Genomic DNA, 54,187 nt, shown 5'->3' with positions numbered 1-54,187 from the left:
GTATTTCTACTAATTTTGCAGCTGTATAAATGCTTGTTATTTTCGTTACAGACTGGAATAAAAATATTAATCTCATCTATCTTTTCAAAATCTCTCAAAGTTCTTATAGAATTTTCTAATAGCTTTTTAAATGCGTAATATTCAGTTTCTACATATTTCTCTTTGTAACAAATAATTCTTTTAAAATAATCTGACTTTTCGGGGTCAAAGAAACCTGTATTTTGTTTATTTCTTCTTACAAATTCATATTTGGACAATTGTAATCCTTTAATATTCTGATTAAAAAAATAATCAACAGGAATATCAATTTTCCCAAACTCATTAAATTCTAGAATATCTAATTTTACACTAGAATATTTTATCCTATTTTTTGCTGCCTGAGAATATCCATTATTTGTAATTATAAAACCAAAATTCGCATTAACATCTTGGCTCATTCCTATAAAACTTTCTACTCCTTTTACATCAATATTTTTATTATAAAATTTACAATCTACAATCCCTAGTATTCTCTTTCCAGCAACTGTTCCTCTAATAGAAAAATCAATTTGCCTTTCAGCCTTACTATAAATTCCTAAAATAGAATCATCAAATTCTATTTCACATTCCGGATAAGCTTTTTTCAAAGCCTGATATACTTCTCTTTCGTATTCTTTCCACATAATATTAAATATCCGCCACGGCCTTCAGCATTTTCTGTTCCCATTCCGGATCTTTCGGATCGAAGAACAGTCTTTTCCCGGTATCCATCGAGCGGACCATATTTATTTCATCTTCCGTTAATTCAAAATCAAATACGTTAAAGTTTTCCTCAATTCTTGAAGGTGTCACCGATTTCGGAATGACGCAGAATCCTTCCTGCAGGTGCCACCTTAAAATCACCTGCGGTACGGTTTTTCCATATTTTTCACCGATGGACTGCAATTCCGTATTCTTCAGCAGTCCGGCGTTGCCGTTTCCAAGCGGGCTCCATGGCTGCGTAATGATGTTATTCTCCCGATTGTACTTCTGCAGTTCCTTTTGCTGGAAAATCGGGTGAAGCTCGATCTGGTTAATCACCGGAAGAACGGTTGCAGTAGCTTTCAGTTGTTCCATCTTATCCTCCGGAAAATTGCAGACTCCGATTGCTTTGATCTTTCCTTCCTGATACAATTCCTCCATTGCTTTCCATGCGCCGGGAAAATCGGCATACGGCCAATGGATCAGATACATATCAAGATAATCCAGCTGCAACCGGTCCAGTGTTCGCTGAAAAGCGCCTTTTGCCTTTTCATAAGATGTATCCTGGACCCAAAGCTTCGATGTAATAAACAGCTCTTCCCGATCCGTTCCGCTGTTTTTAACCGCATTTCCGACTGCTGCTTCATTCTGGTAAATAGAAGCCGTATCGATCATCCGGTAACCGGTTTCAATGGCTTTGGTAACCGCATTTTCACATTCCTGCAGGTTTTCCATCTGCCATACCCCGAAGCCAAGCGCCGGGATATCTACTCCGTTATTTAAGGTAATTACAGGTTGTCCTGTATATGTTTTCTGTTGCATATTATGTAGTTTATTATAGGTTACAGACAAAGTTCGATAATATTTCGGGATTTTTTACTACCCGTTTTACGGTTAGTTTGTTTCTTTTCTACCGATATTACCTGTAAAACCTGGTTAATTCGGCAAAAACCAATTTGGTTTTTCTTCAGATTCATGTGAAATTAAGTTTCTGTGGCGGTGCAGCATTTAATTTCTAAATTTTACCTTTGTACAAATTCAGGATATGGAACATCAGATCAGGCCGGCCACTTCAAAAGATTATCCAAGGATTATGGAAATCTGGGAATCTGCCGTAAAAGCTACCCATGACTTTCTTGCTGAAGAAGATTTTAATTATTTTAAAGAAGCCATTCCAGCCGATTACCTTCCGAATCTGACCGTCTATCTTATCATCGAAAATAAACAACCCAAAGGTTTTGCTTCCGTTGCGGAAGAAAACCTGGAAATGCTTTTTATTCATCAGGATGTACGGGGAAAAGGCTTGGGTAAAATGCTATTCCGGTTTATGAAAGAAACAACATCACTGAGCAAAGTGGATGTGAATGAGCAAAATCCACAGGCGATCGGTTTTTATGAAAAAATGGGTTTCAGAAAAATAGGAAGATCCGAAAAAGATGGTTCGGGAAAGCCCTATCCGATTATTCATATGAGCCTGTAAAGAACTGCAATCCGTAAATCCTCATCGTAAAGATGCTCTAGCCTGCCAAAATATTTTCTTTCCCCATCACTTTCCGGAATAATCCTTTGATGTGATCAATCTCCTGCTGGTAATTTGTCTTCTTCCGACAACCGAAGTACAAGGTATTCTCCAGCTTCTTTTCACCTCCCCAGATCAGTTTGATCTCGCCGTCTTCAATTTCTTTTTTACAGAGGAAATCCGGGACGACCGCTACACCAGAGCCTCCTTTCAGGCAACGTACAATGGAATTAAGGTTGGGAACGATATAATTGGGTCGGAAATCCGGCTTGTGACCGAAATTCAGGATCCAGAACTGGAAAAGATGCTCCATATCCCCGGCAGTCCCGTACCATTTCTCATTTCTAAGCCACTCCTCAGCATATTCGGTTCCTTTACCGTATAAAGCTTTTTCAAATCCCTGTACATCAACATCCCTGCCGCCCACCAGAATAATCTGTTCCGATGAAAATGCTTCATGCTGAATGTTTGGCGAAACGCCTTTTTTCGGAGTGATAATTAAGTCTAAAATTCCTTTATCCAGCTGATCGAGCATTTCCCGGTATTGCCCGAAACTGATGATCAGGTTGAACGGCAGGCTTGAAACATACTGCTCCAATGTCGTCTGGAAGGTTTCAAAGCACATCCCGACACTGATGGTAGGCGTAAGTTTCTCCGTAGATTTCTGAAAGTTCTTTTCTACTTCTTCCAGTTTGGTCAACGGCTCCGAGATCGCATTGAATAAAACCTTTCCCCTTTCCGTAGGAATCATTTTTCTTCCCGTCCGGTCGAACAATTTATAGCCGACGTAAGCTTCAAGCGAACTCAGATGTAGGCTTACCCCCGGTTGGGAAATAAACAGGGTATCGGCAGCTTCGGTAAGCGTCCCGGTTCTGTAGATCGCCTTAAAAGTCCGGTACCATTCCAAATTAACCATAGGTATTATTTTTATGATGCAAATTTAATAAAACAAAGATAATTATAATGTCATTGAGAGCGATAAGAGTAATAAACGCAGCCCATACTATGATTAAAATATTTATTATCAAATCATTACACATTAAATCATTTAAATAATACTTAACTATAAATTATATTATTTTTCTGATATCAATTTAGCAGATACCTTTGTCCGGTAAAATTTAAACCATCATAGAACAATGAAAAAAGTATTGATTATCAATGGAGGACAGAACTTCGGGCATTCCGGAGGAAAATACAACGAAACGGTTACGGAGAATACCCTGGAAATATTAAAAAATTTCGGAAATGTAGAAATACGGATTACTTATGTCGATCAGGGCTATGACAAAGACGAAGAAGTAAACAAGTTCGTGTGGGCAGACTATATCATTTACCATACCCCGATCTGGTGGTTCCAGCTGCCTAACGGATTGAAGAAATACATCGACGAAGTTTTCACGGCAGGCCACGCTAAGGGAATTTATATGAGCGACGGCAGGACTTCCGAAAATCCTGAAATCAATTACGGAACCGGCGGGATGCTCGGCGGAAGAAAATACATGGTGACCACCAGCTGGAATGCTCCTGAAACGGCCTTTACCCTTCCCGGAGAGTTTTTCAATCAAACAAGTGTAGACGAAGGGCCGCTATTCGGGTTCCACAGGATGAATGCGTTCGTATCCCTGGAAAAGCTGGACAGCTTCCATTTTCATGATGTGGAAAAAAATGCGGATGTAGAGCGTGACATGAAACGGTACCGGGACCATCTTACCGCGGTATTTGGAAAAGAACTGAAACCTCATTTTGCCTAACGGGATGAAAAAGATATTAATTACGGGAATCACCGGATATATCGGCGGAACCATAGCCCAAAAGCTACTGGATAAAAAATACACGGTAATCGGTCTGGTGCGTAATGAGATCCATACTAAGGAACTGAATGCAGCCGGAATTGAAACCATTACAGGAAGCATTCATGATGAATCGGTTTTGCAAAAAGCAATTTCCGGGGTGAATGCTGTTATCCATAATGCCGATTCTGCAGATGACGCTTACGCGGCAGACAGTATTGTCAATGCTTTGGAAGGAACCGGAAAGACTTTTATTTTCACCTCCGGCTCAGCCATTTTCGGAGGAAAGGAAAATGGAGAAAGAAATGATTTTGTATTTACGGAAGATTTTCCATTGCAGCCGAGACTGGAAATGGCTTCCCGGGTTCTTATCAACCAGCATATCCTCCGGTCTGCCCAAAAGAACATCAGAAGCATCGTTATTGTCCCTACGATGGTATACGGAGAAGGCCTGGGGCTGAAAAAAGACAGCATTCAGCTTCCGGCCCTGATCCGTTTCTCGAAAAAAAAAGGATTCGGCGCTTACTTCGGGAAAGGGGAAAATATCTGGTCGAATATACACATTGAAGACCTGGCCGATTTATACGTTCTCGCGCTGGAACAAGCCAAAGCCGGAGCTCTGTATTATGCAGAAAACGGCGCTTCAACGATAAGAAACCTGGCAGAAAAAATAAGCGACCGTTACAGCCTGGAGCCTGCCCGATCGGTAACTGTTCAGGAAGCGGTGGATACCTTCGGCCCTGCGGGAGGCTATTTCGGTTTTGCTTCCAACAGCCTTTGCAGTTCAGACAAAGCCAGAGCGGAACTGCAATGGAAACCCCAACATCAATCGATCGAACACTCTATTTAAATTATGAAAATCTACCTCACCGCCGTTATTAAGGCAAAAGAAGAACATCACGAAGAAGTTCTGGAAACACTTCAAAATATGGTCAGAGAAACCCTCCAGGAAGAAGCCAATGAACAATATACGCTCCATCAGGGAATTGAGGACCGCAACCAGTTTGTGTTCTACGAGATCTGGAAAAGTGCTGAAGGCCTGGCCAAACACAATGAGCAACCTTACATCAGGGCCTTCGGAGAGCTGATTGATGAAAAGCTGCAGGAACAGCCACAGATTTATTTAACACAGATTATCTGACGGCAAAACCGCTGGGAAATGATGATGTAAAGATTTATTTTGGTTCGAAAATTTCATATACCATTAAAACAAGCTGAATATGAATATATTGAAGAATATTATAACCGTTTTAATTTTTGTATTGATGAATACCATTGACGCACAACAGAAAGATCAGTGCCGTTACATCAAAACCCCGACCGGCTACCTGATGGTGCTCCGGCAGGGCGATGATGTGCTGGCTCATATTGAAAACATGGCAAAAACAGAAAATATCCTTTCGGCCAGTTTCACGGGAATCGGTTTTGCCTCGGATGTAACTTTCGGATTTTATGATTTTCAGGCTAAAAAGTTCAACCCGAAAACCTTCAGTAAAGTGGAAATGGGAAGTCTGACCGGATCGATTGCATGGAATGAAAGAGGGCCGTCCATCCACGTTCATGGAATCGCTGCCGATGATCAATTCAATGCCTACGGAGGCCATATCCTTTCGCTTCATGTCGGCACCGGATCGATAGAAATTTATGTAACGGTCAACGACCAAAAGCTGGAACGGAAAATAGAACAGCCGCTGAATGCCAATGTCCTTCAGCTCAACTGCAAGAAATAACAAAGCGCTTCTCATACCGGGAAGCGCTTTTTAATAACTTTACTTTTACGTTAAGAAATCTTTATCTTACCTCTACGTCTACCTCAGTTCCCAATTGGCATGTGGGTGGAAATCGCAATCCGGTTCCACATATTGATCGTAACTGCTGCCATAATGATATCCGCAATCTGGGTTTCGTTGAAGATCTGCTTCGCCTTCTGATACACTTCTTCTGAAAGTCCTTTCTGGCTGATCAGGGTAACTTCTTCGGCAATGGCCAGTATGACCTGCTCTTCCAGAGTATACAGTTCACGGGCGTCTTTCCAGGCATTCAGCAGGAAAATCCGCTGTAGGGTCTCGCCGTATTTCAGGGCATCCTTGGTGTGCATGTCCAGACAGAAGGCACAACCGTTGATCTGCGAAGCCCTGATCTTGATCAGTTCTTTCTGGATAGGGGTTAAAAAGCTGTTCTGAAGGGCTTTTTCCATTCCTATTCCGGCCTGATAAGCGGCGGCATTAACAGTTGCCATGTTGAATCTTGTACTCATTTTATTTTGTTTAAAAGTTCTGAGGCAAAGTTCCTGCTTGCAGATGATAAAAATCTTAAACGGGTTTAAGAAATGAATTTTTACAAAGTTGATGTTGGAAGCCGCAAGGTGCGAGGAGTTTCATGGTGTCATATTCTGTATGCATTACATTAATGCTGCTTTACAATTAACGCAAAGATTGATGATTATTGCGCATATTTTAAAGTAAGCAAGGGCAAATAAATTTGCTGCGCGAAGCTGCTGTTACCATACATCCTTTTTAGAACGCATGGATAAAAAGCACGCTTTTTCAAATCAGCTTGCTGATTCTTCTTTGCTCCCTTGAATTATGCGTCAAGAAAATGAAAACTTTGTGTTGAAAAATCTTTCAGCAATACCGATTTTAGTTTCAGGGACGCAGTTTCGCTCTAATTTCACTCAGATATTCCGGGGTGAATCCCAGAAAGGAGGCCACCAGATACTGCGGGATCCGCTGAATAAACCACGGATATAGGGTGCTGAACTGGATATAGGATTCTTCTTTGGATAATTCATAAAGATACCGGATCCTCCGTTCTGCAGCAGCCGAAGACCGCTGATAGACCATCCTGAAATACCGTTCCATCACCGGATGCTTTTCCAGCAGCTTTTCCCGGGCATGAAAATCAATAGCCAGAACCACAGACCGCTCCACAGCCTGGATCCCGAAATCCGTTTTCGACTGTCTTTCGTAAGCAAAAGTATCGGTAATCCACCAGTTTTCAATGGCAAATTCGGTAGTCTGCTCAATGCCTTTTTCATTGATGAAAAATTTCCTCAGGCAGCCTTTCACCACAAAGAACATCGACCGGCAAATTTCCCCTTCGGACAGCAGATTCTGCTTTTTCTTCATTTCCAGCACCCGGAAATAAGAAAAAACGAAACCTAATTCCTCCTCATCAATACTGATCAACTTTTCCAGATGTGCCCTGAATGCTTCCATGACTAAAATTATATCACCAAACTTACTTAATTTTACCTTTACCCCAATCGATTTAAACAAAATCATTCCATCAACGGCAGATGGTAAAATTGAATATTTAAAAGTGAATGGGAATGTAGATAAAATCAAAGATTTTTTAAAACTTTTATGGACTTATGAGCATAAATAATTACCTTTAATACCCAACAGTATTGTCTTTTGTGATTAATATAAATAAGCACGTTAAAAGTAAAATGGAAATAATAGCCAAAATCCTAATCGCTGCCGTTGCGCTTGAACATCTTTACATCCTGTGGATGGAAATGTTTGCCTGGGAAACCAAAGGAAAAGAAGTTTTCAAGAATGCCCTTCCGGCAGAATTGTTTAAACCCACAAAAGGCCTGGCCGCCAATCAGGGACTGTACAACGGCTTCCTCGCAGCCGGTTTAATCTGGTCCCTGCTGATCAAAGATCCGGAATGGCAGACGAATGTGGCCCTATTTTTTCTCGGTTGCGTAGCTGGGGCCGGAATTTACGGAGGTATTTCCGCCACAAAGAAAATTTTTTTTGTGCAGGCTTTACCCGCTATTCTGGGGATGGTGGCGGTGTTGCTGAAGTAAGAATAATAACTAAATGGCTCGCCATTTACCCTTAAACCGAAATAATTTTCAGTTAAAAATATGATATTCAATAGCGTCGGGCTTTAGCCCGATGTCATTATTGTAAATAGGATTCGGCTAAAGCCGATTTAAATAATTTATATTAGAACGGGTTTTAACCCGTTCCTATTTATACTTGTCCTACATCAGACTTATTTAAATAGAGTAGAGATTGAAAAAATATATTAAACGCAAAGATCAATGATCATTGCGTTTAATTTAAGAAGACAAAGCAAATAAATCTGCCGCGCGAAGCGAACCTACAGCTTCATCAAATCAGCCTGCTGATTTACTCTTTGCTCCCTTAAATTATGCGTGAGAAAAATAAAAACTTTGCATTAAAAAAGACAGAATGTCTTTCGGAATAAAATTACAAGCTGCATAAAGTTAAAAGCTATACTGATTTAGTAAAATCAAAAGCAAACTATTTTATATCTCTCATTTATCATTATTCGGACAGCAATTCGCTAATTTCACAAATCATTAAAAATCAATTACTTATATTTTAAAAAATCCATTTAATATAAATTTCTTAAATTTGCAGAGTCAATAATTAACAAAGCACTGTTTTTATATTGGCCTGCATTTTGTCAAAATGTAGAAATTCCAGTTGTGTAGCACATCTATCTGATCATTATTTTAAGGAATAATGAACATCTGTTTAAAAGAAAATTTTCTTTTCTGATCTTCTTTTAAGAAGTAAAACCTGCAACCGTATATAAGCATCACGCTTTATATCGTCATTTGCATTAAGGTCATCATCAACCTTTCATGGGATGCTATTCAACAGCTAAAATTTTACAATAGGTTAAACGTTTAATTTGAGCGTTTAAATCTATGTTAAATACAAAACATCTGATATGAATACAATTGAAAATAAAAAGAAAGTAAAACTTAAAGTCGAAGATCTTACAATTATCTTCGGCAAAAACAAGGAAAAAGCCTTGGAGCTTCTCGACAAAGGCTTTTCGAAAAAGGAAATACTTGAAAAAACCGGCTGTACCGTCGGAATCAACAAAGCGAATTTTGAAATTTATGAAGGGGAATTTTTTGTTATTATGGGATTGTCTGGAAGCGGTAAATCTACCCTTTTACGCTGTCTGAACCGGCTGAACGAGCCGACTTCGGGAAATGTGTACATTAACGATGACAACATCACCGGGAAAAATAACAAAGACCTGCTGGAAGTACGGCGGACGGAAATGAGCATGGTATTCCAGAAATTCGGCCTCCTGCCCCACCATACGGTGCTGAGCAATGCTGCTTTCGGACTGGAGATCCGCGGTGAAGACAAAGTTTCCCGCGAGGAAAAAGCACAGACGGCTTTGGATATTGTAGGACTGAACGGTTTTGAAAACCAATACCCCTCACAGCTGTCCGGAGGGATGCAGCAACGGGTCGGCCTGGCAAGGGCATTGGCCAACGATCCTGAAGTCCTGCTGATGGACGAGGCTTTTTCAGCTTTGGACCCTCTGATCAAATCGGAAATGCAGGACCAGATGCTAGAGCTGCAGGATACGCTTCAGAAGACCATCGTTTTTATTACCCACGACCTCGATGAAGCTATCAAAATCGGCGACCGTATCGTGATTATGAAAGACGGCGTGATCGAACAGATCGGGACGGCGGAAGACATTCTTACCAATCCGGCCAGCGATTACGTGAAAGCCTTCGTTGAAAAAGTAGACCGCAAAAGCATCATCACGGCGAAATCGCTGATGTTTGACAAGCCGACCGTGGTACGCTTTAAAAAAGACGGTCCGGAAGGCGCACTGCGGAAAATGAGGGTCACCGGCCTGGAAAACTTACCCGTAGTGGATTTCCAGAACACCTTCCTGGGATTTGTAAAGCTGGAGGACATCCTGCAGATCGCCGGAAAAAAAGAACCTACTGTGGAATCGGTAATCAACAGCAATGTCCCGTCGGTATTCCCGGAAGCAACGGTGGAAGAAATGCTGCCGCTGATTTCGGGAAGCAAATCCTCGATTGCCGTGGTGGATGGGAACAATAAATTCCTGGGGCTGGTGACGCAGCTGTCGCTGGTGATTGAAGCCACAAGGTTCAACAAAGAAGAAATCATCGAATTAAAAGAAATTGCAAACAATCAATAAAATCAAATGCATAAAATTATAAATATAGGGCAATATGTGGAAACGGCCGTCAACTGGCTCACCGACAATGCCAAACCATTTTTTGACATCATTAAACACATCGGCAATGCTTCCATTCTCGGAATCGAATGGCTGCTGACCAACACGCCGTTTTACCTCATCATCCTCCTTTTTACCTTACTTGCCTGGTGGAAATCCGGCAAAGGAACGGCCCTTATGACCGCCGGGGGACTGACGCTGATCTACCTGATGGGATTCTGGAAAGAAACCATGGAAACATTAGCGCTTATTTTCGTGGCTACGCTTACGGCGCTCCTTCTTTCGGTTCCGTTGGGAATCTGGGCAGCGAAAAATAAATTTGCAGCAAAGATGATCCGTCCGATGCTCGACCTGATGCAGACAATGCCCGCCTTTGTCTACCTGATACCGGCTGTACTGTTCTTCAGCATCGGTAAGGTACCCGGTGCTTTTGCCACGATTATTTTCGCCATGCCACCTGCCGTACGTTTAACGACGCTGGGAATCGATTCGGTTCCCAAAGATATTGTGGAAGCCGCAAGGGCTTTCGGAGCCACCAGCCGCCAGATTTTATTTAAAGTCGAACTTCCTCTGGCTATGCAGACGATCCTGGCAGGTGTGAACCAGACCATCTTATTGTCACTTTCCATGGTGGTAATTGCCGGAATGATTGCCGCCGGCGGACTGGGTGAAAAAGTACTGGAAGGAATCAACAACCTGGATATCGGATTGGGATTTGAAAGCGGGTTATCCGTAGTGATTCTGGCCATCATCCTCGACCGTATAACCCAGGGATTTGTAAAGAAAAAAAAGTAAAATGAAACATTTAAGATATTTAATACCCGTTTTTTTAACCGTTATCACAGACATGCTGATTTCCTGTAAGCAGTTAAAAAGTTCAAAATACATCACCATCGGCATGGTAGACGGCTGGGCAGAAGATGTTGCAATGACGCACGTTGCCAAAGCCATCCTTGATGAACAGGGCTATCATGTGATCATCCAAAAAGCTTCTACCGATATGATCCTGGCATCGATGAACAATGAAGATACCGATCTTTTCATGGGTGTCTGGCTGCCTTACACCCACGCCTTAAAAGTCAGCCGGTTTCCTGATCTGAAAGCGATCGGAACGAATTACGATGCCGGGCGCATCGGACTGGTGGTACCGGATTATGTTCCGGTAAGTTCCATCGCAGAATTGAACCGATACAAAGACTGGTTCAACTACAGAATTATCGGGATCGAAAGAGGAGCCGGAATTACAGCGGCTACCGACAAAGCCATTCAGGATTATCATCTGAGCTACCGCCAGGTAAATTCCTCCACAATTGCCATGATTACGGAGCTTCAGAATGCAATCCGCCAAAAACAATGGATCGTCGTATCCGGATGGCAGCCGCACTGGATGTTCGGGAAAATGAAGCTTAAATTCCTGGAAGACCCGGAAAAAATATTCGGTAACGCAGAGCAGATCAGGACCTATAGCCGGAAAAGCTTTGCCCAAGACCATCCGGAACTGGTAAAATTCTTCTCCAACATGCATTATACGGATTCAGACATGACGGATCTCTTAACGAAAATGGAATACAGCAAGGATAAGGAAAAAACAGCAAAACTGTGGGTAAAGAGCCATCCTCACCTCATCACCTCATGGCTGAATAAGAATTAACGATTCGCTTGTTGTAAAAACTCTTACATATTCTGTTTTTGATTTTCAAGCTAAGGCATTCTGCTTATAAGGAATATAAAGTGAGAATTCTTTGTGTTATTTAATTAAGTAGAATGCCTTTGTTTCTCTTATATCCGGTGAGATTTATTCTTTGTTAGGTTTGCCATTTAAAAAATTACACAAAGAATGATTTATTTAAGATAGAATTAAAAGTAACTTCATAAATCCGGAATTTCCGACAACTTTTTCTTTAATTTTTCAGGAGTAAAAATACCTTCATGATAATCAACGAGATTCTGATTTTTATCTAAAATAATCCACAGCGGATACACCGGCCTGCCCTTGTTCTTCGACAGTGCCAAAGCCAGTTCATGAATCCCGGAATTGCCGTTCGGAAGGTAACGGAATGTTTTCCCCTGAAACCTGACTGTCTCCGTCATTTTTTCTGCTTCAAACGCAATGAAATAACAATTGTCATTAATGAATTCCAAAAGCTGTCGATCTTTATTTATTTTAAATTGTTCAATCTTACAGACCGGACACCAATCCGTATAAATATGGATAACCGTCGGCCTTGGTTCCTGCTTCTGTTTCATTTCCCAATCTGCAAAGCTGACCGTCTTAAGCTGGGAAAAACAGAGAAGCGGAATTATCATTAAAAAGAGGCTTATTGATTTCATGTTATCTTTTTTGACTTTATAAAGATGAAAGCCGGATGATAGGTGCCGGAAGTGGCTTCGGCTCCGCTCAGCTACCAGCCTATAGAGAACCTCAACTATTTTCCTTTGGTTAAATTGAACTCAATTAAAAATCTTCGATTTTCTTTTTATGTGCTCTAAATATGCGCAATATTTTGAACTTAAATCTAATGTGCCTCATGTGTTAAGAAGCTTTTGTGGTTAAAATTCATTTATTTCAAAGTATACTTCACACCCAGAAATCCTCTGATTTTCTGCATCGGCGCATAGCCGTAGGTTGTATCAAACGAATAGCCGTTCGGATTGGTTACCGGATCATCCACGGTACGGTCAAACGGATCGAAGGGGCGCATCAGCGGATCTTTCGGGGTAAAATTGAAAAGGTTTTTGATGCCACAGTACACCTCAAACCCGGATCTGAAACTTTTGGAAACCTGGATATTGGCCAGGGAATACCAGGGAGAATATTCCGGGCGGTAATCGTCGGGCAACACCGGCAACCGCATCGGGCCGTAAAACTGTCCGGTAAAATCAATGGTCAGGCCATCCGCAAACCGGTAGGTGAGGTTATAGGTTCCGCTCCATTTCGGGGCATGCAGCTGCTGCGATTTTTCCCTTTCATTATCAAATTTCTGGTAAACATCAAGATACGTCACACCCAGATTAATGCTTAGTGGAAAGCCGAAACTGTAATCAACATTTAAAGAAGCCCCTTTTGAAATTCCGTATCCGTGAAGATTGTCATAAATGATCTTCCCCGGATCGGTATCGAAATCCCCGACAATTTTATTGCTGAAATAGGTGTAGAAAGCTGAAGCATCCAGATTGACCAGCCGGTCACCTGCCGGAATCTTCCAGATATAGTTCAGGTTTCCATTAACGGATCTTTCCGGCTTCAGATCAGATTGAATCACCACTTCCCGGGAACCCGTCAATGCCGCGTGGTCCTCCGTAAAAAGATTCACTACCCTGAAACCCGTCCCGAAATTGAAGCGCAGCGTATGATATGGATTCGGCGAAAACTTCCAGGCAAAACGGGGTGAATGGACCGCATGATGGATTTTATCGTAATCCAAACGGTATCCCAATAGCAATGTATTCTTTTCATTCATCTCCCATTGATCCTGAATGAAAGCCCCTAAAATCGGCGACCTCATCGGTTCGTTTGTAACACCGTCTGCTGATAAGGTTCCCGGGGTATTGTCATCATAAAAGGTTCTTTTTATCGTGGCTCCTAAAATCAGATCATGGTTTCCCAGCTTTTTATCCCAGTAGGTCTGTGCAAAGGCCACTTTCTGGATTGCCAGGAAACGATTATCTCCGTAAAAAGAATTCTGGTCATGGAAATTGTAGGAAAACTGGGTCATGATATTCTCTTTCAACGGCCACTGATACATCCCGAATGCTTCTACCCTGTTGGTATAAATGCTTTCGCCATATACCTGATCACTCCCGCGGTAGGATCGGTTCCACTGCATTTCCCCGCCGAAACGGTTTTCATAAAGGTACCGAAGGGCAAAACTGGCCTGCCGGTTTTCCTTCCGCTGAAAATCCCATTTGTTGAATATCGAAATCCTGTTCTGTAAGGCACCATCCGTAAAATGATCATGGTTTTCATCGAACCTTTGGGTAGCATTGAAATAGTTAAGGCTTAATAATGAAGCTGCTTTTTTGCTTAAATTAAATTTCGTCGAAAGATCCACATTGTTTTCATTCCAGGTGGTGGTCATCAGATCAACGCTGAGTTTCGGTGCAGTTAGTGCATTTTTGGTAATGATATTGATAACACCGCCCATGGCTTCAGAGCCGTAAATCGAAGAAGCCGGTCCCTTCACGACTTCGATCCTGTCGACGAGGCTGTTCGGGATTCCGCTTAGTCCGTAAACCGTGGAAAGTGAGCTGACGATCGGCATTCCGTCAATCAGGATCATGGTGTAAGGTCCTTCCAGTCCGTTGATGTGAATGTCGCCCGTATTGCAGACCGAACAGTTGAGCTGAGGTTTTACGCCGTTTATCATGGCGATGGATTCAAAAATATTCGGTGTCGGATTTTTCTGGAAGAATTTCTGGCTGTAAATTTCCACCGCTACCGGACTTTTGGAACGGCTGACCGGCTTTAGGGTTCCGGTAATCACAACATCATCAATATCCCTCGTTTTCATTTCTTTTTTCTTCAGGATACCTGTCGAATCTTCTTTTAAAGGCTGATTTACATTCAGGCTGTCCGTTTCCTGAGAAAAACAGAATGAGGAAAACAGAATAACAAAAAGTAATATTTGCTTCATGAAATTATAATTGTTAGACAAAGCTAACAATTATTTTTTTAAAAGAAAAACTTTAATTTTGAAATTTAATTAATCAACTGATTGATTATTCCTGAGATGAATTCAATGGCAATAGTAAATCTGGTTTAGCTATGAACTTTTATATGTTTTAATTGATCATTATTTTCCAAAATCCATCTAAAGATAAAAGCTGAATCCTTAATCTGCCCCTCTCCGGATCGTGTAGGGTGACGAAAATTCAAATAATTTGACGGGGTGGTTCCTGAAGTGAATTTTGCTTTGCTAATAAAAGATAGAACTTCTCCGGAGTTCTGATATTTTTCTGATACTTTGCCCAAGATATTGCTCCTCAGAAGCAAGTTTATATATGCTTGAATTAATGTAAAATGAATCCTAAAATTTAATTATTCTTCCCACTTCCATCCAGTCTCTACTGAAAAAATGATTTTCATAAACAAAAAATACCCGCTATCCTTCCAATCAACTTTGATGAATCCTGCATTTAAATAATCCTTCTTTCCGTTTCATTAAAAATTATTACATTTGAGAATCCACATATAAAAGTAAAATGAGATATCATCAGTCGGGAAATATCCCACCAAAAAGGCATACGGTTTTTAAATCTCCGGAAGATAAATTCTACTACGAACAGCTGTTCGGGACGGAAGGATTCCATGGGATTTCTTCTTTGCTGTACCACGTCCACCGCCCTACCCAGATCAAATCCATTGGGGAACCGAAAGATGTGTCGCCGAAGATCGCCATTGACAAAAATGTGACCCCGAGAATGTTCAAGGGGATGAATGTAACTCCGGAAGACGATGTGCTGGACAGCCGCAAATTCCTGATGGTGAACAACGACCTGAAAATGGGATTGTCCAAGCCAAGGAAATCCATGGATTATTTTTACAAGAATGCCGAGTGCGACGAACTGCTGTTTGTCCACAACGGAAACGGGACCCTGAAGACATTTGTCGGAGACCTCGAATTTGCTGTCGGCGATTACCTCATCATTCCGAGAGGGACCATTTACCAGATTGAGCTGCAGTCGGAAGATACGGTTTTCTTTATCGTGGAAAGCCACTCTCCGATCTACACACCGAAACGGTACCGGAACGAGTTCGGGCAGCTGCTGGAACATTCGCCGTTCTGCGAAAGGGATATTGTCGCGCCAACTTACAAATCCCCGAAAGATGAAAAAGGGGAATTTATAATTAAGGTAAAAAAAGAAAACCAGATCACCGATTTCATTTATGCTACCCATCCGTTTGACGTCGTAGGCTGGGACGGGTATTTTTATCCTTATAAATTCAACATCAAGAATTTCGAACCGATTACGGGAAGAATCCACCAACCGCCGCCGGTCCACCAGACTTTTGAGGCCCATAATTTTGTGGTATGCTCGTTCTGTGCAAGAATGTACGATTACCATCCGCTGGCGATCCCGGCACCTTACAACCATTCCAATATCGACTCCGATGAAGTGCTGTTCTACACCGAAGGGGATTTCATGAGCCGTAACCATATCGACCTGATGGATTTCACCCTGCATCCGGGAGGAATCGTTCACGGCCCGCACCCGGGAGCGATGGAGCGAAGCATCGGAAAGAAATTTACAGAAGAATATGCAGTGATGGTCGATCCGTTCCGCCCGCTGAAAATTACGGAAGAAGCCTTAAAAGTGGAAGATCCTTCTTACAAAACTTCGTGGCTGGATGAGGAAAATCCTGCCCTGAAGGACCGTCTGCAGGAATAAATATAAGTACCCATAAACCTCAAAGGTTTTTAGAAACCTATGAAGTCTGAGATCGATATAACCAAAGGATTAAGTGCACTGCATTTAATCCTTTTGTATGTAGGATTTTACCAAAACATGACAAAAATCTGTGCCTGTTTATCCCATATCCAAACAATATGAACTATCTTTAAGAAAAGAAAAAATCTGTAATCCAAACCAAATCTAATTATGGATCAATACATCAGTGCAGAAGAGGCCATCTATACCATCAAGAGCGGCAACCGTGTTTTTTTTCACGGAAGTGCCTGTACCCCGAATTACTTAATCGACGAACTCGCAAGACAGGCCCACCGCCTGGATAACGTAGAAATGGTTTCCATTACCCAGCAGGGAAATGTGGAAATTGCCAAACCGGAATATGCCGGAAAGTTTTTTGTCAACTCTTTATTTGTTTCCTCACCGGTGCGGGATGCCGTCAATTCCGAAAGGGGAGATTTTGTACCGGTTTTCCTGAGTGAGATCCCTATCCTGTTCAGAAAGAACATCCTGCCGCTGGATGTTGCCCTGATTACCGTTTCCCCTCCTGACAAGCACGGGTTCTGTACTTTGGGAACTTCGGTAGATGTTGCCCGGGCCGCCGTAGATACGGCAAAGATCATTGTAGCGATTGTCAATCCGCTGATGCCGAGAACGCATGGCGACGGGATGATCCACATTAGCAAAATCAATAAGCTGGTGTGGCATGAAGAAGAACTTCCAACCGTGGATTACGGGTCCAAAGTAGGTCCTGAAGAAATGGAAGTGGGAAAAAACGTAGCGGAACTGATTGACGACAGATCCACCCTGCAAATGGGAATCGGAACCATTCCGGACGCGGTATTGAAATGCCTGCATAACCATAAAGACCTGGGAATCCATACGGAAATGCTGAGTGACGGCGTAATCGATCTGATCCAGAATGATGTGATCAACAACAAATACAAGGGCTATAACGACAATAAAACCATCACCAGTTTCTGCTTCGGCACGAGAAGGCTGTATGATTATGTAGATGACAATACGGTATTTGCCTTCAAGGATGTCAGCGACGTGAATTTCCCGATCAACATCATGCGGAACAAAAAGATGGTGGCCATCAATTCGGCTATTGAAATCGACCTTACGGGGCAGGTCTGTGCCGACTCTATCGGAACCATGCAGTACAGCGGGATCGGCGGACAGATGGATTTCATGAGGGGAGCCGCCCTGAGCGAAGACGGAAAACCGATTATTGCCATTACCTCGAGAACGAAAAGAGGCGTTTCCAGAATTGTCCCCTATCTGAAACAGGGAGCCGGTGTGGTTACCACAAGAGGTCATATCCATTGGGTGGTTACCGAGTACGGAACTGCTTACCTGTATGGGAAAAACCTGAAACAGAGAGCACAGGAGCTGATCAGCATCGCCCATCCGGATGACCGGGAAATGCTGGAAAAAGCGGCTTATGAACGGTTTAAACTTTAAGTAATTGCAGTTTGTAACATCGTAAGTAAAAATATAAACATGAGCGGGCCTTTAGTCCGCTTTGGCATCTAATATTCAACTTTATTTTGAAACAGGCCTGCCTCCTGTATTGTTTTTACAACTGTTAATGTATTAAATACAGATAAATTTCCCAATCATCAAACATATTTACCGCTTACCTAACGTTTGTTTGTATATATTTTCCGTATTAGCGATAAATTCGTAATTTGCAATCCTAAATATAAAAAGTAAAAATAGAATATGTCAACACTTACATTTGCCGAAAAGATTGCTCAGGCAGAGAATTTTTTGCCGATCAACGGCACCGATTATATTGAGTTTTATGTAGGGAATGCCAAGCAGGCTGCGCATTACTATAAGACTGCTTTCGGGTTTCAGTCTGTAGCATATGCAGGTCCTGAAACAGGCGTTAGAGACCGTGCGTCTTATGTTCTTCAGCAGGGAAAAATCAGACTGGTGCTTACCACCGGGCTGAAATCAGATTCTCCAATCAACGAGCACGTAAAAAAACACGGTGACGGCGTAAAAATCCTGGCGCTTTGGGTAGATGATGCATACTCAGCTTTTGAAGAAACCACCAAGAGAGGCGGAAAGCCGTATCTGGAACCGGTTACCTTGACGGATGAGCACGGTGAAGTAAGAATGTCCGGAATCTATACCTATGGTGAAACGGTACATATGTTTGTAGAAAGGAAAAACTACAACGGTGCCTTTATGCCGGGTTACGAAAAGTGGGAAAGCACTTACCAGCCTGAAGAAGCCGGACTTTTATATGTTGACCACTGCGTAGGAAACGTAGACTGGGACAGAATGGTTCCTACCGTTGAATGGTATGAAAAAGTAATGGGATTTGTAAACATCCTTTCTTTTGACGACAAGCAGATCAATACAGAATATTCCGCTTTGATGTCCAAAGTAATGTCTAACGGAAACGGATTTGCAAAATTCCCGATCAACGAGCCTGCCGAGGGTAAAAAGAAATCTCAGGTGGAAGAATACCTTGATTTCTACGAAGGGGAAGGCGTACAGCATATTGCCGTTGCCACAAAAGACATTATCCATACTGTAACAGAACTTAAAAAACGTGGTGTGGAATTCCTTTCTGCTCCGCCGGAAGCGTATTACGACATGGTTCCTGAAAGAGTGGGACATATCGATGAAGATCTTAAAAAACTGCAGGACCTTGGAATCCTGATCGATCATGATGAAGAAGGATACCTGTTGCAGATCTTCACAAAACCGGTAGAAGACCGCCCTACCCTGTTCTTTGAAATTATCGAGAGACACGGGGCACAGAGCTTCGGAGCAGGAAACTTCAAAGCCTTGTTTGAAGCCCTGGAAAGAGAGCAGGAAAAAAGAGGAAATCTCTAATTTTAACAATCATACAGAGTTTTGTCAGGATGTACCGTTCTGGCAAAACTTTTTTATACAGCTACACATATGAGAAAATTATTTATCAGCGTGGTATTTTTTGCAGCCACTGCCGGCATGAAAGCCCAATACAGTTCTATTGACCGTATCATCAAGCGTCTTGAAGAAAGAAAAGGCATCAACCAGAACCTGGAAGATGTAAATATCGACAACAAAAAGTTTGTTTTCGTTAAAGATGAGGCCGACCATACCGAACGGGATTTTATCGTCATTAAAGGAAATAAGGTCACTTATGTGGAAGTTTTTGATGACAAAGCCAACGGGGAAAGCAGTTCCAACGTATTTTCAGGAGATGTCGTAAGAAGCAGAAAAAACATTATTTCGCTGCGGGCTGATATGCTTGAAAACAAAAAAGTTCCGGTGCCCGTGGCTAAAACTTTGCTCCTGACCCGCCAGGACAATATCCTTTATCTGATCGATATCAATACCCGCGACCGATGGATCGACGAGGAATCCTTCTCAAAAGTCAGATCTAAAAAATAGTTATTTCCTTGAGTTACCGTCTTATCAGGAAGTTTTTGAAATCTTCTTTCCGGTATCCTTGAAATACAACGGTCTTAAATATTTCACAAACCGCAACTTCTGTCCTGTACTTACGCCAGAAATTGTGTAATTTGTGTTAGCATCCAATCAAAACACATTATTGTAATCCAAATTAAAATTATAAGCTTATGAAATCATTTGTAGAATATGCAGCAGATTCAGATTTTTCCATACACAACATTCCTTTCGGGGTAGCCGTGTTTAATAAAGAATTTATCGCCTGTTGTACAAGAATCGGGGATCAGGTGATCGACCTGGCCACCCTATATGATCTGGCCTATTTTGAAGAGATCGAAGGTCTTGACGATAACATCTTTGAAGCTTATACTTTAAATGAATTTATCGAACTTGGAAAACCGGTAACCAACGCAGTACGGGAAAAAATCCAGGAACTGCTAAAGGAAGGTTCCATCCTTTCCAAAGATGAAAAAACCATTGAGGAAGCTTTCTATGACCTTGATCAGGTAAAAATGATGATGCCGGTACACATTCCGAACTATACGGATTTTTACAGCAGCATTGAGCACGCCACCAACGTAGGGAAAATGTTCAGGGATCCTGCAAACGCCTTATTGCCAAACTGGAAACATTTGCCGGTAGGTTACCACGGAAGAGCCTCTTCCATTGTGGTTTCAGGGACAGAGATCAACCGTCCGAAAGGCCAGATGAAGCCTGCCGATGCCGATCAGCCGGTGTTTGGCCCATGCAAACAGCTTGATTTCGAGTTGGAAATGGCTTTTATCATTAATAAAAATACCGAGATGGGGGAAAGTATCTCCATTAAAGATGCTGAGGATGCAATCTTCGGAATGGTGATTTTTAACGACTGGTCCGCAAGAGATATCCAGTCCTGGGAATACGTTCCGCTTGGTCCGTTCCTTGCTAAAAATTTCGGTTCATCCGTTTCTCCGTGGGTGGTTACCCTGGAAGCGCTGGAACCGTTCAGAACGGCTTCTCCGAAACAGGATCCTGAAGTACTGGATTACCTGAAATTTGAAGGCGAGAAAAATTACGATATCAATCTTGAGGTTTACATCCAGCCTGAAAACGGTGAGCATAACCTCATTTCCGAAAGCAACTACAAGCATATGTACTGGAACATGACCCAGCAGCTTGCCCACCATACGGTAAACGGCTGTAATGTGGAAGTCGGTGATATGTATGCCAGCGGAACCATTTCCGGGAGCGACCCGAAATCGTTCGGTTCAATGCTTGAACTCACGTGGAGAGGCCAGAACCCAATCCAGCTAAGCAACGGGGAAGAAAGAAAATTCATCAATGACAACGACACCGTAACCATGAAAGCTTGGGCTGAAAAAGACGGGGTAAGAGTAGGCTTCGGTGAAGTTTCCGGTAAAATTATTCCAACCAAATAAATTTATCCACAAAAGTCACAAAAGATCTTATGTTAAAATCTTTTCAACATATTCATCTAAACCTGATGTGACTTATTTGTTAAAAGAATTAATGTAATAATGAAGACACTCATTCCATCCGAGATAACCCCTGTGCAGCTGCAGACGGTAATGCAGACGGCCATATCACCCCGTCCTATTGCGTTGGCTTCGACTGTTGACAAAGATGGGAATAGCAACCTGTCGCCGTTCAGTTTTTTTAATATGTTCAGTACAGTGCCGCCGGTGCTGATCTTCTCACCATCCAGAAGGGTCCGGGACAACACCACCAAACATACTTTGGAAAATGTGCTGGAAGTGCCCGAAGTGGTCATCGGAACCGTAAATTTTCCGATCGTACAGCAGATCTCGCTGGCTTCCACCGAATACGGGGACGGCGTTAATGAATTCATCAAATCCGGTCTGACCATGAGAGAAGCCGATCTGATACAACCTAAACTGATTGAAGAATGTCCGGTGAATTTTGAATGCAAAGTTCTGGAAGTAAAATCTTTGGGTAATCAGGGTGGTGCCGGAAACCTGGTGATTTGTGAGGTACAGAAAATCCATGTCCGGGAAAACTATCTGGATGAAAACGGAAACCCGGACCAGGCAAAGCTGGATATGGTTGCCCGGCTCGGCAGCAACTGGTATTCCCGAAATAATGAAAACAATCTTTTTGAAGTCCCGAAACCATTGGTGACCAAAGGCATCGGTTTCGACCAATTGCCGGAAGAAATCAGGTACAGCCGCATTTTCACCGGAAACGATCTGGGCATGCTGGCCAATGTGGAAGTGCTGCGTGAAGGAGCCTATCATTCTGACGAGAATATTCATCGTGATGCTCAGAAACTATTGCTGGAAAGCAAAATTGATGAGGCCTGGAGGATATTAATCAAATAGTAAAAGTTATAAATAATAAAGGAGTGAAATTTTCACTCCTTTATTATTTACTTTAAAAGCTTAATAGCAACATTGCCAACGTCCGTTAGCATTTTTTACTTCTACCCCCAAATTAGGAGGTGCACATGGAGGTACCACGCAGCCCCCCTGCCCGTCGCTTATGTAATCATTAAAACATCCACTTAGTGAGCAGGTTTTTCCTGATCCCACGATGTGTCTTTGTGCTTCACGGCTCAGCTTCTGAGCATTTTTTAGATTTGAATTTTTCATAGGACGTTAGTATTTTATTTATTAACTGATTGTATTTTAATTTGGGCAAGCCATTTCGTTAATGAAAAGGCCTATTTGTATTTACGGTTAGAAGCAGCACTGTGTCCGTCCGTCAATAACGACTTCACTTCCCGTTAAATCGTTACATGGCGGAGCTTTACAATTTCCCTGCCCGTCGCTTAGATAATACTTTACACAGCCTGACTGGCAAACTAATTCTTTGTCCCCTCCCGAAATATGCTTCTGGGATTCTCTGCTCAGTTTCTGAGCGTTTTTAAGTTTTACGTTTTTCATAGTAATCTGAATTTAGATGTTTTATTTAAATTTTGTTCATTAAAAGCTATTAGAATCTAAAAGAAACAACATTTACGGGTTCCGTTGATGGTTTGCATATAACCATATACCGAAGGACAGGAAAGGATAAAGCACCGGTCATTGCTGTTATTGATAGATTGATCATAACATCCGGTCGGCGCACAGGAAGGAGACGTCGGTCCCATTCCCATAATGTTTTTCCGAGCTTCCCTGTCTAATTTCTGAGCTTGGTGTAGCGATTTCATAATAATCTGGATTTTAGGTTGATAATTTTAATCACCAAGATATGAATTTATTTTCATAAAAGATCTATAGCTAAAAAAAATACCACATTTTTATAAATCTATATTTTTTCTTTTAAAAAATCTATACACTTTTCAACGACATTATTAAGGTCCGCCGGAAGTTCAGCCTGTTCCCAGGGCTCTCTTGATCCAAAAGTGTGATCGGCATTTTCAATTAAATACAATTCGGAATTCGGGTGCAGCAGGTGAAGATGCTCGGCATTTTTTACCGGTACACTTTCGTCATTTGTTCCGTGAATGATTAAAAAATGAGCTTTTGCCATTTCGGTAGCGCGTTCCACATCAAAACGGTGTACATCTTTTTCATAATCTTGATAGAACTGGTAATAATGCGGCATTTCCTGTTTGGTTCTCCCGTTCATTACATAATATACTCCTTCTTCCTTCCAATTTCCTAAAGCTTCATTTTTCGGAAAACGGTCCAAAGTATCAACGCTGGCTAATGTAATCAGGCCATGGATGCGCTCATCTTCGTAGGTTTTAATAATGGAAATCCCTCCCCCTCTGCTGTGGCCTATTAGTACAATTTTATCCTTGTGTACTGCATGATCTGCAGCAAAATAATCGATAACCATACCCAAATCGGAAAGCTCTTTGGAGTAATTGTTATTGCCGAAAGCTTCGAGATCACCGAAATTCAGCGGATCTCCGACCGTAGTCCCGTTATGCGAAAAATTAAATTTAACAAAGAAAAAACCGGCCTCTGCAAACTTTTCCGCCATCAGGTTCCAGGCGCCCCAGTCTTTATAGCCTTTGTAGCCATGAACAAATATGACCAGCGGCAGCCTGCTTCCATTTTCAGGATAAAAGGCGTCGGCAAGAAAATCCCTTGTCTCCGGATTTGAAATAACGATATTCTGCTTTTTTACAATTCCCATATTTTACTTTTATTTAATTTATTATTCACGTCTGCTTTCTCTGGATTAAATTCCATTTAACCTAAATAAAAAACAGTACTTATTCATTAGGCTTTCAACCCCAATTCTCTTTTAAAAATATTAAAAATAGAGTAAAACACAAAGGAAAACCTTATTTTTGCTTCATGTTGGACTTAAGAACGGTAACGGTCATGCGTTATATCCTGCCGCTTCGTGAGGGAGGTTCACTCCCCGCTTTGGCAGAAGCTGATGATGATTTTAAATATGTACTCAAATTCCGCGGCGCAGGACATGGCGTAAAGATGCTGATCTCCGAACTGCTTGGCGGAAAAATCACGGAAGCCCTCGGGCTGAAAATTCCGGAACTTGTTTTTGTAAATCTCGACGTGGATTTCGGAAGAACGGAAGCGGATGAGGAAATCCAGGATCTCCTGAAAAATTCCGAAGGGCTGAATCTGGGACTGCATTATCTTTCGGAATCGATCACCTACGATCCCAGCATTTCCGTAGATCCGCTGCTGGCATCAAAAATTGTCTGGCTGGACGCCTTCATCACCAATATCGACCGTACCTTTAAAAATACCAATATGCTGATGTGGCATAAGGAATTGTGGATCATCGATAACGGGGCTTCTTTTTATTTCCATCATTCGTGGCAGAATTTTGATACGGCCGCTAAAACGCCTTTTAAATATGTGAAAGACCACGTTCTGCTTCCTCAGGCTACCCGGCTCGATGAAGCCGATAAGCTGGCCAAAGAAGTTTTAAATACTCATATTTTCAGGGAAATCGTAGACCTGATTCCACAGGACTGGCTGCATTGGGAAGATGCTGAAGAAAGCCCGGACGAAATCCGTGACGTCTATTTCAACTTCCTGAAAACAAGACTGGAACATTCTGAAATCTTTTTAAACGAAGCCAAAAATGCAAGAGGATAAAATTTACGAATACGCCGTGATCCGTTTGGTTCCGAAAGTGGAAAGAGAAGAATTCTTCAACATCGGACTGGTGATGTTTTCGAAAAAAGAGAAGTTCATCAGAGTAGACTTTTACCTCTGTCCTGATAAATTCCGGCTGATGAGAAGCAAACTGGACTATGAAGACGTACACCGGAATCTGGAAAGCTTCAAAAAAATTGCTGAAGGGAAAAAAGACGGCGGTCCGATTGCCCTGCTTGACATCCCGGACCGGTTCCGGTGGCTGACAGCTGTAAGAAGTGCCTCAGTACAGACATCAAGACCCCATCCCGGAAAGTCTAAGGATCTCGAAAAAACTTTTGATAAACTTTTTCAGGAACTGGTTTTATAAAGAATGACCACCCTTTATCGGGACTGAGAAAATAATAATTGGTAAGACTTTTGATAGCCTTTTCTGCAGAGAAAAATCAGATCTTCTCCGTATTGAATTTATGAAAAAATTTCACCAAAGTATACTGTACAGGTTTTTTTTAAACCTGTTTTTTATTTTCCTTTTAACCTCCTTTACCTCAGGATTCTCTCAGGATTTTCCGGAAAATAAAGTTCCTCCCAGTACAATTCTTCCTGAAAAAACGGCACTTATCGAAAATATCATGTATAAAACCAACACTCTGGGAAAACGGGTTGCTCTTGACCTGTACCGGCCTAAGCATCAGGTAACAGGAAAACTTCCGGTAGTGATCTATGTTCACGGCGGTGCGTGGGCCAAAGGTGACAAAGTGGTGAGAGCCGGTAATTATATTGAAAGTTTTATTTTAAAATTGGTAGAAAAAAACTATGCGGTAATCAGTATCGATTATACTTTGGTTAGCGAAACGGTACACTTCCCGTTACCCATTGAAGATACGAAAGATGCGGTAAGATGGGTACGGAAAAATGCACAGCAGTTTAACTTCGACCCTGATAACATCGGTTTTTTCGGAGCGTCTTCAGGTGCCCATCTTTCCTTGCTGGCGGCCTATACCCCTGAGAACGAATATGTTGGAAGCCCGGAACTTTCATCTTATTCCTCAAAGGTAAATTATGTGGTAGACAATTTCGGGCCTACGGATCTGAATAAGCTTTTACATACAAGACTGGGTAAAGTTCCCGTTGCTATTGTGGGTTTGTTTTTCAAACCGATTGTCGAAATCAGGGAAAAACTGGTGTACGGAATCTCAGGTTATAACATCAACAAAGAAAAAAGAGATGCCATCGACTATCTGGAAACCGTCTCACCGATCAATAATACTGAAAACGGAATTCCTACTTTTATCCTTCATGGCAATAAAGATAAAGTAGCCCCTTTGAAACATTCTAAAAAACTGGTCAGAAAGCTGAAAAAACAAAATATTGAAGCAAATCTGGTCATTGTGGAAAATGGTGTGCACGGCTTTGGAAAAACAGATAAAGCTTACATGGACCAGCTAAATGAAAAAATGCTGAATTTTATAGAAGCTCATAAAAAATGATTCCAATCCTGTTAATAAAGCAAATTTAATACAGATAAATCATAACAGAGATACTAATTGACATATATAATAATTAGTATTTCCCTAAAATACAATAAAATATACCTGACCAATGGATTAATTTGCTAAATTACTATATATATCGTGGTATTATATCTCTAAAATAATTAACTTGGCCATTGTTTAAATTATTCAAATTAAAACAAATCGAAAATTAAATTATTTATTGATAAAAAACCGGAATGATATGGATTCACTAAATAACATCAATGCCTTAACCATCGTCTTTGTTTCTGTACTGATTTTTGCCATCGCCTACCGTTTCTACGGTATTTTTATGGCTAACAAAGTGCTAAAGCTCAATGATCACAATACCACACCGGCCGTAGAATTTGCTGATGGAAAGGATTATGTGGCAACCAATAAAAATGTGCTTTTCGGGCACCACTTTGCCGCCATTGCCGCAGCTGGGCCTTTGGTAGGGCCTGTTTTGGCTGCACAATTCGGGTATCTTCCCGGTGCCTTGTGGATTCTCATCGGCTGTGTGCTGGGCGGCGGGGTTCATGATATGGTGGTTCTATTTGCTTCAGTGCGCCATAAAGGGCAAAGTCTGGCAACCATTGCTTCTAAGGAAATCGGCAAGACAACGGGAACGGTAGCCGGTTTTGCTATTTTATTTATTCTTATCCTTACGCTGGCCGGATTGTCATTAGCATGCATCAATGCCATGCATGAAGCTTCCTGGTCACTGTTTACGGTCATTATTACCATGCCGATTGCCATTATCATGGGACTGATTATGCGATACCGAAAAAACTCGGTGACTTTCGCCAGTATTTTAGGCGGGATTCTGCTGATCGGCGGAATTATCGGCGGACATAACCTGATGCAGAATGAGACCATGAATAATCTTTTCTCATGGGATATTACAACCATCTCCATTGCCATTCCGTTATACGGATTTTTGGCTTCAGTACTGCCGGTCTGGCTGCTTCTTGTTCCAAGAGATTATCTTTCAACCTATCTGAAAATCGGGACCATCATCATGCTGGCTATCGGCGTGATCGTGATCCACCCTACAGTGCAGATGCCGGCTCTTACGCAGTTCGTTAACGGCGGAGGACCGGTGATTGGCGGACCGGTGCTGCCATTTATTTTTATTGTGATTGCCTGCGGAGCGATTTCAGGATTCCATGCTGTAATTGCTACCGGAACCACTCCTAAAATGCTGAATAAAGAAAGGGAGATCCTTTTTGTAGGCTACGGCGCGATGCTGGTAGAAGGATTTGTAGCTTTGATGGCACTCATTGCAGCATGTACTTTAATGCCCGGAGATTATTTTGCCATCAATACCCCAAAAGAATCTTACGACGCTTTTCTGGCCGCTCACCCTGCCCTGCACGGTGTTGATATTGATTATTTTTCACAAAAGATCGGGATTGACCTTCATGGAAGAACAGGAGGTGCGGTATCGCTGGCTGTCGGCATGGCGCATATCTTCAACAAGATCCCTTATATGGACCAGCTGATGGCTTACTGGTATAATTTTGCCATCATGTTTGAGGCCGTGTTTATCCTTACGGCTATCGATGCAGGAACAAGAGTCGGCCGTTTCTTTTTACAGGAAATGCTGGGTTCCGTTATTCCTAAATTCAACGACAAAAACTGGACCCCCGGTATTATCATCAGCAGTCTGGTCTTTACTTTTGCCTGGGGATATCTGGTTTTTACGGGAAATGTAAGCAGCATCTGGCCACTGTTCGGAATCAGCAACCAGCTTCTGGCTGCTTGCGGTCTGATTGTCTGTACAACCATGCTAATCCGTCTGAACCGCGGGAAATATGCCTTATGCTCAGCCATTCCCGGCGTTTTTATGGCGATAATTACGTTTTGGGCGGGATATATCCAGGTAACATCGATTTATATTCCCAAAGGACAGTATCTTCTGGCATCTTTGGCGGTAATTGCAATGCTTCTGATGCTGGTCGTCTTCATCGGAGCGTTCCGGAAATGGTACCAGTTGCTGAAAATAAATAAAGCGGAAACCGATTTTTACGGGGAACAGGTAAAGGAGCTGGTGGAGCGGTAAAAGTAAAGAGTGAATGGTGAATTCGATACTGTATAGGGCTGAAATTCACCATTCGTCTATCAGGCAAAGGTGGTTATTATTTCAACAGTCAATGGCCAATGGTGAATCCGCTGCGCTTGTCAATTTAATTCACATTAAAATAAAGGGCAACCGCTTAAACCCTTAACCGCAATTCCACTCCTTTGGAGGGGTGGCGAAAATTCCAAAGGAATTTTTGACGGGGTGGTTTTTTGCAGCATAATGCTAAAAGTCAATGATGAATGTTCAATTCGCTGCGTTGGCCAGTTTTTTGCATCCCTAAAATTCACCATTCACTTGCGGAGCAAAATTCATCATTAACCATTTACCCTAATTACCAGGTTCTTCATACAGCTGGCTCCCCCAGAACTGAATGTCCCTTTCAGGCAGCTTGGAGTGATAAAAGACTTCTTTTACCTCTTCTATAATTTTGGCCACGGCCTCCGGATCGGTCGTTCTGATCCTGGTTTCATGGTTATCCCGCATTCCGCTTTTGGTAAAGTTAAGCGAACCGATATAGGCAATCTCATCATCGATGATGTAAATTTTGCTATGGACAAAAGTTTTGTGGGTAGAATTTCCACTATTAGGAGAAACAAAAACCTTAAACGGGAAAAGCTGTTTGTAGGTGTAATGATAAACCTTTGTTTTTTTTATCTTTTTTACTACAGCATCTCTTACAAAAAACATCAAAACCACAGCGATAAATCCGTATGCCAGTTTAAAATTGTTTAAAAGGTACATCAAAGGCAATAAAACCACACCCAAACCGATCATGGCAAAGAGAAGGGTTCCAGATAAGCTAAGAAGATTATCCCTTGTCTGTTTTGCATGTTCATCAACGTGTTTATTCTGAATAATAAGTTTATGAATATTTTTATCGTATCCGTAAAAATCCTCGATTTCATCGCTCGTGATCAGTCTGATCTTGATTCCTCTTGCATGGAGGTCAATGAGTTCTTTAATGAGGACAGGCGAAAGATAGGGTGAAACAATCTTTACATTTTTACGGGCGCTTCTGATGTCCTGCATTACTTTGACCCCTGCACTTTTTCCTATATAAATATCGCAAACCGCATTGTTGTAAAAAATTCCCATACCGAATATATTTTAATTCATATTTAAAAGAATAAAAAGCTTTGCAAAATAAATTCTGCAAAGCCCGTGTTTAATTTCTTAGGGAAGTTTATTTTTTCAGCTTCTCCACTCTTTTCATCTCATCGATTAGCAGCGGAAATGCAGGCTGCGCCATTCCACCGTGATCAAAGCCCTGTAGCTCGTATAAGGTTGTTTCTTTATTGCCCTTCAACTTCATCATCCTTACCATATAGGCGTTTTCCTCGTATCTTCCCAGGAGTTCTTTTTCGCGGTCTCCTGTAATCAGCAGCAACGGCGGCGCATCGGCGCGGATAAAATGAAGCGGTGCATATTCATCGATCCTGGCATCAAGTTCACCAATCCCTTTTTCTTTCCTGATGGTAAAGTGGGAAATCATCTGTCCGCTGAATGGGATAATTCCAGCCAGTTGATTGGCATCAATTCCGTATTTTTCCAGATACATTTTGTTTAAGCCTACCATAATCGCAAGATATCCGCCAGCCGAATGCCCCGAAATAAAAACGAGATTTTCTTTTCCGCCGTAATTTTTAATATTTTTAAAAACCCATGCAGTGGCTGCTGCTGCATCTTCAATGTATTCCGGAGCGTTTACTTTGGGTGAAAGCCTGTAATTTACTCCGATCACGGCGACTCCTTTATTTTTTAATCCCTCCGGAATTTCTTTCTGTCCGCCCGTCAGTCCTCCTCCGTGAAACCAGATAACGGTAGGAAAATTCTTTACATTTTTCGGAATATACACATCCAGCACACACCTTTCGTTGATGTACGCGTTGGATCTGTTTGTTTTATCATCGTAATAATGAATGTTCTTAACGATATTGTCTTCCTGAGAAAAAAGAGGTGCCGAACATAAAATAAAGACTAAAAATAAGAGAATCCTTTTCATTGTAAAACTTTTATGGCCTAAAGATACGAATCGATATTGTCTCATTCTGATGATTGTTTATGAAATTTCCCGCAGATTTCCACAAATGATTGCAGATATTATTTATATAAAATGGATTGATTTGAGTAGGGTAGATTTATTCCCACAAATATTTAAGGGTACTTTCCCTGATGCAGCGCTTAAAAACAGCAATGGGTTGTGTGAGTGTAATTATATACGATCACAAGGACTTAAAAACAATAAATCATTGGCTGTTAAATCCTCGCGATCTTTGTGGAGATTTAAATCTTCGTCAGTTTGGCATATTTTAAGATCAGGTTTTTCTCGCCTTCATGCTGGAAGACCACTTTGGCTTTAATATTCTGCGGATCGGTTCCGTCCAGGAAAGTAACTTCCCCGACTCCGAAACGGTCGTGTCTTACCTTATCGCCCACTTCAATATCCTGTGAAGAAGCACCGCTCGGGTTAACGATTCTTGCGGTACTTACCGGCTTCAGCTTTTTCGGTTCCGCGATCGGTTTATTAGCTTCATTTCTTTCGATGCTTTTCTTTTCCACTTTCTTGAAGCTTCTCATTTCCGAAGGATGCTCATCAAAAATATTGGATCGGATCCCGGAATTATTGATAAACCTTTTCTCAATCGCCGGATTTACAAATTCGATGTACTCGTCATCGATTTCACTTAAAAATCGTGAAGGCTCCGCATCGGTAATTTTTCCCCATTGGAAACGGGATACCGCATAAGAGAAAAAGGCCTGCTTTTCGGCTCTTGTTAAAGCTACATAAAACAAACGTCTTTCTTCCTCCAGATCTTCCCTCGTGGCCGAACTCATAAAGCTCGGGAAAAGGTTTTCTTCCAGGCCTACCAGATGCACAACCGGAAATTCAAGCCCTTTTGAAAGGTGGATGGTCATCAGAGAAACCATATCCTCATCATTATTCTTTTTATCCTGCGTATCGGCAGATAAGGCAATATTTTCCAGAAAGTTCGGTAAGCTCGGATCACCGTCTTCCAGTTGCATCTGCTCTTCGATGAATCCCTGCATTGAGTTCATCAATTCCTGAACGTTTTCCACTCTCGAAATACCTTCCGGCGTCTGGTCATCTTTCAGGAATTTGATCAGACCGCTCCGTTTGGCTACTTCCATCGCAACATTATAGGCCGTTTCGGCTTTCAGCAGTACCTGAAACGCTTTGATCATAGACCAGAAATCGTTCAGCTTGTTTAAAACACCGTTATTTAAGCCTAATTGCGGCGCGTACATCGGAAGATTGGCCAAAACTTTTGAAACGGAAACATTCTGGGCGTCTGCAAAAACCACCAGCTTATTCTGCGTCGTCTCACCGATTCCCCTTACCGGATAATTGATGATTCTCATCAACGCCTCAGAATCATTTTCATTCACCAGAAGCCTTAGGTAAGCGATCAGATCTTTTACTTCCTTTCTTTGATAAAAGGACAAGCCTCCATATACTTTATACGGGATATTTTTACGTCTCAGCGCATCTTCAAAAGCACGCGTCTGGGAATTTGTTCTGTATAAAATTGCAAAATCGCTGTATTTCCGCTGATCACGGTTGCGGGATTCCCAGATGTTCCCGGCTACGAAATTGGCTTCATCGGCATCCGAAAGTGAACGGTATACTTTAATTTTTTCCCCTTCTTCATTTTCACTGAACACATTTTTCTTGAACTGCTGAAGGTTTTTGGCGATCACGACATTTGCCGCGTTCACGATGTTCTGTGTGGAACGGTAATTCTGTTCCAAAGCTACCGTAATAGCATCGGGATAGTCTTTTTTAAAGTTTAAAATGTTGTAAATATTGGCTCCACGGAAAGAGTAAATGGACTGGGCATCATCTCCCACTACGCAGATGTTTTCAAATTTTGAAGCCAGCGCTTTTACAATGAGATACTGGGAATGGTTGGTATCCTGGTACTCGTCCACCAGAATATATCTGAACCGGTCCTGATATTTTGCCAGAACCTCCGGGAAACGGGTAAGCAATTCATTGGTTTTAAGCAACAAATCATCAAAATCCATCGATCCGTTTTTATAGCACTGCTCCACATACCGCTGATAAATCTGCCCGATGAATTTCATATTGGCTTTTTCGTCTGCTTCAAGCAATTCCGGATTGTTAAAATAGGCTTTTACAGTGATCAGGTTATTTTTGTAGGTGGAAATTCTTGCCTGAACTTTTTTGGGTTTATATAAATCTGCATCGATGTTCATGTCTTTCAGGACTTTCTTGATGACATTGAGCGCATCCTGCTGATCGTAAATCGTAAAGTTGGAAGGATAGCCCAGGTAATGCGCTTCACTCCTGAGAATCCTTGCAAAAACGGAGTGGAAAGTTCCCATCCATAAGCTCCTTGCATTGCTCTGCCCCACCACTTTGGCAATACGTTCTTTCATTTCCTTTGCCGCTTTGTTGGTAAAAGTCAGCGCCAGAATATTGAACGGGTCTATGCCATTGGTAATCAGATGGGCTATACGCATGGTAAGAACACGCGTTTTTCCGGAACCTGCGCCTGCCAGTACCATTAATGGCCCTTCAAGTGAAGTAACGGCATCAAATTGTGATTCATTCAGTCCTTTCAAATAATCCTCCATACAGCAAAAAAAATTAGGAATACAAAATTAGTGTATTATAAGGAGAATTCAAATTCTGATCCATAAACATCTATGCATTAGCCGGATCACGGCTTAATAATAAATTCTTATTTTACGGGTACAATAAAGCTTCAAAGTCTGAAAACCCTGAAGCTTTATCTATACAAATGAAGGTAAATTGTTTAATTTTCTTTAATATAAGTCCTCACGCGGGTGATCATATCCCCCATATCAAAAGGTTTTGCAATAAAATCATTGGCACCGGCATCCAGGGCAGACTGTTCCAGTCCACGGCTGGCCGACATGATAAGTACAGGGATATTGCACAGGTTTTCATCAGCCCTTATGGTGCGGCAGATGTCCCGTCCGTCTTCACCGGAAAGCCACATATCCATCAGGATAACATCCGGCTTAGGCTGTGAATTCAAGGCGTTGAGCATATCTGATCCTTTATAGAACTTGGCAACGCTTAATCCTTCGAGTTCCATCATCATTTCAATAGAGTCAACAATTGCAGGGCTGTCATCCAAGACTAAAATTTGTGTAGAAGTAGACATGTTTTATATTTTAATTTTAGGTATCTCGAAGCAAAAATCAGACCCATTTCCTTCGACGGAATGAACATAAATTTTACCTCCGGTTCTTTTAATGATTTCCGAAGAGATATAAAGTCCTAATCCTAAGCCCGGAAATGTATGTTCCTTAGTACCACTCACCCGGTAATATTGCTCAAAAACTTTTTGCTGCTTATCCTGTGGAATTCCGATCCCGAAATCCCTGACACTGAATTTTACCATACCATCCTTCAGTTCCGTAGATACAATAATTTCATCGGCGTCAGGAGAATATTTGATGGCATTGCTGATGAGGTTGGTCATAACCTGGGAAATCCGGTGCCGGTCTGCCGTTACTTTTCCGATCTCTTTTTTATAAAAAATAATTTTGTGCCTTGCTGTCATCTGCTGTTCAACAATAACTTCTTCGGTCAGCTGATCAAAATCAAATTCGGATTCGTTGAGCTGGATTTTTCCGTTCTGGATTTTGGTAACATCCAGTAGATCGTTTACCAGCTCGGTAAGCGTATCGATCTGACTGTTCATCCTCCTGGCAACCTCAGCATTTTTAAGGTCTCCCTGTCTACTGAAATTGGTTTCAATAAACTGGGTATATAATTTAAGGCTGGTAAGCGGCGTTTTCAGTTCATGGCTCGCAATTCCCAGGAAATTGTCTTTCTGGGTCTGCAGCTGCTTAAAATCATCAATATCTGTAAAAGTTCCGATCCACTGACTGATTTCTCCGTTCTGATCGAAATTGGCAACCGCCCTTCCCAGAAACCACCGGTACACCTCAGGATTATTAGGATCGGCAAACTCATATTCCACTTCAAAGGGCTTTCCTGTTTTCAGACTTTCCTCCCAGATTTTTATAATCCCGGGATACACTTCCGGCCTGATCACTTTTCTTATTGCTTCATTGGGATCATCATCCTTATGAAAACCCATATGCCTGTACCAGTTATCATTCATGTAAGTAATCTTTCCTTTTGCGTCGCTGGTCCATACAAACTGGGGCATGGAATCGGCAAGGTCACGGTATTTCTTTTCGCTTTCCTGTATCTCTTTTCTGGCCTCTACCAGATCGGTAACATTTACTGCCATATTGAGGATGGCATATACCTCACCGTCGGAATTTTTCAGCGGCTTGTAAGAAAAATTATAATAAAAAGTCTGGAGTTTTCCGTCTACCACAAGGTCTACCCGGTCTTCTTTGGCCGTATAGGTTTCTCCTGTTTTGAATATATCTTTTAAAATACCGATAAAAGGCTGTCCTTCCAGTTCAGGAAGCGCGTCTTCCAGCTTCATCCCCATGACCAAAGCATCTTTCCCCCAGGTGCGGAGCATGGGTTCATTGGCGAGTTCGATATAGAGATCTTCCGAACGGTAGATCGCAATGGAATAATCTGATTTTTGGATAAGGTCCTCAAAACGGTACTCGCTGTCGATCAGCTTGCGTTCTGAGATTACCTGATCTGTAACTTCCGTGGCAGCAACACTTACACCTATTACATTTTTATCGTCATTATAAACCGGGGAATAAATAAAGTTGAAAAAATGCTCTTCGTAGTTTCCGTATTTATTCAAAAAAACAGGCCATTTATTTCCGTTAAAAATTTCAGCTTTGTAGTAAACATTGTTCAGGATTTCCTCAAATCCCTGGGATTTTATTTCAGGTATAGCCTCGAATATTGATTTTCCGATTACCGAAGTATCTCTTCCCCAAAGGCTGAGCATCTGCTCATTGGCATTGCTGATGATAAAATCGTTACCCATCAGCAAAGACATGGCTACAGGAGCCTGACTGAATAAAGTAACCAGTGAATCATGAGAAATATTCTGGTCTAAAATGTTTTTCATTACAATAAGGGTTTCTTACGTACAAAAATAATTTTTATTCTAATTTTTACCACTAAATTCAATACTACTTTTCACAATTTGTGAAAATTTATGAAAGAAATACTTCCGGATACAAATTTTATTTTGAAAATGTAACAATTAGTGTAATTTTGAGACCTATTGACAAAACAATTTCTACTTTATGAAAAAGCGACTTCTTTCTGTTGCTGCGGCGGCTTTCTTCGGAATGGTCCTGAATGCACAACAAATTAAATTCGAAGAATATGACCTGCCAAACGGGCTTCACGTAATTCTTCATCAGGATAATTCTGCTCCGGTAGTTACAACAGGAGTAATGTACCATGTAGGTGCCAAAGATGAAGTAAAAGGAAGAACCGGCTTCGCACACTTCTTTGAGCATCTTTTATTTGAAGGTACCCCCAACATCAAAAGAGGCGACTGGTTCAAAATCGTTTCTTCAAACGGAGGGCAGAACAACGCTAATACGACAAACGACAGAACGTATTATTATGAAACTTTCCCCTCCAACAACGAACAGTTAGGCCTTTGGATGGAAGCGGAAAGAATGCGTCACGCTGTTATCAACCAGATTGGGGTTGATACCCAAAGAGAAGTTGTAAAGGAAGAGAAAAGACTGAGAATGGACAACCAGCCTTACGGAAACCTTTTTACAACGATCCAGAAAAATCTGTTTACCAACCACCCGTACAACTGGCCGACTATCGGTTCTATGGAAGATCTCAATTCTGCGAAACTCGATGAGTTCCAGGCTTTTTATAAGAAATTTTATGTTCCTAACAACGCGACCCTGGTGGTAGCAGGAGATATCAAGCCTGAACAGACTAAAAAATGGATTCAGGAATATTACGGAGGTATTCCGAAAGGAACAGTTTACCCTAAAAACTACGCGAAGGATGCGCCGATCACCCAGGAAAAAGAAGTTACGGCAACGGATCCGAACATCCAGCTTCCTGCTTATGTATTCGCCTACAGAACACCGGCCAACAAAGAGAAAGATGCTTATGTTTTAGACATGCTTTCTTCTTACCTGAGCAACGGTAAATCTTCCGTTCTCTATAAAAAACTGGTAGACCAGGATAAGAAAGCCCTGCAGGTACAGGCCTTCAACCAGGGTCTTGAAGACTACGGAATTTTTGCCTTCTTCGCCATCCCGATGGGACAGACGACCAAAGCAGCCCTACAGGCAGATATCGACGCAGAGATCAAAAAGATTCAGACGACATTGATTTCCGAAGAAGATTATCAGAAGCTTCAGAACCAGTTTGAGAACCAGTTTGTAAACGCAAACTCCAGCATTCAGGGAATAGCCGCTTCACTGGCTACCAACCACGTTTTGATGGGTAACACAAACCTGATCAACAAAGAAATCGATATTTACCGGTCAATTACCAGACAGGATCTTCAGAATGCGGCTAAAAAGTATCTTAATTCCAACCAGAGAGTAATCATTAACTACGTTCCTGAGAAAAAGTAATCCACCGGGATTTTAGTTTAAAAATGATTATCAAAAATTAAATTTTACAAATGAAAAAGCAATTAACATATATAGCTGCAGCATTTTTCTTCGCAGGAATGGTTTCAGCACAAAAAATAGATCTTAATGCAATGCCGAAGCCGGGGCCAACGCCTGCCATCAACATTGCAAAACCGAAGACTTTCCAGATGAGCAACGGCCTTACCGTAATGGTGGTGGAAAACAACAAGCTTCCGAGAGTAAGCGCGAGCCTTACGATGGACAGACCTCCTTATTATGAAGGAAACGTTGTGGGCGCAAGCGAAATCATGGCAGAACAGTTCGAAAACGGAACGATGAACATGAGCAAGGATGCCTTCAACAAGAAAGTGGATTATCTTGGGGCCAACCTGGATTTCTCTTCCAGCGGAGCTTTCGCCAACTCGCTTTCCAAGTATTTCCCTGAAGTATTGGGACTGATGGCTGACGCTATCGTTAATCCTAAATTTTCGGCTGAAGAAATCCAGGATTCCAAAGACCGGGCGATTGAAGGACTGAAATCCGAAGAGAAGAATGCTTCTGCGATTGCCTCAAGGGTTTCCAATGCTTTGATGTACGGGAAAAATACCTCAAGAGGTGAGTTTGAAACCGTTGAAACCATCAACAGAATCCAGCTGGCTGACATACAGAATATCTACAAAAAATATTATACTCCGGACAATGCGTATCTGGTAATCGTAGGGGATGTAAAGTTCGATAAAGTAAAGCCGATGATCGAAAAGGCTTTCAGCGGGTGGAAGAAAGCCAATACACCAATCACTCCGGTAGAACCGGCTGCCAATGTGCCTAAGACGGAAATCAATGTAGTGGATGTTCCTTCTGCCGTACAGTCTGTGGTTTCAGTAAACAACCTGAATACCCTAAGAATGAAAGATCCGAACTACTTCCCGGCAACGATCGCCAACTACATTCTTGGCGGTGGCGGTGAAGCAAGGCTTTTCATGAACCTTCGTGAGAAAAACGGATTTACCTACGGAGCGTATTCCAACATGAGCTCTAGCAAGTATTCTCCGCAGTTTTCTGCAAGTGCCAGCGTACGTAACGAAGTAACGGATAAGGCCGTAAAAGAGTTTATGAATGAACTTAATGCGATTTCTAACGTAAAACCGGAGGAACTGGCCAATGCCAAAGCCAAGCTTAAAGGTTCTTTTATCCTGTCTCTGGAGCAGCCTGCAACGATTGCAAGATTTGCCCTGAACCAGAAAATCCAGGATCTTCCGGATGATTTCTATACGAATTATCTTAAATCGATCGATAAAGTAACCGCTGCTGACGTTTCGGGTGCTGTAAATTCGACCATTATGCCGAACCAGAGCAGAATTTTCATTGCCGGGAAAGCTTCCGATATTTCTGAAGGGCTGGAAAAGTTAGGCTATCCTGTAAAATATTACGATACACAAGCCAATCCTGTAGCAAAGCCGTCTGCGAAAAAAGTAGACGCCAATATAACAGTAGCATCTGTTGCTGATAAATACATCGATGCGATCGGCGGAAAAGCAAATGTTTCCAAAATTTCTTCTTATACCATAAACGCAGGCATGTCTCTTCAGGGCCAGAACCTCGAGGTGAAAACAGTAAAAGCACAGGGCGGAAAAGAGTTGACTCTGGTAACTGCCGGGGGACAAGTTGTTCTTAAAGATGTTTTTGACGGGAAAACCGGATATGCTGAGCAAATGGGCCAGAAAGTTCCTATGAAACCGGAGCAGATTGCTGACAAACAGAAAAACAATGAGCTTTTCGAAGAAATGGCTTTTGCCAAATCTCCTGAATACAAACTGACAGGTATCGAGAAAATCGGCGGTGAGGATTCTTACGCCATCAAAGGTCCTGAAACCACCTATTACTACAGTGTTAAAACCGGATTAAAGACCGGGGAAACCAGAACGGTAAAGGCTCAGGGGCAGCAGATCAGTGTTCCTACCGTGTTCTCGGATTACAAAGATGTGGCAGGTGTAAAAATGCCTTACACGATCTCTGTGAACCAGATGGGAATGGACATGACGATGAACGTAAAATCATACGAGATCAATCAGGCAAAAGAGTCTGATTTCAAATAAAAACCTTCTGATTTATAGAAAAACGGCAGCTTCGGCTGCCGTTTTTTATTTTTGGAATATTTAAAGGGTTCTTTCTTTGCTATTCCGCAAAAAAAGATTAAATTTGCCCATTCAAAAAGATATCAAATTAATGGATTCTATATTTATACTATTGATGGTTCTTATTATGATCGCCAGCATCTTACTGGTTATCATCGTTATGGCTCAAAACCCAAAAGGCGGAGGCCTTTCCAGTACTTTCGGAGGTGCATCTTCGGCTCAGTTTGGGGTACAGAGAACCAACGACTTTATGGAAAAAGCAACATGGACGCTGGGCGGAACAATTATCGTCCTAATCCTGTTAAGCGTTGTCATTACAGGAAAGCCATCGGCGGCGGCACCGGTTCAGGTTCCTGCTAAAAAAGAAGCTCCGGCTAACCAGACGGCTGCTCCATCTTCTACTACAGTTCCGGTCCAGACACCTGCACCGACTAAATAAGCAAATAATTATTTACATAGAAAAAGCAGCTCTGTATGGAGTTGCTTTTTTATTTTAGTGTCATTTCGATGATATTCAATTTAATTATGCTTAAAATCCTGAAGTCCCGTGAAAAACTTCCTGCCTCCAGCTTCCCTCTTCCAGCCCGACTCCCGTTACTTCAATTTGATCTTTTCAATTTTATGCCTTAGGTTCAGTCCGGCTTTTAAGAAGGAATACTGCACCGGCCTGGAGTTTTTGTAATATTTATTAATGAAAATGTGCATCGCTCCGTAAAAGCGTTCCAGATACACTTCGTTTTTTACCGTACTTTCGCCTTTATGGTGAAGAATGGAAGCTTTACCATAGTAAAAATTTTTAAAGCCTTTCCGCAGTAAAGTGTAACATAGATCAATATCTTCCCCGTACATGAAATAAGATTCGTCCAGCCCTCCCACTTCCTGATAAACCTCTTTTTTCACCAACAGAAACGCCCCGGTAACCACATCCACCTCCGCTATTGCCTGTTCATCGATATCACATCGGTAATACGACTTGGAATTGTTCTTTTTAAAATTTGTAAAAAGCTTTTCGAAAGAATTGAACATGTCCGGGACCGAGCGTTTGCTCTCAGGGAGAAAATAGCCTTCTGCATCATGCATCCGTACCCCCAGGCATCCGAAATCTTTACAGGAGTCGGCAAAGTTCAGGATCTCGGGCATATACAACCCTTCCAATTCCGTATCGGGGTTCAGGAGAAGAACGTATTCACCCTGTGCAGATTTAACGGCTTTATTGTTGGCTTTGGCAAAACCGTCATTCGTTTCGGATGGAATGAATAAAACTTCCGGAAATTCGGAGATCAGCGCTTTCCAGGAGGAGTCCGTAGATGCATTATCCACCACAATCGTCTCATGGTCTGCTTCCGGCAAATATTTCCGTAATGATACCAGACAGTTTTGAAGTAATTGAGTGACATTATAGTTGACGATAATGACTGACAACTTCATATGAATCTCCTTTGGTTATTTTTTTAAATTGTAATAATATGTTCTCGTCAGCAAAAATAAGTATTTTGCTTTATAAAAAACCTTCAGCAGGAGATATTGAATAAAATTTATATTTTTTACATCATACATTTCTTTCAGATTCCGCTGAAATCCCTTTTCCATCGCTGAAAGATCGGCAGAAAGCCCGGAAACACCGAATGTTCTTCTTCCTTTGTCAGCGATCAGCAGGCTTTCGTCGAGAATATACATGCTGTTGCTTTTTGAAATCTTCATCCAGTAGTTCAGGTCTTCCGCATACCGCTGGTCTTCGTTAAAAAATCCCGTATTTTCCAGCACCTTTCTTTTAAAAATAACCGTTGAAGGCTGCGCTTCGTTGCGCAGCAGTAACTTTTTGAAGGTAATTTCCGCCAAGTTATTTTTCACCCGGTAAGGCGGCAGAATTTTGCCGTTATTCCGGCGGGTGGCAATAAAATCGATATTTAAATTTTTATCCGTAAGAAGTTTCAGCTGTTTTTCGGTTTTTTCAGCAAGCCATTCGTCATCCGAATCCAGTAAGGCAATAAATTCGCCGGTCGCTGCGTGTAAGCCCAGATTCCTGGCTTTGGAAACCCCGCCGTTTTCCTGCTCAAAATAAAGGATATTTAAGTCCTGATTATTATTAATAAATAATTCCACAACTTTCTTACTGCCATCCGTAGAACCGTCGTTGATGATAATGATCTCAAATTCACGGTGGTTTACCGTCTGTGCTTTTACAGAACTAAGGGCAGACAGGATGGTTTCTTCAGCATTGTATAAAGGAATGATAACGGAAATCATCTGATGCGCTTAAGAATTTCCTTCGCTGTAAGGAAGCCTGTTCATAATTGATCTCCCCAGTGAAATCTCATCGGCGTATTCCAGTTCATCCCCTACCGAAATCCCTCTTGCAATACTCGAAAAATTAATGTCGGGATTTTTGAATTTTTTATAAATATAATACGCGGTGGTATCCCCTTCCATTGTTGCGCTCAGTGCAAAAATAAATTCCTTTACTTTTCCTTCGTTCAGTTTTTTTTCGATGCTTGGGATATTCAGCTGGTTAGGGCCTACGCCTTCCATCGGGGAAATTTTACCACCCAGGATCAGGTATTTCCCGGTATATTTCCCGGTATTCTCGATTGCGATTACATCCCGCACATCCTCCACGATACAGATCAGTTCATCGGTCCGTTTATCATTGCTGCAGATCTCACAGATTTCAAAATCCGAAAAATTATGACATTCTTTACAGTATTTGATGTCGTTGACGAGGCTGATGAGGGAGTTCCCGAGACTCACCGCTCTGGAATTGGGCTGCTTCAATAAATGTAATGCCAGTCGCAAAGCGGTCTTCCTTCCGATTCCGGGAAGCCCGGAGATTTCATCTACTGCTTTTGCCAATACTTTACTTGGATAATCCATAATACAAAAATAGTGATAATTGTTGAGAGTTTTACGGAAGAATTAGGATACGCCTTTCAGCTTATGAGCTAACTGAAAATCAAATTTACATTCCATCTAAAAACTGAAATCCACCGCTTGCCATTTCCTTCTTCCTCCCTTCAATTAAAAATCTTATCTTTGATCTACTCAATATTAACTGAAAAAATAAACCAAATGGTACTTAACAATTTAAATTATCCGCTGGATTTTAAATTTAAAATTACGACGCTTGCGAGCGATTTCAACATTACCGACAAGAACGGAAATTACGTAGCTTACGTTCGGCAGAAAATGTTCAAACTGAAGGAAGATGTCATCGTTTTTAATGACGAAAGCAAATCCAAGGAACTTTTCAGAATCAAGGCCAACCAATGGATCGATTTTAACGCTTCTTATTCTTTAAGCGAAATTGCTACCGGCCGAAGCTTCGGAAGGCTGGCAAGAAAAGGGATGCGTTCCATTTGGAAAGCAAGCTACGACATTCTGGATGCGAACGATCAGCCGAAATTCAAAATTCAGGAAGACAACGGCTGGGTAAAGGTTTTTGATAATATGGTAGGAGAAATCCCCGTGATCGGAATGTTTACCGGATATTTCCTGAATCCTTCCTATACGGTAACCGGAATGGACGGAAAAGCTTATTTCAAACTGAAAAAAATGCCGTCTTTCTTCGGAAGGAGATTCCAGCTCGACCGCCTGATCGATATTGATGATGAAGAAGAAAGCCTGGTGATTCTTTCCTTATTAATGATGACCCTGCTTGAAAGAGCAAGAGGATAACCAACAGACCGACTTATGAAATATATAATCATTTTTGCTTCCGCAATACTCCTGGTAGCCTGTAAAAAGGAACAACAGACCGTTTCAACCCCCAAATCTGGCGATTCTGCCCAGGTGGCTCAGGATACGGTAAAAGCTGAAACTTCCTCAGGTAAAATTGCAGTGGAAACCTTCCCTTTTCCGAAAGAAATCAAAGAATGTTCCTGTTATTTTGCAAAAAACAAGGCGGATTTTGAAAACGAAAAGTACATCTACGCTGATGATGCCGGGAAAACCGCTTATATGAAACTCGACGGAAAAAGACAGGCCATGAACCTGATCTCTTCCAGCGATCTGGAGGTGGATGAACAGCTGAGCAAGGAAATAGAAAGCGGTGATTATAAAATTTCCGTACAGGGAAAAAAGATAAAAGGAGAAGAAGCCCTGCTGTTTGAAGGAACCATCAGGATCGAAAAACCGGATGGAACCGCTGTAACACTCCCGATCTACGGAGAATGCGGATGTTAGACGGCTAATGGCTAATGGCTAATGGCTAATGGCTAATGGCTAATGGCTAATGGCTAATGGCTAATGGCTAATGGAAAAATACAGCTTCTGTTTTTACAGAAGCTTTTTTATTTTGTAATTTTGAGAAAAATAAATTCAATGGAACTATCGAATATTGAACCGCAGATTATCTGGAAGAATTTTTCCCGGTTAAATGCAGTTCCGAGACCATCAAAAAAAGAAGAAAGGGTCATTGCCTTCGTCAAAGAATTCGGTGAAAATCTGGGACTTGAAACAACAGTGGATGCCGTAGGAAACGTGATCATCAGAAAACCGGCAACGCCGGGAATGGAAAACCGCAAATCTATTGTCCTGCAGTCTCACCTGGATATGGTCTGCCAAAAAAACAATGATGTAAAGTTCGACTTTGAAACAGAGGGCATCAGAATGGAAGTTGACTGCGACTGGGTAAGGGCGAAAGGAACTACCCTGGGTGCCGATAACGGACTGGGCGTAGCGACAATCATGTCCATCCTGGAAAGTTCTGATCTTCCTCATCCTGCTTTGGAAGCCCTTTTTACCATCGACGAAGAAACCGGAATGACGGGTGCGTTAGGCCTGAAGCCGGGACAGCTGACCGGCGATATTTTATTAAATCTGGATACGGAAGAAGACGATGAAATCGATATCGGCTGTGCAGGAGGAATCGATGTTACGATTTCCCAGAATTATGAAACCGAATCTCCAAAAGGCCAGATTATCCGGTTTGAAGTGAAAGGCCTGCAGGGCGGACATTCGGGAATGGACATCCATAAAGGTTTCGGGAATGCCAACATCATCCTGGGACGCCTTTTATACAAAGCGCTGGAAAAAGAAAACATCCAGCTGATCTCCATCGACGGCGGCGGATTGCGGAATGCCATCCCGAGAGAAGCCACAGCAACTGCCTCCGTAAGAAATGCACAGGAATTCATTGATGAACTGACGAATGGCCTTAAAAATGAAATTCTGGAGGAGTTCGCCGGCCTAGAAGCAGGACTTGAGATCAATATCGAACATGCGACAAGTTCCGACCATGCTCTTTCCGAAGCAGATTCAAAAAAAATCATTCTTGTCTTAAAATCCCTGCACAACGGGGTTTACCGGATGAGTCCCGATGTGAAGGACCTGGTGGAGTCTTCAAACAACGTGGCAAGGGTTGAACTGAAAGAAGGGGCTTTAAAAATTTTAAACCTTTCCAGATCATCCGTAGAATCTTCAAAGGATTCGGTGGCGGAACAGTTGAAATCCGTGGCAGAGCTTGCCGGAATGAATACGGTTTTCAGCGGATCTTATCCTGGATGGAAGCCGAAGCCGGGTTCTGAGATCGTTCAGCTGATGGAAAAGATTTATACCGAAAAGTTTATGGAGAAACCTCACGTTGTAGCCTGCCATGCCGGGCTGGAATGCGGCATCATCGGGGCCAATTATCCTGAAATGGAAATGGTAAGTTTCGGGCCGACGATCCGTGGCGCCCACTCTCCGGACGAAAAGGCTAACATCCCTTCCACCCAGAAATTCTGGAGTTTCCTGAAAGACATTTTAGCGAATATTCCACAGAAATAAAATTGTAAAATTGCTATACTGAAATATCCAAAGTCGCCTGATTTTGGATATTTTTGTTTTTAATTTATTAAATACATCATGAAAAGCATCACCGTCTTCTGCGGATCGAGTTTCGGTTCGGACGATATTTATAAAGAACAGGCAACCTTATTGGGACAAACCCTGGCCAAACGGGGTATTCAATTGATCTATGGCGGCGCAGATGTCGGCCTGATGGGTGCTGTGGCAGACGGAGCCTTAAACGCCGGAGGAAAAGTCACCGGTGTTCTTCCCCACTTTTTACAATCCAAAGAAATTGCCCATAAGCAGCTGACCGAACTTGTTCTGGTGGAAACCATGCAACCAAAATGAATGAACTCTGCGATGGTGTGATCGTTCTTCCCGGCGGGTACGGAACACTGGAGGAATTCTTTGAAATGATCACCTGGGCACAGCTCGGCCTTCATCAAAAACCGATCGGTCTCCTGAACATCAACGGCTTTTATGATGATCTGATCCTGATGGTTCAGACCATGGTGGATAAAGGCTTCTTAAAACAGGTCAACCGGGATATGCTGCTGATCAGCGAAGGTATTGAAGAATTGCTCGAAATGATGAGGAATTATAAAGCACCGACGGTTGGGAAATGGATTTCAGAAAAAGAAATTTAGCCGGCTTTTCCTTCCAGCTTTTTAAATCTAAATTCTGAAAATTTTCATTTTAGCGTAAAATTTGCAGATCCATAAGTGATCCGATTCATTAAAAATTTATCTATTTAAAAATACGAGTTTACCCCTATGGCTGACGAATACCTGAATAAAATTCTGGCAGAATATAAAGAATATCATTCTCTATATTCCGGTTTAGGCTCCAAAATGGAGCAGATGTTAAGAAGGTTATGCAGGAAAATTCCTATCCATCAGATCAACAGCAGGGTGAAGGCGAAAGCAAGCCTTGCCGAAAAAATCATTAAGAAAGACAAATATAAGAGCCTTGATGAGATTACCGATATTCTGGGATTAAGGATCATTACCTATTTTGAAGATGACATTTCTAAAATTGAGGAAATCCTCAACCGTGAATTCACGGTGGACTGGAGCAATTCCGTTGATAAGGGACACATCGAGATTGATAAGTTCGGATACAAAAGCATTCATTTCATCCTGCAGATCAATGAGGAGAAAGCGAAGACCAAAGAATATGCAGACTACAGAAATATCAGGTTTGAAATTCAGATCAGGAGCATCCTCCAGCATTCATGGGCGGAAATCGAGCATGACCTGGGTTATAAATCGGTAACCGATATTCCTGAAAAGGCCCAACGTACCTTCTACCGGGTTGCGGCCCTTCTGGAGCAGGCAGATATTGAATTCACGAAGCTGAAAAAAGAAATTCACGAGTTTGAAAATTCGGTCAGCAGGAATCTGAAGAACAAACGGGAACTGATCAACATCAATGAATCGACGATCATCGCCTTTGTAAAAAAGAACCCCTTGCTTCGCGAAATTGAAAGCAAGGTTAGAAAAGCACTCAGAACGCCCGGACAGTCAAGATTCGATACCGCTTACATCTCGGCAAATCATTTCCCGGCACAGCTTAAAGATCTGGGAATCCTAAACCTTATACAGCTTGAAGACCAGCTTTTACAGCATAAAGATGAAATCATCACCAGTGAAATCAGCTATCTGAAGTCGGTGAATAAAAACCTGACCGACCGGAGCATTAAGTTCGCCATTCCGCAGGGCGCCCCTATCCTCTGGCTGATCCATTACTTTCAAAGCAAGCACAATACGAGATAATAAAATACCTCCTGAAGATTTTCTTCAGGAGGTATTTATATTTTGGTTTAAAATACATTAAGGATAAGGAGCGATCTCTACTTCCAGCCCTTCCATTTCAGGAACGATATGCAGCTGGCAGCCCAGTCTGCTGTTGGATTCTACATGGAACGCTTCGCCCAGCATGGCATCTTCTTCATCGCCCATCGGCTCAAGCCCGGGATCGTTAATCACATACACCTGGCAGGACGCACACATGGCCATTCCTCCGCAAACCCCGATGGTCCCTTCTTCCGCCAACTCGTACGAACGAATGATTTCCATTAGGTTCATAGACATATCCGTAGGTGCTACAACATCATGGGTTACCCCTTCCCGATCGGTGATTTTTATGTTTATATCGCTCATTCTCTGTTGATTCTTATTGTTGATCTCTGCTGATGGCAGTCTGTTTATCACAGTTTATAGCCGCAAGCCGCAACAAATTTAGTCAATTTTTTTCACAACCGCTTTCTCGGCTTCCTTTCGGCTTCCGTCGAAACCGTCTACACCGCTTACCGTTGTATATTTCAGAACGAATTTTTTACCCGGATTCAATCGGTTATACACACTCTGGCACATTAACGTTGCTTCGTGGAATCCGCAAAGGATCAGCTTTAATTTTCCCGGATAGGTATTAATGTCACCGATGGCATAAATGCCGTCGATATTGGTCTGGTAGTCCAAAGCGTTGTTTACCACAATAGCATTTTTCTCGATATTCAGTCCCCAGTTCCCGATCTCTCCCAGTTTAGGAGTCAATCCGAATAACGGGATAAAATAATCCGTTTCCATATCGTAAGGATCCTGTCCGTCTATGGCTACGGTAATGGCTTCCACTTTACCTTCCCCTTTGATGGCCGTTACTTCTGCAGGCGTAATAAGTTTGATCTTCCCCTGATTTTTAAGGTCCTGGACTTTTTCTACGGAATCCAGGGCTCCGCGGAATTCATTTCGTCTGTGGATCAGGGTCACTTCGCTGGCTACATTGGAAAGGAAAATACTCCAGTCCAGTGCAGAATCTCCTCCACCGGCAATCACTACTTTTTTATTTCTGAAGTGTTCAGGCTCTTTTACAAAATATTCAAGCCCTTTTTCCTCATAGTCTGCAATATTTTCAAGAGCCGGTTTTCTCGGTTCAAATGTTCCCAGCCCGCCTGCAATGGCAATTGCCTTTGCTCTGTGTACGGTTCCTTTGTTGGTCAGCACCTCAAACCATTCGTCATCAACTTTGGTGTACGAAACTGCGGTCTCTCCAAGGGTAAATCCAGGCTGGAACTGCTTAATCTGCTCCATCAGGTTATCTACCAGCTCGCCTGCATTCACGGAAGGATAACCCGGAATATCGAAAATAGGTTTTTTAGGATAAAGCTCAGCCAACTGTCCTCCCGGTTGAGGAAGTGCATCGATGATGTGGCACTTCATTTTCAATAAACCTGCTTCAAATACAGCAAAAAGTCCAGTCGGGCCGGCTCCTATGATCAATATATCGGTCGTTATCATAATTATAAGATAAATTAATTATACTTGTGATTGCAAATTTACTAATTTTAATGCGAAGCTTATTTAATTCATTCTAAATAAAAAACTGAGATTTATCAAACCTTTGCCCTTTTTTTCAATCTAAGAGTTGGCAACCTTTTTGTAAAATTGTAATTATGAAGAAATTTTTTAATGTAATTTCCTTTTTTTTATTCTTTCTCGGCTACGGCCAGATCACCAACATCAATAACGGTGAGTCGATTACGCTGAGAATCCACTATGGATTTCTGAACGCGGGCTATGCTAATCTTACTGCGCAGAAAACCAATTATAAAGGAGCTCCCCACCTTCATGTAAGAGGAACGGGGCAGACCAGCGGTGCGGTAAAGGCCTTTTTTAAAGTAGATGATTTCTACGAAAGCTATATCAATATGCAGACGGAGCTTCCCAGTTTTTATGTAAGAAATGTAAAGGAGGGCAGCTACAGGCAGCATCTTGAAACAGTCTTCAACCACAGCAACAATACCCTGATTTTAACCGATAAAAAAACACCCGCCAATGGCTCTAAAGTAATAAGGTCGGTAAAAGGGGTACAGGATATGCTTTCCTGTTTTTACTACCTGCGCAGCAAAAGCCCGGCAGAACTGAAAGTCGGAAGCGTGATTAATATGAATGTATGGATTGATGACGAAATGTTCCCTTTCCAGCTGAGAGTAACGGGTACGGAAAACCTGGATACCAAATTCGGAAAGATCAGCTGCCTGAAAATTATTCCTTCAGTAAAAAGCGGAAGGGTTTTTAAAGAAAAGGAAGGAGTAACGATGTGGGTTTCCAATGACGCTAACCACATTCCGATCCTCCTTAAAGCGGAAATAGCCGTAGGCTCCTTAAAAGCAAGCATTGATGATTTTAAAAATGTGAAATACCCTTTAAGGTTCATAAAATAAGTAAAGTTGGAAAACAAAAGAGGCTGTCTCAAAAGGACAGCCTTTTTATTTTGATATAATACATATTGAAACCTTATTGTCTTCTGTATAAATAGGATCGTTGCTCATTTACATTAACAGGTTTTCAATATATATGTTTTTAATTACGTTTTGTTTCTAAGTAATTAAAAACAAAGCCTCCGGAACGTTCCGGAGGCTTGTTTCCATTACATGCGTTTTTTTAGGCCGCCTTCATCTAACCCCTTCTACAATGTACCGGCATCAGATTTTTCATTCTTTGCAGATACGAAATCATTTGTGTTTTTAGATCCGGTTCCATAGAAGAAATCATCATTTGTGTTTTGGAACCGGAGACCACTTAAATATAGGTTAATAATCGTTTATTATTCTTATACAAAAATACCAACCCCGGTATATATCATCATAATAAATCATTTAGATATATATCGCTATAGCTGTAGATATTTATCTACAAACAGGTTAACAGCCTGTATTTAAAGAGAAAGGAGTCTTCATAAATACCGTCCGGCAGCATCCTGATTTTTAAAAATCGATGAAAAAATAAAGCATTCTAATAGTGATTTTTATACAGTTCGATCAGCTCCACCAGATTACCTATTTTAAGCTTATCGAAAATCCTTTTTTTAATGGTGCTTACGGTATTTTGTTTTACATCCAGCCTGTTGGCAATTTCAAGATTTCCTAATCCTTCCATGTACATTTCTGCAATCTGAAACTCCCGTTCGGTCAAGGATAGAAAAGGACTGATCAGGCTTGGGTTTTTCAGTGAATTCAGCAACAAAGCCTGGGTTTTGGATGAGATATATTCGCCGTGGGTGATCATTTTTGCAATGGCCTGCTTTATTTCCTCTTCTTCATTCAGCTTGCTTAAAAAGCCATTGACCCCCGCGTTGATAAATTTAAGGGCATGGACCTCTTCATCGATCCCTGTAAAAATCAAAATGCGTATTTCAGGCTGAATCTTTCTGATTTCCGGTATAACGAAAAGGCTGTTCCCATCAGGAAAATGGGCATCGATGATGGCAATATCGATGGGCTGGCTGCTAATGCATTCCAAAGTCCGCTGCAGGCTGGAAGCATGAATCACGTCATGCTCCACCCCAATATCTTCCAAAACAAAAATAAGCCCCTGTCTGATAAGGCTGTGGTCGTCTGCCAGTAAAAACCGGATTGGTTTATGATCTATCCTGTTCATTAATAAGATTTAAATTGACCGTGAAAGTAACCGTGGTCCCTTTACCTGTTTCGCTTTCAACGGTGATATGTCCCGAATATAATTCTACAATTTCTTTACACAGGCTCAGCCCGAGGCCTGCTCCGAGGTTTTCCACATCTTCCGACAGCACCCCCTGGTAATAAGGTTCGAAGATCTTTTCAAGATCATGATTTGAAATCCCGGCACCGGTATCGGAAATCCGGGTGATCAGGGAAATTGTATCTTCATCCACCGGCTCCGTTTTTACCTTAACGGTAATCTGCCCATTCTCTGTAAACTTATTGGCATTCCCCAGAATATTCATGAAGATCTGGTTGATCTTTTTACTATCGGAATAAACATCAAGATCAGGATGTATATTCTCACGGACGATAAAGGTGTTGTTTCTTGTCTGGATGTAAGGCTCAATAGAAGTCAGTATGGAAGTGATCTCATTTTTAAGATTAAACTTTACGGGGATAAGCTTATTTTCTACTGCCTGGTTTTTGGTGTATTCAAGGATCTGGTTCGCCTGAAGAAGCAAGCTGTCATTGGTAAAGCTGATGGATTTGAGATATTCCTTAATCTGCCGGTCCTCCGTTTTCTTATTGATCCTGCCGATGAAAAGGCCGATAATTTTCAGCGGGGATCTCAGCTCATGGCTTAACATTCCCAAAATCCGGTTTTTAAAATTCAGGTTTTCTTTAATCTGCTCATTGGCCGCATTCAGGCGTTTTTCGTAGATAAAGGCGATACGGGTCAGGAACATAATCAGGATGGAAACGATGAACATCAGGACCATGGCCCCGAAAATAAGATACGTCCTGATCCTGTTGTTCTCGGAATTCTGTTTGTCGTATTCTTTCTGAAGGTCTGCTTTAGAACCTTTGATCGCTACATCGTAAATGTTCATCAGACCGTTGCTGTAGACCAGAAGTTTACTGAAAATCCTGTAAAACTTTCCATCGCTGTTTTGCTTTTCGGTAACGGTAACCTGTATTTTCCGGATCTGCCCAGTATAATGCTTAGTGACCTGGTTCATGATGCTGTCCACTTCTGCTTTTATTTCTGCAGATACAGGAACTTTCCCCTGCTTTACGGTAACGACGACGCTATCCTTACGCACACTCTCTTTTCCGGAAATGGCATCTCCCAAACGTCCGAACAGTCCTTTTTTCTTTACGGTGTCTGAAAAGGTCTTTGTTTCCACATTAAACCTGTCGAAGTTATATTCCGCATTATAACTCTGCAGCTTAGGGAAACTGTTTGGGACTCTTATGTTGGATTGTGCCGAATATTCGTACGTAGAATCAATAAGAGATTTTAATTTTTTAATTTCTAATGAATCGCTTTTCTGTAAAGTTAAAATACGGTTCAGTCTCGGGTATTTGGCCCCGTAATGGTTCATGCTTTCCAGATTTCCCCCAAGCTTATGCAGCGAAGCAAAATAGTAGTCCAGATATTTTTTATCTTCATAAATAATATAATTCTGGAAGCAGTTCTGCGCATTCAGCAGTTCTTTACGGGAGGTATCTGTAAGGTTATCCAGAACATTCACTTCTTTAAGCTGTTTTTCAAAGAAAGCCAGATTTTTCCTGGTAATAAATTCATTATAAAAGAAAGAGGCAATCAGAAGCTGTATGAGCAGAATACAGATAAGCAATGCGTAGTGAATGATCTTCCTCGATCTGAAACCAGATAATTTCCTGAACATTTTGTGTAATTTTCAGTATAAAAATAATAAAAAAATCCTGTAAACAATTTTTTTACAGGATTTGTATGAGTTAAAGCTCAGCCGACTATAAAGTCTTAAACTGCTCAAGTGTTCTTATGTCGTTTTCGAAGAACATTCTGATGTCGCTCATCTGGTACAGGAGCATAACGATTCTTTCAATTCCCATTCCGAAAGCATACCCTGAATATTTCTCCGGATCGATGTTTACATTTTTAAGCACGGCAGGATCTACCATTCCGCAGCCCATGATTTCCAGCCAGCCGGTTCCTTTGGTGATTCTGTAATCCGTTTCGGAATTCAACCCCCAGTACACATCAATTTCTGCACTCGGCTCGGTAAAAGGGAAATAAGAAGGCCTCAGCCTGATTTTCGATTTTCCGAAGAGCTCTGTCGTAAAGAACTGGATGGTCTGCTTCAGGTCGGCAAAACTGACGTTTTCATCAATATATAAACCTTCGATCTGATGGAAAATACAGTGCGAACGTGAAGAAACCGCTTCATTACGGAAAACCCTTCCCGGAGATAAGATCCTGATCGGAGGCTGGTGCTCTTCCATGTAACGGATCTGTACCGAAGAAGTGTGGGTTCTCAAAAGAATGTCCGGGTTCTGCTCGATGAAAAAGGTATCCTGCATGTCCCTTGCCGGATGATATTCCGGAAGGTTCAGTGCGGTAAAGTTGTGCCAGTCGTCCTCTATTTCCGGTCCGTCTGCCACAGCAAAACCAATAGATTTAAAGATTTCGATGATCCTGTTTTTCACAAGGTTGATCGGATGTCTTGATCCCAGTTCCAGAGGAAAGGCCGGTCTTGTAAGGTCTTCTTTTTCTACGACAATAGAAGATGTGGAAGCATTCTTCAAATCCTCCAACTTTACGTTAACAGCCTGCTTTAAAGTATTGATCTTTTGTCCGAAATCTTTTTTCTGGTCGTTCGGAACTTCTTTAAACTTTTCAAAAAAATCGTTCAGAATTCCTTTTTTACCGTTGTATTTGATCCGGAAGTTTTCGATCTCCTCCTTTGATGTCGCATGGAAGCTGTTTACTTCAACCAGTAATTCTTCTATCTTTTCTATCATTGTTTTACCCTTTCAAAATGTTTTGCAAAAATACGGTTTTTCAACCGAATAAATTTCCTAAAAATGTTAAAAAAATCTGCCTCTTTAGGGGAGGCAGACTTCAATCACTTATTTCACTTAAATAAAAAAATTATTTCTTTTCCAAAGCTTTTACATTGATCTGAAGCGTTACCTCATCCTTTATGATGCCATTGGCAGCAGGTGCTTTAAAGGTAATCCCAAATTCTTCCCTCATGACATCCTTCGGTTCGGTAGCAATGCTGGCCACTCCGTTTTTCACGGAAACATTGGCCTTGAACTGAATCGGTTTAGTGATTCCCTTAATCGTCAGGTTTCCGTCCAGAAGGGTGTTGTAATCGCCTTCTGCAGAAGATGCCACCCTGGTAATTTCAAAAGAAGCCGTCGGGAATTTTTCCACATCAAAGAAATCTTTGCTTTTCAGGTGCCCGTTCAGCTTGTTCAGATTTTCAGGATCACTTTTAAGATCTTCCGAAGCCAGGGAAGCCATGTCTGCAACGAACTTTCCGCTTTCCAGCTTTCCGTCTTTTACGGTAACGTCGCCGCTCTCGAATTTAATGGTTCCGAAGTGGCTGGTGCTTTCAGATTTCAAAATTTTATAACCTTTCCACTCTACCCTGCTGTTCAGGGTATCCACTACATACTGAGCTCCATCTTTAGTTGTCGCCACCTCATTGCTTTCGCCGGAAACGGGTTTCTCCTTTTTACAGGAAACCGTTGCAGTCAGGGCAAAAAATGCGGGAATGACTAATGAAAACAGCTTTTTCTTCATGATTTATAAATTTTTTATGCTTCCGCTAAAATAATAAAAAAAATTGTTCTTTCCTAGAAACATTTCAATTCCTTACTTTTGTAATATGCTATTAGAAATAAACCATTTAAACTTCTCCTATTCCAAAGAAAAACCGCTGTTTCAGGATCTCAACCTGACACTTGAGGCTGGAAAAATTATTGCTTTAGCCGGAGAAAGCGGGTGCGGG

53 protein-coding genes and 1 pseudogene (1 of these 54 only partly in view) are annotated in these 54,187 nt (G+C 41.8%); 30 read left to right on the top strand and 24 right to left on the bottom strand.

What is annotated here, in order from left to right; translation table 11 throughout:
- Positions 1–662: restriction endonuclease (locus tag FY557_RS07345; protein ID WP_149246630.1), on the bottom strand; the 662-nt coding region annotated here is incomplete at its 3' end.
- 4 nt (positions 663–666) lie between these two features.
- Positions 667–1,542, bottom strand: a complete 876-nt coding sequence (locus FY557_RS07340) for an aldo/keto reductase (protein WP_149246629.1) — start codon at positions 1,540–1,542, stop codon at positions 667–669.
- A gap of 223 nt (positions 1,543–1,765) precedes the next feature.
- Here FY557_RS07340 and FY557_RS07335 point away from each other — a divergent pair, with 223 nt between their 5' ends.
- A complete protein-coding gene (locus tag FY557_RS07335; RefSeq protein WP_149246628.1) occupies positions 1,766–2,200 on the top strand; it encodes an acetyltransferase in 435 nt (144 codons plus the stop codon).
- Between the two features lie 37 nt (positions 2,201–2,237).
- On the opposite strand, the gene FY557_RS07330 is transcribed toward FY557_RS07335, so the two are convergent.
- On the bottom strand, positions 2,238–3,155 hold the full coding sequence (locus FY557_RS07330) for a LysR family transcriptional regulator (protein WP_149246627.1): 918 nt from the start codon (positions 3,153–3,155) through the stop codon (positions 2,238–2,240).
- 223 nt (positions 3,156–3,378) lie between these two features.
- On the opposite strand from FY557_RS07330, the gene FY557_RS07325 reads away from it, so the two are divergent.
- The 4 genes from FY557_RS07325 to FY557_RS07310 all read left to right on the top strand — a co-directional run bounded on the left by FY557_RS07325 (position 3,379) and on the right by FY557_RS07310 (position 5,762).
- Positions 3,379–3,993 (top strand): NAD(P)H-dependent oxidoreductase, encoded by a 615-nt coding sequence (locus FY557_RS07325; protein ID WP_149246626.1) that lies wholly within the window; start codon positions 3,379–3,381, stop codon positions 3,991–3,993.
- Positions 3,994–3,997: 4 nt separating this feature from the next.
- Positions 3,998–4,882, top strand: coding sequence for an NAD-dependent epimerase/dehydratase family protein (locus FY557_RS07320; protein WP_149246625.1), 885 nt, complete (start codon positions 3,998–4,000; stop codon positions 4,880–4,882).
- A 3-nt stretch (positions 4,883–4,885) separates the two neighbouring features.
- Positions 4,886–5,173: a putative quinol monooxygenase gene (locus tag FY557_RS07315; RefSeq protein ID WP_149246624.1), complete on the top strand. Its 288-nt coding sequence runs from the start codon at positions 4,886–4,888 to the stop codon at positions 5,171–5,173.
- 124 nt (positions 5,174–5,297) lie between these two features.
- Entirely contained in the window at positions 5,298–5,762 is a 465-nt protein-coding gene (locus FY557_RS07310; protein ID WP_228451724.1) for a PPC domain-containing DNA-binding protein, read from the top strand.
- Between the two features lie 83 nt (positions 5,763–5,845).
- On the opposite strand, the gene FY557_RS07305 is transcribed toward FY557_RS07310, so the two are convergent.
- Positions 5,846–6,289, bottom strand: coding sequence for a carboxymuconolactone decarboxylase family protein (locus FY557_RS07305; RefSeq protein ID WP_149246622.1), 444 nt, complete (start codon positions 6,287–6,289; stop codon positions 5,846–5,848).
- 388 nt (positions 6,290–6,677) lie between these two features.
- Positions 6,678–7,250, bottom strand: coding sequence for a Crp/Fnr family transcriptional regulator (locus FY557_RS07300; protein ID WP_149246621.1), 573 nt, complete (start codon positions 7,248–7,250; stop codon positions 6,678–6,680).
- Between FY557_RS07300 and FY557_RS20085 the strand changes: the two genes are divergently transcribed.
- The 5 genes from FY557_RS20085 (at position 7,249) to FY557_RS07280 (ending at position 11,689) form a co-directional block, all read left to right on the top strand.
- Complete coding sequence (locus FY557_RS20085) at positions 7,249–7,419, top strand: hypothetical protein (protein WP_185151675.1); 171 nt, start codon at positions 7,249–7,251, stop codon at positions 7,417–7,419. The two genes, FY557_RS07300 and FY557_RS20085, sit on opposite strands and share 2 nt — an antisense overlap.
- Positions 7,420–7,483: 64 nt before the next feature.
- On the top strand, positions 7,484–7,849 hold the full coding sequence (locus tag FY557_RS07295; RefSeq protein WP_149246620.1) for a DUF1304 domain-containing protein: 366 nt from the start codon (positions 7,484–7,486) through the stop codon (positions 7,847–7,849).
- 899 nt (positions 7,850–8,748) lie between these two features.
- On the top strand, positions 8,749–9,999 hold the full coding sequence (locus FY557_RS07290) for a glycine betaine/L-proline ABC transporter ATP-binding protein (protein ID WP_149246619.1): 1,251 nt from the start codon (positions 8,749–8,751) through the stop codon (positions 9,997–9,999).
- 6 nt (positions 10,000–10,005) lie between these two features.
- On the top strand, positions 10,006–10,833 hold the full coding sequence (locus FY557_RS07285) for an ABC transporter permease (protein WP_149246618.1): 828 nt from the start codon (positions 10,006–10,008) through the stop codon (positions 10,831–10,833).
- 1 nt (position 10,834) lies between these two features.
- Positions 10,835–11,689, top strand: a complete 855-nt coding sequence (locus FY557_RS07280) for a glycine betaine ABC transporter substrate-binding protein (RefSeq protein WP_149246617.1) — start codon at positions 10,835–10,837, stop codon at positions 11,687–11,689.
- A gap of 218 nt (positions 11,690–11,907) precedes the next feature.
- On the opposite strand, the gene FY557_RS07275 is transcribed toward FY557_RS07280, so the two are convergent.
- Positions 11,908–12,369: a thioredoxin fold domain-containing protein gene (locus FY557_RS07275; protein ID WP_149246616.1), complete on the bottom strand. Its 462-nt coding sequence runs from the start codon at positions 12,367–12,369 to the stop codon at positions 11,908–11,910.
- Between the two features lie 230 nt (positions 12,370–12,599).
- On the bottom strand, positions 12,600–14,672 hold the full coding sequence (locus tag FY557_RS07270; RefSeq protein WP_194294636.1) for a TonB-dependent receptor plug domain-containing protein: 2,073 nt from the start codon (positions 14,670–14,672) through the stop codon (positions 12,600–12,602).
- A 568-nt stretch (positions 14,673–15,240) separates the two neighbouring features.
- Here FY557_RS07270 and FY557_RS07265 point away from each other — a divergent pair.
- The 6 genes from FY557_RS07265 (at position 15,241) to FY557_RS07240 (ending at position 22,205) form a co-directional block, all read left to right on the top strand.
- Positions 15,241–16,428 (top strand): homogentisate 1,2-dioxygenase, encoded by a 1,188-nt coding sequence (locus tag FY557_RS07265; protein WP_149246615.1) that lies wholly within the window; start codon positions 15,241–15,243, stop codon positions 16,426–16,428.
- Between the two features lie 210 nt (positions 16,429–16,638).
- Positions 16,639–17,913, top strand: a complete 1,275-nt coding sequence (locus FY557_RS07260; protein WP_149246614.1) for an acetyl-CoA hydrolase/transferase family protein — start codon at positions 16,639–16,641, stop codon at positions 17,911–17,913.
- A 261-nt stretch (positions 17,914–18,174) separates the two neighbouring features.
- Positions 18,175–19,305, top strand: a complete 1,131-nt coding sequence (gene hppD, locus FY557_RS07255; RefSeq protein WP_149246613.1) for a 4-hydroxyphenylpyruvate dioxygenase — start codon at positions 18,175–18,177, stop codon at positions 19,303–19,305.
- A gap of 69 nt (positions 19,306–19,374) precedes the next feature.
- Positions 19,375–19,848, top strand: coding sequence for a hypothetical protein (locus FY557_RS07250; protein WP_149246612.1), 474 nt, complete (start codon positions 19,375–19,377; stop codon positions 19,846–19,848).
- Positions 19,849–20,036: 188 nt separating this feature from the next.
- The gene (gene fahA / locus FY557_RS07245) at positions 20,037–21,284 is read left to right on the top strand and encodes a fumarylacetoacetase (protein WP_149246611.1); all 1,248 of its coding nucleotides are present in this window, start codon (positions 20,037–20,039) and stop codon (positions 21,282–21,284) included.
- Between the two features lie 99 nt (positions 21,285–21,383).
- The gene (locus FY557_RS07240; RefSeq protein ID WP_149246610.1) at positions 21,384–22,205 is read left to right on the top strand and encodes a flavin reductase family protein; all 822 of its coding nucleotides are present in this window, start codon (positions 21,384–21,386) and stop codon (positions 22,203–22,205) included.
- A gap of 357 nt (positions 22,206–22,562) precedes the next feature.
- Here FY557_RS07240 and FY557_RS07235 read toward each other — a convergent pair whose 3' ends face one another.
- The 3 genes from FY557_RS07235 to FY557_RS07225 form a co-directional block, all read right to left on the bottom strand.
- Positions 22,563–22,769 carry a hypothetical protein gene (locus FY557_RS07235; protein WP_149246609.1) on the bottom strand — a complete coding sequence of 69 codons (207 nt, stop codon included), beginning with the start codon at positions 22,767–22,769 and terminating at the stop codon, positions 22,563–22,565.
- Between the two features lie 56 nt (positions 22,770–22,825).
- On the bottom strand, positions 22,826–23,035 hold the full coding sequence (locus FY557_RS07230; RefSeq protein ID WP_149246608.1) for a hypothetical protein: 210 nt from the start codon (positions 23,033–23,035) through the stop codon (positions 22,826–22,828).
- Between the two features lie 98 nt (positions 23,036–23,133).
- Positions 23,134–23,973, bottom strand: coding sequence for an alpha/beta hydrolase family protein (locus tag FY557_RS07225; protein WP_149246607.1), 840 nt, complete (start codon positions 23,971–23,973; stop codon positions 23,134–23,136).
- A 164-nt stretch (positions 23,974–24,137) separates the two neighbouring features.
- Between FY557_RS07225 and FY557_RS07220 the strand changes: the two genes are divergently transcribed.
- The 4 genes from FY557_RS07220 (at position 24,138) to FY557_RS07205 (ending at position 28,490) form a co-directional block, all read left to right on the top strand.
- Positions 24,138–24,911: a HipA family kinase gene (locus FY557_RS07220; RefSeq protein ID WP_149246606.1), complete on the top strand. Its 774-nt coding sequence runs from the start codon at positions 24,138–24,140 to the stop codon at positions 24,909–24,911.
- Positions 24,898–25,281 (top strand): DUF3037 domain-containing protein, encoded by a 384-nt coding sequence (locus FY557_RS07215; protein WP_149246605.1) that lies wholly within the window; start codon positions 24,898–24,900, stop codon positions 25,279–25,281. Before FY557_RS07220 ends, FY557_RS07215 begins: the two co-directional genes overlap by 14 nt.
- 100 nt (positions 25,282–25,381) lie before the next feature.
- Positions 25,382–26,401 (top strand): alpha/beta hydrolase, encoded by a 1,020-nt coding sequence (locus FY557_RS07210; protein ID WP_149246604.1) that lies wholly within the window; start codon positions 25,382–25,384, stop codon positions 26,399–26,401.
- Between the two features lie 247 nt (positions 26,402–26,648).
- The gene (locus tag FY557_RS07205) at positions 26,649–28,490 is read left to right on the top strand and encodes a carbon starvation protein A (RefSeq protein WP_185151674.1); all 1,842 of its coding nucleotides are present in this window, start codon (positions 26,649–26,651) and stop codon (positions 28,488–28,490) included.
- Positions 28,491–28,838: 348 nt separating this feature from the next.
- On the opposite strand, the gene FY557_RS07200 is transcribed toward FY557_RS07205, so the two are convergent.
- The 5 genes from FY557_RS07200 to FY557_RS07180 form a co-directional block, all read right to left on the bottom strand.
- Positions 28,839–29,606, bottom strand: a complete 768-nt coding sequence (locus FY557_RS07200) for a phospholipase D family protein (protein ID WP_149246603.1) — start codon at positions 29,604–29,606, stop codon at positions 28,839–28,841.
- 88 nt (positions 29,607–29,694) lie between these two features.
- Entirely contained in the window at positions 29,695–30,513 is an 819-nt protein-coding gene (locus tag FY557_RS07195; RefSeq protein WP_149246602.1) for an alpha/beta hydrolase, read from the bottom strand.
- Between the two features lie 281 nt (positions 30,514–30,794).
- Positions 30,795–33,131, bottom strand: a complete 2,337-nt coding sequence (locus FY557_RS07190; protein WP_149246601.1) for an ATP-dependent helicase — start codon at positions 33,129–33,131, stop codon at positions 30,795–30,797.
- 182 nt (positions 33,132–33,313) lie between these two features.
- A complete protein-coding gene (locus FY557_RS07185) occupies positions 33,314–33,688 on the bottom strand; it encodes a response regulator transcription factor (protein WP_149246600.1) in 375 nt (124 codons plus the stop codon).
- A gap of 3 nt (positions 33,689–33,691) precedes the next feature.
- The gene (locus FY557_RS07180) at positions 33,692–35,545 is read right to left on the bottom strand and encodes an ATP-binding protein (protein WP_149246599.1); all 1,854 of its coding nucleotides are present in this window, start codon (positions 35,543–35,545) and stop codon (positions 33,692–33,694) included.
- 181 nt (positions 35,546–35,726) lie between these two features.
- On the opposite strand from FY557_RS07180, the gene FY557_RS07175 reads away from it, so the two are divergent.
- The 3 genes from FY557_RS07175 (at position 35,727) to secG (ending at position 39,614) form a co-directional block, all read left to right on the top strand.
- The gene (locus FY557_RS07175) at positions 35,727–37,040 is read left to right on the top strand and encodes a M16 family metallopeptidase (RefSeq protein WP_149246598.1); all 1,314 of its coding nucleotides are present in this window, start codon (positions 35,727–35,729) and stop codon (positions 37,038–37,040) included.
- A 50-nt stretch (positions 37,041–37,090) separates the two neighbouring features.
- Positions 37,091–39,136 carry a M16 family metallopeptidase gene (locus tag FY557_RS07170; protein WP_149246597.1) on the top strand — a complete coding sequence of 682 codons (2,046 nt, stop codon included), beginning with the start codon at positions 37,091–37,093 and terminating at the stop codon, positions 39,134–39,136.
- Positions 39,137–39,266: 130 nt separating this feature from the next.
- The gene (gene secG / locus FY557_RS07165; RefSeq protein WP_149246596.1) at positions 39,267–39,614 is read left to right on the top strand and encodes a preprotein translocase subunit SecG; all 348 of its coding nucleotides are present in this window, start codon (positions 39,267–39,269) and stop codon (positions 39,612–39,614) included.
- A gap of 155 nt (positions 39,615–39,769) precedes the next feature.
- On the opposite strand, the gene FY557_RS07160 is transcribed toward secG, so the two are convergent.
- From FY557_RS07160 to recR, 3 genes are read right to left on the bottom strand one after another with little or no spacing between them, the layout of a single operon-like run.
- Complete coding sequence (locus tag FY557_RS07160) at positions 39,770–40,609, bottom strand: glycosyltransferase family 2 protein (RefSeq protein WP_149246595.1); 840 nt, start codon at positions 40,607–40,609, stop codon at positions 39,770–39,772.
- Between the two features lie 9 nt (positions 40,610–40,618).
- On the bottom strand, positions 40,619–41,422 hold the full coding sequence (locus tag FY557_RS07155) for a glycosyltransferase family 2 protein (protein WP_149246594.1): 804 nt from the start codon (positions 41,420–41,422) through the stop codon (positions 40,619–40,621).
- A gap of 9 nt (positions 41,423–41,431) precedes the next feature.
- Positions 41,432–42,046, bottom strand: a complete 615-nt coding sequence (gene recR / locus FY557_RS07150) for a recombination mediator RecR (protein WP_149246593.1) — start codon at positions 42,044–42,046, stop codon at positions 41,432–41,434.
- Between the two features lie 195 nt (positions 42,047–42,241).
- Between recR and FY557_RS07145 the strand changes: the two genes are divergently transcribed.
- The 5 genes and pseudogenes from FY557_RS07145 (at position 42,242) to FY557_RS07125 (ending at position 46,716) form a co-directional block, all read left to right on the top strand.
- Complete coding sequence (locus FY557_RS07145; protein WP_149246592.1) at positions 42,242–42,847, top strand: hypothetical protein; 606 nt, start codon at positions 42,242–42,244, stop codon at positions 42,845–42,847.
- Positions 42,848–42,862: 15 nt separating this feature from the next.
- Positions 42,863–43,354: a hypothetical protein gene (locus tag FY557_RS07140; protein ID WP_149246591.1), complete on the top strand. Its 492-nt coding sequence runs from the start codon at positions 42,863–42,865 to the stop codon at positions 43,352–43,354.
- 138 nt (positions 43,355–43,492) lie between these two features.
- Positions 43,493–44,938 carry an aminoacyl-histidine dipeptidase gene (locus FY557_RS07135; protein WP_149246590.1) on the top strand — a complete coding sequence of 482 codons (1,446 nt, stop codon included), beginning with the start codon at positions 43,493–43,495 and terminating at the stop codon, positions 44,936–44,938.
- 78 nt (positions 44,939–45,016) lie between these two features.
- Positions 45,017–45,588 (top strand): annotated as a pseudogene (locus FY557_RS07130) (TIGR00730 family Rossman fold protein).
- A 126-nt stretch (positions 45,589–45,714) separates the two neighbouring features.
- Positions 45,715–46,716: a GTP pyrophosphokinase family protein gene (locus FY557_RS07125; RefSeq protein WP_149246589.1), complete on the top strand. Its 1,002-nt coding sequence runs from the start codon at positions 45,715–45,717 to the stop codon at positions 46,714–46,716.
- Between the two features lie 57 nt (positions 46,717–46,773).
- Here the strand turns inward: FY557_RS07125 and FY557_RS07120 are convergent, their stop codons facing one another.
- Both FY557_RS07120 and FY557_RS07115 read right to left on the bottom strand, forming a co-directional pair.
- Complete coding sequence (locus FY557_RS07120; RefSeq protein ID WP_149246588.1) at positions 46,774–47,103, bottom strand: ferredoxin; 330 nt, start codon at positions 47,101–47,103, stop codon at positions 46,774–46,776.
- 78 nt (positions 47,104–47,181) lie between these two features.
- Positions 47,182–48,237 carry an NAD(P)/FAD-dependent oxidoreductase gene (locus FY557_RS07115; RefSeq protein ID WP_149246587.1) on the bottom strand — a complete coding sequence of 352 codons (1,056 nt, stop codon included), beginning with the start codon at positions 48,235–48,237 and terminating at the stop codon, positions 47,182–47,184.
- A 155-nt stretch (positions 48,238–48,392) separates the two neighbouring features.
- Here FY557_RS07115 and FY557_RS07110 point away from each other — a divergent pair, with 155 nt between their 5' ends.
- Entirely contained in the window at positions 48,393–49,163 is a 771-nt protein-coding gene (locus FY557_RS07110; RefSeq protein ID WP_149246586.1) for a DUF3108 domain-containing protein, read from the top strand.
- Positions 49,164–49,734: 571 nt separating this feature from the next.
- Here FY557_RS07110 and FY557_RS07105 read toward each other — a convergent pair.
- The 4 genes from FY557_RS07105 to FY557_RS07090 form a co-directional block, all read right to left on the bottom strand.
- A complete protein-coding gene (locus FY557_RS07105) occupies positions 49,735–50,379 on the bottom strand; it encodes a response regulator transcription factor (RefSeq protein ID WP_185151673.1) in 645 nt (214 codons plus the stop codon).
- Positions 50,360–52,093, bottom strand: a complete 1,734-nt coding sequence (locus FY557_RS07100; protein ID WP_149246584.1) for a sensor histidine kinase — start codon at positions 52,091–52,093, stop codon at positions 50,360–50,362. Before FY557_RS07100 ends, FY557_RS07105 begins: the two co-directional genes overlap by 20 nt.
- Before the next feature lie 85 nt (positions 52,094–52,178).
- Entirely contained in the window at positions 52,179–53,189 is a 1,011-nt protein-coding gene (pheS, locus tag FY557_RS07095; RefSeq protein ID WP_149246583.1) for a phenylalanine--tRNA ligase subunit alpha, read from the bottom strand.
- A gap of 130 nt (positions 53,190–53,319) precedes the next feature.
- Positions 53,320–53,979, bottom strand: a complete 660-nt coding sequence (locus FY557_RS07090; protein ID WP_149246582.1) for a YceI family protein — start codon at positions 53,977–53,979, stop codon at positions 53,320–53,322.
- A gap of 85 nt (positions 53,980–54,064) precedes the next feature.
- Here FY557_RS07090 and FY557_RS07085 point away from each other — a divergent pair, with 85 nt between their 5' ends.
- Positions 54,065–54,187 carry the 5' end (the start) of a sulfate/molybdate ABC transporter ATP-binding protein gene (locus tag FY557_RS07085; protein WP_149246581.1) on the top strand. 813 nt of this gene lie beyond the right edge of the window, so the window shows 123 of its 936 coding nt (coding positions 1–123); its start codon is at positions 54,065–54,067; the stop codon falls past the right edge of the window.

Source organism: Chryseobacterium sp. SN22, assembly GCF_008329705.1.
Classification (GTDB): Bacteria; Bacteroidota; Bacteroidia; order Flavobacteriales; family Weeksellaceae; genus Chryseobacterium.
Note: the sequence above shows the minus strand (reverse complement) of the source record. Positions and strands in the feature narration are given on the sequence as shown.

Excerpts from the sequence above, each read along its gene's own strand:
- FY557_RS07210 (WP_149246604.1), top strand. The coding sequence starts at position 25,382 with ATGAAAAAATTTCACCAAAGTATACTGTACAGGTTTTTTTTAAACCTG.
- FY557_RS07275 (WP_149246616.1), bottom strand. The coding sequence starts at position 12,369 with ATGAAATCAATAAGCCTCTTTTTAATGATAATTCCGCTTCTCTGTTTT.
- FY557_RS07240 (WP_149246610.1), top strand. The coding sequence starts at position 21,384 with ATGAAGACACTCATTCCATCCGAGATAACCCCTGTGCAGCTGCAGACG.
- FY557_RS07285 (WP_149246618.1), top strand. The coding sequence starts at position 10,006 with ATGCATAAAATTATAAATATAGGGCAATATGTGGAAACGGCCGTCAAC.
- FY557_RS07205 (WP_185151674.1), top strand. The coding sequence starts at position 26,649 with ATGGATTCACTAAATAACATCAATGCCTTAACCATCGTCTTTGTTTCT.
- FY557_RS07340 (WP_149246629.1), bottom strand. The coding sequence starts at position 1,542 with ATGCAACAGAAAACATATACAGGACAACCTGTAATTACCTTAAATAAC.
- FY557_RS07125 (WP_149246589.1), top strand. The coding sequence starts at position 45,715 with ATGGCTGACGAATACCTGAATAAAATTCTGGCAGAATATAAAGAATAT.
- FY557_RS07320 (WP_149246625.1), top strand. The coding sequence starts at position 3,998 with ATGAAAAAGATATTAATTACGGGAATCACCGGATATATCGGCGGAACC.
- FY557_RS07140 (WP_149246591.1), top strand. The coding sequence starts at position 42,863 with ATGAAATATATAATCATTTTTGCTTCCGCAATACTCCTGGTAGCCTGT.
- FY557_RS07195 (WP_149246602.1), bottom strand. The coding sequence starts at position 30,513 with ATGAAAAGGATTCTCTTATTTTTAGTCTTTATTTTATGTTCGGCACCT.
- FY557_RS07120 (WP_149246588.1), bottom strand. The coding sequence starts at position 47,103 with ATGAGCGATATAAACATAAAAATCACCGATCGGGAAGGGGTAACCCAT.
- FY557_RS07235 (WP_149246609.1), bottom strand. The coding sequence starts at position 22,769 with ATGAAAAACGTAAAACTTAAAAACGCTCAGAAACTGAGCAGAGAATCC.
- FY557_RS07110 (WP_149246586.1), top strand. The coding sequence starts at position 48,393 with ATGAAGAAATTTTTTAATGTAATTTCCTTTTTTTTATTCTTTCTCGGC.
- pheS (WP_149246583.1), bottom strand. The coding sequence starts at position 53,189 with ATGATAGAAAAGATAGAAGAATTACTGGTTGAAGTAAACAGCTTCCAT.
- FY557_RS07135 (WP_149246590.1), top strand. The coding sequence starts at position 43,493 with ATGGAACTATCGAATATTGAACCGCAGATTATCTGGAAGAATTTTTCC.
- FY557_RS07225 (WP_149246607.1), bottom strand. The coding sequence starts at position 23,973 with ATGGGAATTGTAAAAAAGCAGAATATCGTTATTTCAAATCCGGAGACA.
- FY557_RS07330 (WP_149246627.1), bottom strand. The coding sequence starts at position 3,155 with ATGGTTAATTTGGAATGGTACCGGACTTTTAAGGCGATCTACAGAACC.
- FY557_RS07280 (WP_149246617.1), top strand. The coding sequence starts at position 10,835 with ATGAAACATTTAAGATATTTAATACCCGTTTTTTTAACCGTTATCACA.
- FY557_RS07215 (WP_149246605.1), top strand. The coding sequence starts at position 24,898 with ATGCAAGAGGATAAAATTTACGAATACGCCGTGATCCGTTTGGTTCCG.
- FY557_RS07100 (WP_149246584.1), bottom strand. The coding sequence starts at position 52,093 with ATGTTCAGGAAATTATCTGGTTTCAGATCGAGGAAGATCATTCACTAC.
- FY557_RS07310 (WP_228451724.1), top strand. The coding sequence starts at position 5,298 with ATGAATACCATTGACGCACAACAGAAAGATCAGTGCCGTTACATCAAA.
- FY557_RS07295 (WP_149246620.1), top strand. The coding sequence starts at position 7,484 with ATGGAAATAATAGCCAAAATCCTAATCGCTGCCGTTGCGCTTGAACAT.
- FY557_RS07155 (WP_149246594.1), bottom strand. The coding sequence starts at position 41,422 with ATGATTTCCGTTATCATTCCTTTATACAATGCTGAAGAAACCATCCTG.
- FY557_RS07260 (WP_149246614.1), top strand. The coding sequence starts at position 16,639 with ATGGATCAATACATCAGTGCAGAAGAGGCCATCTATACCATCAAGAGC.
- FY557_RS07250 (WP_149246612.1), top strand. The coding sequence starts at position 19,375 with ATGAGAAAATTATTTATCAGCGTGGTATTTTTTGCAGCCACTGCCGGC.
- FY557_RS07230 (WP_149246608.1), bottom strand. The coding sequence starts at position 23,035 with ATGAAATCGCTACACCAAGCTCAGAAATTAGACAGGGAAGCTCGGAAA.
- FY557_RS07180 (WP_149246599.1), bottom strand. The coding sequence starts at position 35,545 with ATGAAAAACATTTTAGACCAGAATATTTCTCATGATTCACTGGTTACT.
- recR (WP_149246593.1), bottom strand. The coding sequence starts at position 42,046 with ATGGATTATCCAAGTAAAGTATTGGCAAAAGCAGTAGATGAAATCTCC.
- hppD (WP_149246613.1), top strand. The coding sequence starts at position 18,175 with ATGTCAACACTTACATTTGCCGAAAAGATTGCTCAGGCAGAGAATTTT.
- FY557_RS07190 (WP_149246601.1), bottom strand. The coding sequence starts at position 33,131 with ATGGAGGATTATTTGAAAGGACTGAATGAATCACAATTTGATGCCGTT.
- FY557_RS07220 (WP_149246606.1), top strand. The coding sequence starts at position 24,138 with ATGTTGGACTTAAGAACGGTAACGGTCATGCGTTATATCCTGCCGCTT.
- FY557_RS07185 (WP_149246600.1), bottom strand. The coding sequence starts at position 33,688 with ATGTCTACTTCTACACAAATTTTAGTCTTGGATGACAGCCCTGCAATT.
- FY557_RS07290 (WP_149246619.1), top strand. The coding sequence starts at position 8,749 with ATGAATACAATTGAAAATAAAAAGAAAGTAAAACTTAAAGTCGAAGAT.
- FY557_RS07335 (WP_149246628.1), top strand. The coding sequence starts at position 1,766 with ATGGAACATCAGATCAGGCCGGCCACTTCAAAAGATTATCCAAGGATT.
- FY557_RS07090 (WP_149246582.1), bottom strand. The coding sequence starts at position 53,979 with ATGAAGAAAAAGCTGTTTTCATTAGTCATTCCCGCATTTTTTGCCCTG.
- FY557_RS07305 (WP_149246622.1), bottom strand. The coding sequence starts at position 6,289 with ATGAGTACAAGATTCAACATGGCAACTGTTAATGCCGCCGCTTATCAG.
- FY557_RS07145 (WP_149246592.1), top strand. The coding sequence starts at position 42,242 with ATGGTACTTAACAATTTAAATTATCCGCTGGATTTTAAATTTAAAATT.
- FY557_RS07325 (WP_149246626.1), top strand. The coding sequence starts at position 3,379 with ATGAAAAAAGTATTGATTATCAATGGAGGACAGAACTTCGGGCATTCC.
- FY557_RS20085 (WP_185151675.1), top strand. The coding sequence starts at position 7,249 with ATGACTAAAATTATATCACCAAACTTACTTAATTTTACCTTTACCCCA.
- fahA (WP_149246611.1), top strand. The coding sequence starts at position 20,037 with ATGAAATCATTTGTAGAATATGCAGCAGATTCAGATTTTTCCATACAC.
- FY557_RS07200 (WP_149246603.1), bottom strand. The coding sequence starts at position 29,606 with ATGGGAATTTTTTACAACAATGCGGTTTGCGATATTTATATAGGAAAA.
- FY557_RS07175 (WP_149246598.1), top strand. The coding sequence starts at position 35,727 with ATGAAAAAGCGACTTCTTTCTGTTGCTGCGGCGGCTTTCTTCGGAATG.
- FY557_RS07105 (WP_185151673.1), bottom strand. The coding sequence starts at position 50,379 with ATGAACAGGATAGATCATAAACCAATCCGGTTTTTACTGGCAGACGAC.
- FY557_RS07315 (WP_149246624.1), top strand. The coding sequence starts at position 4,886 with ATGAAAATCTACCTCACCGCCGTTATTAAGGCAAAAGAAGAACATCAC.
- FY557_RS07170 (WP_149246597.1), top strand. The coding sequence starts at position 37,091 with ATGAAAAAGCAATTAACATATATAGCTGCAGCATTTTTCTTCGCAGGA.
- secG (WP_149246596.1), top strand. The coding sequence starts at position 39,267 with ATGGATTCTATATTTATACTATTGATGGTTCTTATTATGATCGCCAGC.
- FY557_RS07270 (WP_194294636.1), bottom strand. The coding sequence starts at position 14,672 with ATGAAGCAAATATTACTTTTTGTTATTCTGTTTTCCTCATTCTGTTTT.
- FY557_RS07265 (WP_149246615.1), top strand. The coding sequence starts at position 15,241 with ATGAGATATCATCAGTCGGGAAATATCCCACCAAAAAGGCATACGGTT.
- FY557_RS07300 (WP_149246621.1), bottom strand. The coding sequence starts at position 7,250 with ATGGAAGCATTCAGGGCACATCTGGAAAAGTTGATCAGTATTGATGAG.
- FY557_RS07115 (WP_149246587.1), bottom strand. The coding sequence starts at position 48,237 with ATGATAACGACCGATATATTGATCATAGGAGCCGGCCCGACTGGACTT.